General features: G+C 65.5%; 53 protein-coding genes (1 of these 53 only partly in view). 32 read left to right on the plus strand and 21 right to left on the minus strand.

The genetic code is table 11. From position 1 onward, the window contains the following. On the plus strand, positions 1–1,212 hold the 3' portion of the coding sequence (locus ACIBW7_RS18095) for an FAD-binding dehydrogenase (RefSeq protein WP_397047508.1). Its footprint begins 480 nt before the window's first position; only the last 1,212 of its 1,692 coding nucleotides appear in the window; its start codon lies beyond the left edge, outside the window; its stop codon occupies positions 1,210–1,212. A 27-nt stretch (positions 1,213–1,239) separates the two neighbouring features. Here ACIBW7_RS18095 and ACIBW7_RS18100 read toward each other — a convergent pair whose 3' ends face one another. The 3 genes from ACIBW7_RS18100 to ACIBW7_RS18110 form a co-directional block, all read right to left on the minus strand. Then, complete coding sequence (locus tag ACIBW7_RS18100; protein WP_397047510.1) at positions 1,240–2,181, minus strand: expansin EXLX1 family cellulose-binding protein; 942 nt, start codon at positions 2,179–2,181, stop codon at positions 1,240–1,242. 192 nt (positions 2,182–2,373) lie between these two features. Next, entirely contained in the window at positions 2,374–3,627 is a 1,254-nt protein-coding gene (locus ACIBW7_RS18105; RefSeq protein WP_397047512.1) for a bifunctional 3,4-dihydroxy-2-butanone-4-phosphate synthase/GTP cyclohydrolase II, read from the minus strand. Between the two features lie 60 nt (positions 3,628–3,687). Further along, the gene (locus ACIBW7_RS18110; protein WP_397047514.1) at positions 3,688–4,320 is read right to left on the minus strand and encodes a PadR family transcriptional regulator; all 633 of its coding nucleotides are present in this window, start codon (positions 4,318–4,320) and stop codon (positions 3,688–3,690) included. 100 nt (positions 4,321–4,420) lie between these two features. Here ACIBW7_RS18110 and hemC point away from each other — a divergent pair, with 100 nt between their 5' ends. Next, entirely contained in the window at positions 4,421–5,350 is a 930-nt protein-coding gene (hemC, locus tag ACIBW7_RS18115) for a hydroxymethylbilane synthase (RefSeq protein ID WP_397047516.1), read from the plus strand. A 104-nt stretch (positions 5,351–5,454) separates the two neighbouring features. On the opposite strand, the gene ACIBW7_RS18120 is transcribed toward hemC, so the two are convergent. Together ACIBW7_RS18120 and ACIBW7_RS18125 are read right to left on the minus strand one after the other, a co-directional pair. Further along, complete coding sequence (locus ACIBW7_RS18120) at positions 5,455–6,600, minus strand: acyl-CoA dehydrogenase family protein (protein WP_397048174.1); 1,146 nt, start codon at positions 6,598–6,600, stop codon at positions 5,455–5,457. Between the two features lie 177 nt (positions 6,601–6,777). Continuing rightward, the gene (locus tag ACIBW7_RS18125) at positions 6,778–7,620 is read right to left on the minus strand and encodes an IclR family transcriptional regulator (RefSeq protein ID WP_397047518.1); all 843 of its coding nucleotides are present in this window, start codon (positions 7,618–7,620) and stop codon (positions 6,778–6,780) included. Positions 7,621–7,861: 241 nt separating this feature from the next. On the opposite strand from ACIBW7_RS18125, the gene ACIBW7_RS18130 reads away from it, so the two are divergent. The 5 genes from ACIBW7_RS18130 (at position 7,862) to ACIBW7_RS18150 (ending at position 12,731) form a co-directional block, all read left to right on the plus strand. Continuing rightward, positions 7,862–8,338, plus strand: a complete 477-nt coding sequence (locus tag ACIBW7_RS18130; RefSeq protein WP_040701449.1) for a flavin reductase family protein — start codon at positions 7,862–7,864, stop codon at positions 8,336–8,338. A gap of 89 nt (positions 8,339–8,427) precedes the next feature. Next, positions 8,428–9,561: a Rieske 2Fe-2S domain-containing protein gene (locus tag ACIBW7_RS18135; protein ID WP_397047521.1), complete on the plus strand. Its 1,134-nt coding sequence runs from the start codon at positions 8,428–8,430 to the stop codon at positions 9,559–9,561. Between the two features lie 235 nt (positions 9,562–9,796). Next, positions 9,797–10,801 (plus strand): 2Fe-2S iron-sulfur cluster-binding protein, encoded by a 1,005-nt coding sequence (locus ACIBW7_RS18140; RefSeq protein WP_397047523.1) that lies wholly within the window; start codon positions 9,797–9,799, stop codon positions 10,799–10,801. Between the two features lie 7 nt (positions 10,802–10,808). Next, positions 10,809–11,696, plus strand: coding sequence for a VOC family protein (locus ACIBW7_RS18145; RefSeq protein WP_397047525.1), 888 nt, complete (start codon positions 10,809–10,811; stop codon positions 11,694–11,696). A gap of 72 nt (positions 11,697–11,768) precedes the next feature. Continuing rightward, positions 11,769–12,731: an NAD(P)H-dependent flavin oxidoreductase gene (locus tag ACIBW7_RS18150; RefSeq protein WP_397047527.1), complete on the plus strand. Its 963-nt coding sequence runs from the start codon at positions 11,769–11,771 to the stop codon at positions 12,729–12,731. On the opposite strand, the gene ACIBW7_RS18155 is transcribed toward ACIBW7_RS18150, so the two are convergent. After that, on the minus strand, positions 12,728–12,979 hold the full coding sequence (locus tag ACIBW7_RS18155; RefSeq protein WP_397047529.1) for a three-helix bundle dimerization domain-containing protein: 252 nt from the start codon (positions 12,977–12,979) through the stop codon (positions 12,728–12,730). The genes ACIBW7_RS18150 and ACIBW7_RS18155 overlap by 4 nt on opposite strands. 160 nt (positions 12,980–13,139) lie before the next feature. Between ACIBW7_RS18155 and ACIBW7_RS18160 the strand changes: the two genes are divergently transcribed. From ACIBW7_RS18160 to ACIBW7_RS18180, 5 genes are all read left to right on the plus strand, one after another. Next, positions 13,140–13,472 (plus strand): hypothetical protein, encoded by a 333-nt coding sequence (locus tag ACIBW7_RS18160; RefSeq protein ID WP_397047531.1) that lies wholly within the window; start codon positions 13,140–13,142, stop codon positions 13,470–13,472. A gap of 428 nt (positions 13,473–13,900) precedes the next feature. Further along, positions 13,901–16,459, plus strand: a complete 2,559-nt coding sequence (locus ACIBW7_RS18165) for an ATP-binding protein (RefSeq protein ID WP_397047533.1) — start codon at positions 13,901–13,903, stop codon at positions 16,457–16,459. 592 nt (positions 16,460–17,051) lie between these two features. After that, positions 17,052–17,378, plus strand: a complete 327-nt coding sequence (locus ACIBW7_RS18170; protein WP_397047535.1) for a hypothetical protein — start codon at positions 17,052–17,054, stop codon at positions 17,376–17,378. A gap of 161 nt (positions 17,379–17,539) precedes the next feature. Continuing rightward, positions 17,540–18,016: a nuclear transport factor 2 family protein gene (locus ACIBW7_RS18175; RefSeq protein WP_397047537.1), complete on the plus strand. Its 477-nt coding sequence runs from the start codon at positions 17,540–17,542 to the stop codon at positions 18,014–18,016. Positions 18,017–18,093: 77 nt separating this feature from the next. Further along, a complete protein-coding gene (locus tag ACIBW7_RS18180) occupies positions 18,094–19,140 on the plus strand; it encodes an aminotransferase class V-fold PLP-dependent enzyme (RefSeq protein WP_397047539.1) in 1,047 nt (348 codons plus the stop codon). A 79-nt stretch (positions 19,141–19,219) separates the two neighbouring features. Here ACIBW7_RS18180 and ACIBW7_RS18185 read toward each other — a convergent pair whose 3' ends face one another. Beyond that, complete coding sequence (locus tag ACIBW7_RS18185) at positions 19,220–20,293, minus strand: diacylglycerol kinase (protein ID WP_397047541.1); 1,074 nt, start codon at positions 20,291–20,293, stop codon at positions 19,220–19,222. Beyond that, positions 20,290–21,084, minus strand: coding sequence for an SDR family oxidoreductase (locus ACIBW7_RS18190; RefSeq protein ID WP_327098289.1), 795 nt, complete (start codon positions 21,082–21,084; stop codon positions 20,290–20,292). Before ACIBW7_RS18190 ends, ACIBW7_RS18185 begins: the two co-directional genes overlap by 4 nt. A gap of 90 nt (positions 21,085–21,174) precedes the next feature. On the opposite strand from ACIBW7_RS18190, the gene ACIBW7_RS18195 reads away from it, so the two are divergent. After that, positions 21,175–22,041 (plus strand): helix-turn-helix domain-containing protein, encoded by an 867-nt coding sequence (locus ACIBW7_RS18195; protein WP_397047543.1) that lies wholly within the window; start codon positions 21,175–21,177, stop codon positions 22,039–22,041. Between the two features lies 1 nt (position 22,042). On the opposite strand, the gene ACIBW7_RS18200 is transcribed toward ACIBW7_RS18195, so the two are convergent. The 3 genes from ACIBW7_RS18200 to ACIBW7_RS18210 form a co-directional block, all read right to left on the minus strand. Then, positions 22,043–23,038: a TAXI family TRAP transporter solute-binding subunit gene (locus ACIBW7_RS18200; protein WP_397047545.1), complete on the minus strand. Its 996-nt coding sequence runs from the start codon at positions 23,036–23,038 to the stop codon at positions 22,043–22,045. Continuing rightward, entirely contained in the window at positions 23,035–25,098 is a 2,064-nt protein-coding gene (locus tag ACIBW7_RS18205; RefSeq protein WP_397047547.1) for a TRAP transporter permease, read from the minus strand. The genes ACIBW7_RS18200 and ACIBW7_RS18205 overlap by 4 nt, the downstream gene beginning before the upstream one ends. Positions 25,099–25,184: 86 nt before the next feature. After that, positions 25,185–25,601 carry a nuclear transport factor 2 family protein gene (locus ACIBW7_RS18210; RefSeq protein ID WP_397047549.1) on the minus strand — a complete coding sequence of 139 codons (417 nt, stop codon included), beginning with the start codon at positions 25,599–25,601 and terminating at the stop codon, positions 25,185–25,187. A gap of 136 nt (positions 25,602–25,737) precedes the next feature. Between ACIBW7_RS18210 and ACIBW7_RS18215 the strand changes: the two genes are divergently transcribed. Further along, positions 25,738–26,358, plus strand: coding sequence for a TetR/AcrR family transcriptional regulator (locus ACIBW7_RS18215; RefSeq protein ID WP_397047551.1), 621 nt, complete (start codon positions 25,738–25,740; stop codon positions 26,356–26,358). Here ACIBW7_RS18215 and ACIBW7_RS18220 read toward each other — a convergent pair. The 5 genes from ACIBW7_RS18220 to ACIBW7_RS18240 all read right to left on the minus strand — a co-directional run bounded on the left by ACIBW7_RS18220 (position 26,285) and on the right by ACIBW7_RS18240 (position 30,177). Next, on the minus strand, positions 26,285–26,809 hold the full coding sequence (locus tag ACIBW7_RS18220) for an SRPBCC family protein (RefSeq protein WP_397047553.1): 525 nt from the start codon (positions 26,807–26,809) through the stop codon (positions 26,285–26,287). The two genes, ACIBW7_RS18215 and ACIBW7_RS18220, sit on opposite strands and share 74 nt — an antisense overlap. A gap of 93 nt (positions 26,810–26,902) precedes the next feature. Next, entirely contained in the window at positions 26,903–27,247 is a 345-nt protein-coding gene (locus ACIBW7_RS18225; protein WP_397047555.1) for a hypothetical protein, read from the minus strand. Next, entirely contained in the window at positions 27,244–28,191 is a 948-nt protein-coding gene (locus ACIBW7_RS18230; RefSeq protein WP_397047556.1) for an alpha/beta hydrolase, read from the minus strand. The genes ACIBW7_RS18225 and ACIBW7_RS18230 overlap by 4 nt, the downstream gene beginning before the upstream one ends. Before the next feature lie 2 nt (positions 28,192–28,193). Further along, positions 28,194–28,979 carry a glucose 1-dehydrogenase gene (locus ACIBW7_RS18235; RefSeq protein WP_397047558.1) on the minus strand — a complete coding sequence of 262 codons (786 nt, stop codon included), beginning with the start codon at positions 28,977–28,979 and terminating at the stop codon, positions 28,194–28,196. 1 nt (position 28,980) lies between these two features. Beyond that, entirely contained in the window at positions 28,981–30,177 is a 1,197-nt protein-coding gene (locus ACIBW7_RS18240; RefSeq protein WP_397047560.1) for an LLM class flavin-dependent oxidoreductase, read from the minus strand. A gap of 213 nt (positions 30,178–30,390) precedes the next feature. Here ACIBW7_RS18240 and ACIBW7_RS18245 point away from each other — a divergent pair, with 213 nt between their 5' ends. From ACIBW7_RS18245 to ACIBW7_RS18260, 4 genes are read left to right on the plus strand one after another with little or no spacing between them, the layout of a single operon-like run. After that, a complete protein-coding gene (locus tag ACIBW7_RS18245; RefSeq protein ID WP_397047562.1) occupies positions 30,391–31,128 on the plus strand; it encodes a glucose 1-dehydrogenase in 738 nt (245 codons plus the stop codon). A gap of 14 nt (positions 31,129–31,142) precedes the next feature. Further along, positions 31,143–32,810 carry a 3-oxosteroid 1-dehydrogenase gene (gene kstD / locus ACIBW7_RS18250; protein ID WP_397047564.1) on the plus strand — a complete coding sequence of 556 codons (1,668 nt, stop codon included), beginning with the start codon at positions 31,143–31,145 and terminating at the stop codon, positions 32,808–32,810. A gap of 1 nt (position 32,811) precedes the next feature. Continuing rightward, positions 32,812–33,543, plus strand: coding sequence for a glucose 1-dehydrogenase (locus ACIBW7_RS18255; RefSeq protein WP_397047566.1), 732 nt, complete (start codon positions 32,812–32,814; stop codon positions 33,541–33,543). A 15-nt stretch (positions 33,544–33,558) separates the two neighbouring features. Further along, positions 33,559–34,374 (plus strand): SDR family NAD(P)-dependent oxidoreductase, encoded by an 816-nt coding sequence (locus ACIBW7_RS18260; RefSeq protein WP_397047568.1) that lies wholly within the window; start codon positions 33,559–33,561, stop codon positions 34,372–34,374. 457 nt (positions 34,375–34,831) lie between these two features. Here the strand turns inward: ACIBW7_RS18260 and ACIBW7_RS18265 are convergent, their stop codons facing one another. Continuing rightward, positions 34,832–35,797 carry a helix-turn-helix transcriptional regulator gene (locus ACIBW7_RS18265; RefSeq protein WP_397047569.1) on the minus strand — a complete coding sequence of 322 codons (966 nt, stop codon included), beginning with the start codon at positions 35,795–35,797 and terminating at the stop codon, positions 34,832–34,834. A gap of 63 nt (positions 35,798–35,860) precedes the next feature. On the opposite strand from ACIBW7_RS18265, the gene ACIBW7_RS18270 reads away from it, so the two are divergent. Next, positions 35,861–38,137 carry an ATP-binding cassette domain-containing protein gene (locus ACIBW7_RS18270; protein ID WP_397047571.1) on the plus strand — a complete coding sequence of 759 codons (2,277 nt, stop codon included), beginning with the start codon at positions 35,861–35,863 and terminating at the stop codon, positions 38,135–38,137. Here the strand turns inward: ACIBW7_RS18270 and ACIBW7_RS18275 are convergent. Next, positions 38,103–38,822, minus strand: coding sequence for a maleylpyruvate isomerase family mycothiol-dependent enzyme (locus ACIBW7_RS18275; RefSeq protein WP_397047573.1), 720 nt, complete (start codon positions 38,820–38,822; stop codon positions 38,103–38,105). The genes ACIBW7_RS18270 and ACIBW7_RS18275 overlap by 35 nt on opposite strands. A gap of 112 nt (positions 38,823–38,934) precedes the next feature. Further along, positions 38,935–39,606, minus strand: a complete 672-nt coding sequence (locus tag ACIBW7_RS18280) for an AraC family transcriptional regulator (RefSeq protein ID WP_397047575.1) — start codon at positions 39,604–39,606, stop codon at positions 38,935–38,937. Between the two features lie 231 nt (positions 39,607–39,837). Here ACIBW7_RS18280 and ACIBW7_RS18285 point away from each other — a divergent pair, with 231 nt between their 5' ends. The 5 genes from ACIBW7_RS18285 (at position 39,838) to ACIBW7_RS18305 (ending at position 45,939) form a co-directional block, all read left to right on the plus strand. Beyond that, complete coding sequence (locus tag ACIBW7_RS18285; RefSeq protein WP_397047577.1) at positions 39,838–40,827, plus strand: zinc-binding dehydrogenase; 990 nt, start codon at positions 39,838–39,840, stop codon at positions 40,825–40,827. Positions 40,828–41,047: 220 nt separating this feature from the next. Then, entirely contained in the window at positions 41,048–43,252 is a 2,205-nt protein-coding gene (locus ACIBW7_RS18290; protein ID WP_397047579.1) for a pyruvate, phosphate dikinase, read from the plus strand. Positions 43,253–43,256: 4 nt separating this feature from the next. Next, the gene (locus ACIBW7_RS18295; protein WP_397047581.1) at positions 43,257–44,027 is read left to right on the plus strand and encodes a tyrosine-protein phosphatase; all 771 of its coding nucleotides are present in this window, start codon (positions 43,257–43,259) and stop codon (positions 44,025–44,027) included. Positions 44,028–44,087: 60 nt separating this feature from the next. Beyond that, complete coding sequence (locus ACIBW7_RS18300; RefSeq protein WP_397047583.1) at positions 44,088–44,993, plus strand: hypothetical protein; 906 nt, start codon at positions 44,088–44,090, stop codon at positions 44,991–44,993. 64 nt (positions 44,994–45,057) lie between these two features. Beyond that, the gene (locus tag ACIBW7_RS18305; RefSeq protein ID WP_397047585.1) at positions 45,058–45,939 is read left to right on the plus strand and encodes a glycosyl hydrolase family 32; all 882 of its coding nucleotides are present in this window, start codon (positions 45,058–45,060) and stop codon (positions 45,937–45,939) included. Here ACIBW7_RS18305 and ACIBW7_RS18310 read toward each other — a convergent pair. Next, positions 45,917–46,507, minus strand: a complete 591-nt coding sequence (locus ACIBW7_RS18310) for a TetR family transcriptional regulator (RefSeq protein WP_397047586.1) — start codon at positions 46,505–46,507, stop codon at positions 45,917–45,919. The genes ACIBW7_RS18305 and ACIBW7_RS18310 overlap by 23 nt on opposite strands. Positions 46,508–46,614: 107 nt before the next feature. On the opposite strand from ACIBW7_RS18310, the gene ACIBW7_RS18315 reads away from it, so the two are divergent. The 4 genes from ACIBW7_RS18315 (at position 46,615) to ACIBW7_RS18330 (ending at position 50,185) form a co-directional block, all read left to right on the plus strand. Beyond that, positions 46,615–47,457, plus strand: a complete 843-nt coding sequence (locus tag ACIBW7_RS18315; protein ID WP_397047588.1) for an SDR family NAD(P)-dependent oxidoreductase — start codon at positions 46,615–46,617, stop codon at positions 47,455–47,457. A 90-nt stretch (positions 47,458–47,547) separates the two neighbouring features. Then, positions 47,548–48,960, plus strand: coding sequence for an L-fucose/L-arabinose isomerase family protein (locus ACIBW7_RS18320; RefSeq protein WP_397047590.1), 1,413 nt, complete (start codon positions 47,548–47,550; stop codon positions 48,958–48,960). Further along, positions 48,957–49,169 carry a hypothetical protein gene (locus tag ACIBW7_RS18325; protein WP_397047592.1) on the plus strand — a complete coding sequence of 71 codons (213 nt, stop codon included), beginning with the start codon at positions 48,957–48,959 and terminating at the stop codon, positions 49,167–49,169. Before ACIBW7_RS18320 ends, ACIBW7_RS18325 begins: the two co-directional genes overlap by 4 nt. Next, complete coding sequence (locus ACIBW7_RS18330) at positions 49,166–50,185, plus strand: glycoside hydrolase family 172 protein (RefSeq protein ID WP_397047594.1); 1,020 nt, start codon at positions 49,166–49,168, stop codon at positions 50,183–50,185. The genes ACIBW7_RS18325 and ACIBW7_RS18330 overlap by 4 nt, the downstream gene beginning before the upstream one ends. On the opposite strand, the gene ACIBW7_RS18335 is transcribed toward ACIBW7_RS18330, so the two are convergent. Next, positions 50,171–50,686, minus strand: a complete 516-nt coding sequence (locus ACIBW7_RS18335) for a hypothetical protein (protein WP_397047596.1) — start codon at positions 50,684–50,686, stop codon at positions 50,171–50,173. The two genes, ACIBW7_RS18330 and ACIBW7_RS18335, sit on opposite strands and share 15 nt — an antisense overlap. A gap of 67 nt (positions 50,687–50,753) precedes the next feature. Between ACIBW7_RS18335 and ACIBW7_RS18340 the strand changes: the two genes are divergently transcribed. The 4 genes from ACIBW7_RS18340 to ACIBW7_RS18355 all read left to right on the plus strand — a co-directional run bounded on the left by ACIBW7_RS18340 (position 50,754) and on the right by ACIBW7_RS18355 (position 56,676). Then, entirely contained in the window at positions 50,754–51,752 is a 999-nt protein-coding gene (locus ACIBW7_RS18340) for a zinc-dependent alcohol dehydrogenase family protein (protein ID WP_397047598.1), read from the plus strand. Beyond that, positions 51,752–53,164, plus strand: coding sequence for a xylulokinase (gene xylB, locus ACIBW7_RS18345; protein ID WP_397047600.1), 1,413 nt, complete (start codon positions 51,752–51,754; stop codon positions 53,162–53,164). Before ACIBW7_RS18340 ends, xylB begins: the two co-directional genes overlap by 1 nt. A 72-nt stretch (positions 53,165–53,236) precedes the next feature. Continuing rightward, positions 53,237–54,871, plus strand: coding sequence for an esterase/lipase family protein (locus ACIBW7_RS18350; RefSeq protein WP_397047602.1), 1,635 nt, complete (start codon positions 53,237–53,239; stop codon positions 54,869–54,871). A 77-nt stretch (positions 54,872–54,948) separates the two neighbouring features. Continuing rightward, positions 54,949–56,676, plus strand: coding sequence for an amidohydrolase family protein (locus ACIBW7_RS18355; RefSeq protein ID WP_397047604.1), 1,728 nt, complete (start codon positions 54,949–54,951; stop codon positions 56,674–56,676). Positions 56,677–56,790 lie beyond the last annotated feature (114 nt).

Below are 56,790 nucleotides of genomic sequence, written 5' to 3' on the forward strand. Positions count from 1 at the left end.
GTTCGGGTATTCCAGGAGCCGGTACTCGAGGGTGAGCGCCGCGGACTGGTCGGCTTCAGCTTCCGGCATCGGGTCGACGAGTTGATCGTCGAGGACGGTGCGGTGGTCGGCGTGCGCGGCAGTGTGCTCGAGCAGACCGATCTGGAACGCGGTCGGGCTTCGTCACGAAATGTAGTCGGCGACTTCGAATTCCGCGCCAAGGCGGTGATCGTCACCTCCGGCGGTATCGGCCACGATCACGAGCTGATCCGCCGCAACTGGCCCACCGAACGGCTCGGTCCGGCGCCGGAGACCATGATCTCCGGTGTGCCCGCACATGTGGACGGGCGAATGCTCGGCATCTCCGAGACCGCGGGCGGCGCCATCGTCAATCGCGATCGCATGTGGCATTACACCGAGGGCATCAACAACTGGAATCCGATCTGGCCCGATCACGCCATCCGGATTATCCCCGGTCCGTCCTCGCTGTGGTTCGACGCCAACGGAAAGCGTTTGCCCGCACCGTGTTTCCCGGGGTTCGACACCAATTCGACCATGAAGGAGATCCTGGCCACCGGCTACGACTACTCCTGGTTCGTACTCACCCAGTCGATCATCGAGAAGGAGTTCGCGCTATCGGGCTCGGAGCAGAATCCGGATATCACCGGTAAGGATCTCAAGCTCACCCTCAAGAGCCGGGTGGCCAAGGGGGCGCCCGGTCCGGTCGAGGCATTCAAACAGCACGGGGTCGACTTCGTGGTCGCGAATACCTTGCGCGAGTTGGTCGATGGCATGAACAAGATCGCGCGCGGCCCGCAGTTGGACTTCGACGAGTTGGAACAGCAGATCGTCGCCCGCGATCGTGAAGTCGCCAATAAGTACTCCAAAGACGCGCAGCTGATGGCGATCAACAATGCGCGCCAGTATTTCGGCGATAAGGCGGGCCGCGTGGCCAAACCGCATCGCATCCTCGATCCGGCCCACGGGCCGCTGATCGCGGTGCGGCTCAATATCTTGACCCGCAAGACCCTCGGCGGATTGCAGACCAATCTGGACTCGCAGGTGATGCGGCCGGACGGCACACCGCTGCCCGGACTGTATGCCGCGGGCGAGGTCGCCGGATTCGGCGGCGGCGGTGTGCACGGCTACAACGCGCTGGAGGGCACCTTCCTCGGTGGCTGCATTTTCTCCGGCCGTGCCGCCGGACAGGCCTTGGCCACGAAACTGAGCTGACCTTACCCACCCGCCGACTGCCGTCCCCTAGGTGTCGCAGCCCGTCGCGGCGACGCTGGACGGTGGCTGCGGTGTCGTGGTCGGGATCTCCGGTGTCGGTGCGGGCGGCGGTTCCGGGGCGGGCTCGGTATAGAGGCTCATGCCGGTGTACCGCTGGCCCTGCTCCAGGGAGATCCCGGTAATTTCTGCCTGATGCCCGTGGACATCGGTCACCTGGGCCGAGAACGGTCCGGACCCGGCGCCGCTGATCGTCCAGTAGTTGTCCATGCCGCGATTGAGTTCATGCCACGGCCCTCCCGTTGCGGACCGTAATGCCACTCGCTGGATGGGATTTCCCGATCCGGTGACCAGCATTGCCAGCCAAGAGGCCGAGGAGTCCGGCTTCAGCTCATAGATCAGCTCGGGTGCGGGAAGCGGATCGCGGACCAGCGAATAGCGGATCTGCGCGACACCGTCGGATCGATTCGCGATCTGTTCGAAGGCCGCGGTGCTCAAATCCAGTTGTCCCGGAGCACATCCCGGGCAGCGGTCGGCGATGAGCACTCGGACGTCGCCGCGCGGGCCGTGCACATCGAGATACGCACCGCACAGATCGGCGTGCCCGTACTCCCGAGTGGAGACGCCCACATAGAAGCCGCTCGTCGGCAGTCCGGTGAACGAACACGCGATACCGGGGCCGAACGCGTAGTACCGTGCCTCGCCCGGGCGTGTGGACGGCGACGCGTCCACCGTATGCCAGTTGGCGACTCCGGTGCTACTGCCGACCACCATCATTGGCGAGGTGCCGGTCCCGGTGTCCGGCACCGAATGTGTCGCCTCGCACGACGACTGCGGCTCGGGTCCGGCGGCCCAGATCGTGATCGCCACCGCGGTCAGTAGTACGCCGGCGGACGACCACAGCCACCGCGAGCGGAAATGCTGCTGTTGGATCGGTATTCGGTGCACCGCTGTCCCCGACTTCCGGCTCACCCAACTCGCGGACTCTCCATCCTGACCCCATCAGGAAAGCAGGCCGACCCGCGACGCATGACTCGAACGAAAAATCTACGCAGTGAAACATGCACATGTCGGCAATCTCACGGCAAATAGCTAGCATTCGGCGACGAAGATCGGAAAAGATTCACCGCTGGCGACTGCTCGCAGGTCACTGGAAAGGGTCGGCTACGAGGTGGCCCTTGCCTGTTCGGCGTCCACACCCGAGAGTTGATGGTCCATCCGATCGCGCTTGGCGCGCAGGTAGCGGATGTTGTGTTCGGTCGGCGGCGCCTGCAGCGGCAGCCGCCGCACCACCGTGACCCCGTACCGTTCCAGGTCGGCCTGTTTGGCCGGGTTGTTGCTGAGCAGCCGAACCGATCGAATGCCGAGGTCGGCGAGCACCTGCGCACCCGCCGCATACCCGCGGGCATCGACCGGCAACCCGAGTGCGATATTCGCTTCGACGGTATCGGCGCCGCGATCCTGTAATTCATACGCCCGCAGTTTGTTCAACAATCCGATGCCCCGCCCCTCCTGTCCACGCAGGTAGACCACCACGCCACTGCCCTCCTCGGCAACCGCGCGCATCGCGGCGTCGAGCTGGTCGCCGCAGTCGCAGCGCAGCGAGCCGAGAGCGTCACCGGTGAGGCATTCCGAATGCAGCCGCGCCAATACGGATTCGCGAGTCGGTTCACCGAAAACCAGTGCGAGGGTTTCGGTTCCGGAGATCTCGTCGCAGTAGCCGATGAGACGGAATTCGCCGTATCGAGTCGGCAGGCGGGTCTCCACGACCCTGGTCAGGGTGGGTTCGGCCCGGCGGCGATAGGCGATCAGATCGGCGATCGAAATAATCGGCAGTACATGGGTTTCGGCGAAGTCGAGCAGTTGCGGCAGACGGGCCATCGAGCCGTCGTCGTTCACGACTTCGGCAATCACACCTGCCGGTCGCAGTCCGGCCAACCGGGTCAGGTCGACGGCGGCCTCGGTGTGGCCGGCGCGGCCGAGCACACCGCTGGGATGTGCGCGCAGCGGGAAGACGTGGCCTGGTCTGGTCAGCTCGTCCGGTGTGGTACGCGGATCCGCCAGCGTGCGCACGGTGTGGGCGCGGTCGGCGGCCGAAATCCCGGTCGTCACACCGGAACCCGCATCCACCGAGACCGTGTACGCGGTTCCCTTCGGGTCCTCGTTGATCGATGTCATCGGCGGCAGCTGGAGCCGATCCAGATCCGCGCCGGGCAACGGTGCGCACAGCACGCCGCTGGTGTGGCGGACCATGAAGGCGATGGCTTCGGGCGTCGCCAGTGCGGCGGCGAGGACCAGATCGCCCTCGTTCTCCCGATCTTCGTCGTCGACCACCACGACCATGGCGCCCGCGGCAAGGGCGGCGAGCGCCGTCTCGATCGTGTCCAGCGAACGCTGCTGTGCCAATTCGGTGCGCATATGTCTAGTAGAAGTATTTCTACTAGACATATCAAGCGTCATCCCGCTCAGTGAGCGGGATCAGGAAGCGCGGCGCCCCTTACTCTTCGCGGACTTCTTCGGAGCGGTCTTTCTCGCGAGTTTATCCACGTCGGCGAGCAGCGCCTCGGCGAAATCCCGCTCGGCCTCGTAATGCCGTATGCACCAACGCAATACCGCGCCAGGATAGGCCCAATCCGGATTCTCGTCGGCGCCCTCGGCATCGACCTCGGCGAGTTTGCGCATCCGCTCCGCGTATCCGATGTGCTCGGAGAGAATTTCGCGCAATCGGTCCGGTTCGGCGAGATGCCCCAGCCAGGCGCGCAACATGACGCTGTGCTTGAGCACCGGTGCCTCCACCGGTGCGTGGTTCACCCACTGCGCCGCCGCCGTGCGACCGCTCTCGGTGATGGCGTACATACGCTTACCACGCACGCCGTCGTCCTGGAGCACCGTGCGCGAGGTGGCGTAACCGTGTTTCTCGAGGCGTTTGAGCTCGGCGTAGATCTGACTGAACGATGGGCTCCAATAGAAGAACTGGAGGCTCCAGTCGGCCCATTTCTTCAGGTCGTAGCCGGAGAGTTCGTCGGCGTGCGAGAGCATGCCGAGCACGGCCCAACTCGTCGTCGGCAGATCGGGAACTTCGGCGCTCGCCGGAGACTTCGCTTCGGTCACGATAGGACTATACCGCTTAGGCATATTTCGGGCGCAAAGTCCCGCTGAGTGGGACACGCCCCGGTGATCGGGGCACGGACGCCGGGAGTAGTCTCGCCGCATGTCGCGTACGCGCACTATTCGGATCAGTACCCGATCCAGCCCGATGGCCCTCGCTCAGGCCGAGCAGGTCGCCGGATTGCTGGCCGGGCTCGGGATCGAGAGCGAGCTGGTCAAGGTAACCACGGCGGGCGATCGCTGGATGGGCGATCTGTCGAAGCTCGGGGGCAAGGGCGCCTTCGTCAAGGAGATCGATCAAGCGCTGCTCGATGACGAGGCCGATCTGGCGGTGCACTGCCTCAAGGACATTCCCGGTGATATTCCGGTGCCGGAAGGGCTCGCCTTCGCGGGTTATCTGCCGCGCGAGGACGTGCACGATGCGGTGATCACCCGAACCGGCGCGCCCCTCGCCGAACTCCCCGAGGGCACAGTTGTCGGCACCAGCTCGGTGCGCCGGACCGCACAGCTGCGGCTGCACTATCCGCATCTTGCGGTGAAACCATTGCGCGGCAACGTCAATACCCGATTGGCGCGCCTCGAAGAGGGCCACATCGATGTGCTGATCGCGGCCGTATCGGGGCTGCACCGCGTCGACCAGGCGCACCGGATCACCGAAACCCTCGACCTGGACACGATGTGCCCGCCGATCGGGGCCGGCGTGATCGCACTGCAATGCCGCGACGACGACACCCAACTACTCGATCTCGGTGCACGCCTGGACGATCCGGCCACCCACCGTCACGCCGATGCCGAGCGCGCAATGCTGCACGCACTGCAGGGCCACTGCAACTCCCCGATCGCCGGACACGCGACGACCGACCCCACCGGGCGACTCACATTGCACGGCAAGGTCTTCAACCTCGACGGCAGCCAGTGGCTGGACGCCAAACACTGGGGCGTCCCGGAGGACCCGAGCGCTCTCGGCTTCTTCGTCGGCGCGGACCTGCTGCGCCAGGGCGCACGAGCGATCATCGACTCGATCCCGCACTGAAACCCCGAGCCGGGACTCGGCGCAGTCGCATATCGACCGGCTCTCTCGCAACTGGCATAGCTTGTGTGAGATAGGCACTGGTTGTGCGACCGGCAGCGGGGCTGTCAGTCGGTGAAGCCGTCCATCATGGACAGCACGCGGAGCATTACTTCGTCGGCACCGCCACCGATGCTGAGCAGGCGGCTGTCGCGGTAGGCGCGTGAGGTCCAGGTTTCTTCCATGTAGCCCATGCCGCCGTGCACCTGTAGACACCAGTCGGCGACCTGTCGGCCGAGGCGGGCGGCCTCCAGTTTGGAGATCGTGGCCATCCGGGTGACATCGGTGCCTGCCATATAGGACTCGGCGGTCGACTCGGTGTAGACGCGGAGCATGTCGACGCGGGCCGCGAGTTCGGCGTAGGTGTATTGCAGGTATTGGTTCGCGGTGAGCGGGTGGCCGAACAGCTTTCGGTCGCGGGCGTAGTCGCGGGTGGCCTCGAGTTCGATGGCGCAGGTGATGGGGACGCTGTAGGAGGCGAACATGCGCTCCATCACGAACTGCGACATCTGCTGTTGGAAGCCGCGGCCGATTTCACCGATGGTGTTGTGCACCGGAACTCGGACATTGTCGAAGGTGAGCAGGCCGGTGTCGGAGGCGCGCATACCGAGCTTGTCGAGCTTGCGGTCGACCCGGAAGCCCGCAGTGCTGGTGGGGATGACGATCTGGCTCATGCCGCGGTAGCCGCCCTCGTCGGAGGTGCGCACCAGGGCGCAGAGCCAGTCGGCCTGAACGGCATTGGTGATGAACATCTTCGAGCCGTTGATCACCCAGTCGTCACCGTCGCGCCGGGCGTGCGTGCGAATCCCCGCCACATCCGAACCCGCCTCCGGTTCGGTAACCGCTACACCACAGACCATTTCGCCGCGCATGGCGGGCGCGAGAAACTCCTGTTTGAGTTCTTCGCTGCCGTGCGCGTGCAGCGACGGCGTCGCCATCGCGACCTGCACCCCGAGCGCCATCGGGAACGAGCCGTGGGCGACCCGCCCGAGTTCCTGGCACAGCACCACCGTGAACAGATGGTCCGCACCCTGGCCGCCGTAGGCCGGATCGTATTCCAGCCCCAGCATCCCGAGCTTCGCCATATCGGCGAAGACCTCGTGCAGCGGCATCCACTCCGCCCGTTCCCACTCGTCGACCCGCGGATTGATCTTCTGCTCGACATACCGTCGAACCAGCGCCCGGAACTCCTGATGCTCATCGCTGTAGATCACATCGCCCTCCTCACCGAGGCCCCACCCCACGCTAACCGAACGCCCCATCACAGGCAGCCGAACGTCGCTTCCGCCCGGACAATGCGCCGCGCACAAATTCGCACGCCGCGCACTGTTTTGCCCGGTCAATTCATGCGTGGCGCGCTCAACCCCGCAACGCCACCCGCCAGACCCGAATCACCGCCAGCGAGCATGACGCGGAAACAGCGCCCGCCCCGCCTCGTGCGCAACCTCGACCAGCACCCGCGCCAGACGCGCGGTATCCAACGCCGTTCGATCCCCACCGATTTGACCGGACAGCGAGAGTGCGCCGATGGCTGCTCCGCGCCCGCGAATCGGCACCGCGACGCAGGAGATCCCGGTCACCGACTCCTCGTTGTCCACGGCAATTCCCTGCCGATGCCGGATCCGCGTCAATTCGCGGTGCAGTTCCGCCCGGTCGCAGATGGTCCGCGGCGTCAATTGCGGCAACCGGTCCCGGAAGGAGGTCTCGATAATGCTCGGCTCCAGCGAGGCCAGCATCGCCTTGCCCAGGGCCGTGCTGTGCGCGGGCATCCGGCCGCCGAGGCGGGTCGGGATGCTCGCGGTGTAGCGGCCACCGGCCTTGTCCAGGTACAGCACCTCGCGTCCGTCGAGCACGCCGAGGTGGCCCACCATGCCGGTCCGCTGACACAGCTCGTGCAGCAGCGGGCTCACCACATCGCGAATCTCATTGTGGTCGGCGGCGAGTCCGCCGAGTTCCAGCGGACGCAAGCCGAGGCGGTAGCCGCCGGGCGCGTGCGCCAACCAGCGCAGCCGGATCATCTGATCCAGGATGCGGTGCACTGTGGACCGCGGCAGGCCGGTTCGCTCGGCCAATCCGAGCAGCGTCAGAGTCGGTGTCGAACCGTCGAAAGCGTCTAGGATCAGCGTCATTCGCTCGATCATGGAAACCGGCGGCTGCGCGGGCCGGGTGGTCGGACGACCCGGACCCGATAACAGCTCGTCGGATCCCGGACCGGTCAGCACCTCGACCGTCATGGCGCACCTCCATTGTGTAGCCCATACAGCTTAGAAGTATTTCGATTAGGCATGTCCGTTTTCGGCATACCCGCTTGTGTCCCCAATCACAGTGCCGTCACGCGTACGACGTCGAATCCCGGAAACTACGGAGATCGCTACGGATCTTCTCGGTAGCCGGAACCGACCATTGACAGCCCACCGCGCGCGCCGCTTACCTTCATGGCGAAACGGAATATTTCTAGTCGAAACTAGGAGCGCTATGGCCGTCGTGCTCGACTTCAAGGCCGTCCTCGGCCGATTCGCCACCGGAGTCACCGCGATCACCGCCCTGGACGGCGCGCAACCCATCGGGTTCGCCTGCCAGTCCTTCTCCGCACTATCGCTGGATCCGCCTGCCGTGGCACTGTTCCCGGCCCGGACCTCCACCACTTGGCCGCGGATCCGCGCGGCGAGCAAGTTCTGCGTGAACGTGCTCGCCGCCGATCAGGAGCAGGTGTGCAGACAGCTCGGCCGCAGCGGCCCCGACAAATTCGACGGACTCGACTGGACCCGCTCCCCCAACGGTTCGCCGCTGCTCGACGGATCCATCGCGTGGATCGATTGCGAGCTCGGCGGAGAGCTGGACGGCGGCGATCACACCATCGTCATCGGCCACGTCACCGCCCTGGGCGCGGGCCGCGAGGCCGATCCGCTGCTGTTCTACCGCTCCGGATTCGAGCGCCTTACCACTGCCTGAGCCGTCTCCCGGCCAGTGAGACCACACCTTTGCGCGTCCATCGGCGCGCCGAACCATCGAAACGACAGCCCGACGAACGTGGAGGAACCATGACCGACGATCAGGTGCGCGTGATCGACACCGGCACCCCGCCCACCCGATATGCCCGGGGTTGGCACTGCGTCGGCCTCGCCGACAACTTCCGCGACGGCAAACCGCACACCATCGAAATCTTCGGCACCGAACTCGTGGTTTTCGCCGGCGCGGACGGCACCCTCAATGTGCTCGATGCCTATTGCCGACATATGGGCGGCAACCTCGGCGACGGCATTATCAAGGGCGACACCATCGCCTGCCCGTTCCACGATTGGCGCTGGCGCGGCAATGGCCGTTGTGCCGCAATCCCTTACGCGCGCCGCGTACCACCGCTGGCCCGCACCAAATCGTGGATCACGTTGGAGCAGAACCGGCAGCTGTTCGTCTGGAACGATCCCGAAGGCAATCCGCCGCCGGCGGATATCACGATCCCCCGCATCGAGGGCGTGTTCAGTGACGAGTGGAGCGACTGGACCTGGAACCAGATCACCATCGAGGGCGCGAACTGCCGCGAGGTCATCGACAATGTGGTGGATATGGCGCATTTCTTCTATGTGCACTTCGCCTTTCCGACCTACTTCAAGAATGTCTTCGAGGGCCACATCGCCAGTCAGTACATGACCTCGATCGGACGCGCGGATGTGCAGGGTGAGTTGGCCAAGGAGGCGGGCGCGGAGAACACGCTGCATTCGGAGGCGCACTATTACGGCCCCTCCTACATGATCGATTACCTCGTCAACGAATCCAGCGGGCAGACGGTCGAATCCGTCCTCATCAATTGCCACTACCCGGTTTCACCCACCAAGTTCGTGCTGCAGTACGGCGCGATCGTCAAGAAGCTGCCCGGCCTGTCGCCGGAAGATGCCGATGCGATGGCGGTGCGTTTCGCCAATGGACTCGGGCGCGGTTTCGAACAGGATGTGGCGATCTGGGAACGCAAGACCCGCATCGACAATCCGCTGCTGTGCGAGGAGGACGGGCCGGTCTACCAGCTGCGGCGCTGGTACGAGCAGTTCTACACCGATATCGCCGAGGTGGAGTCGAAGATGACCGACCGCTTCGAATTCGAGGTCGACACCACCCGTGCCGTCACGGCGTGGGAGGCCGAGGTCGCCGAGAATCTGGCCGCGCAACGCGCGGACGCCTGAACGGATCTGTGATGGATTGCATCACCTGCCATACCTGCCGAAATCAGGTGTCGGTGGTCAAATTCAGTCCCGCGCACACCAGCGTGCAGTGGAGTTCCGCCGCTCGCGCACGGTGTGCCGAGCTCGCCCACACCGGCGGCGGTCCCGTGCGCGGGTGCCCGGCATTGCGCGACAGTATCGAAAAAGCGGTCAGCGCAGGCGAAGTCGGGTTGACGACCCGTGACGGGGATCTGTTGTGAGCGCGGCAGTGACGCTTCGAGTTATTCGAGCAACCGCCGAAACCCGGGATGCGGTCTCGCTGGAGCTGGTCGCCGAACCCGAGCGGCCACTCCCCTATCGGCCCGGCCAGTTTCTGACACTGCGGATACCCAGCGAACAAACGGGTTCGGTCGCGCGCTCGTACTCGCTGTCCAGTGCGCCGCACGAGGGCCGACTCGAGGTCACCGTCAAGCGAACGGCGGGCGGATACGCATCGAACTGGTTGTGCGACAACGCTGTTCCCGGCATGACAATCGACAGCCTGCCGCCCGCGGGCATTTTCACGCCCGATTCGCTCGACGCCGATCTGCTGCTGCTGGCCGCGGGCAGCGGGATAACGCCGATGCTGTCCATCCTGAAATCGGTGCTTGCGCAAGGCAGCGGACGGTGCACGCTGATCTACGCCAATCGCGACGAGGAATCGGTGATCTTCGCCGATGAACTGAGGTCATTGACCGCCGAGCACCCGAACCGGCTCGTCGTGCTGCATTGGTTGGAGGCTGTTCAGGGCTTACCATCGGTGCCCACATTGACCACCCTGATCACACCGTGGGCCAGCCGCGCGCTATTCGTCTGCGGCCCAGCACCTTTCATGGACGCCGTCGTCACAGCCGCCGACAACCTGGGCATGGACGGGGTGCACGTCGAGAAATTCGTCTCGATCTCCGGTGATCCCTTCGCCGAAACCGAGATCGAAGACACCGACGACGCTGCCGTCGTCGAGGTCGAACTCGACGGCGCCACAAACGAATTCGCCTGGCCGCGCAATACCGTACTGCTCGACCTGCTGCTCGCGCGCGGTGTGGCAGCTCCATACTCCTGCCGTGAAGGCGCCTGCAGCGCCTGTGTCTGTCGTGTCGTCGACGGCGAAGTGAAGTTGCTGCGTAACGAAGTTCTGGAACATGCAGACCTGGCCGATGGCTATGTACTTGCCTGCCAGGCGGTTCCGGTCACCGACGCGGTCCGGGTCACCTATGAATGAGGAGAATATGGCAATCATCAGCTCGCTCGGTTATGTGCGAGTCGCGGTCAGCGACCCGGATGCCTGGCGCACCTTCGCCTTCGATGTGATCGGTTTCGCCGAGGGCACCGGGCCGGATCCGGACGCCATCTATCTGCGCATGGATGAGCACGTCGCACGATTGGTCCTGGTGCCGGGCGAAACCGATAAGGTGCTCGCCATCGGCTGGGAGGTCCGCGATCACCGCGCACTCGCCGCGGCACGTGAAGCCGTTGCGAAGGCCGGAATCGAAGTCACCGCGCTCACCGTGGCCGAGGCGGATGCCCGCAGTGTGGAGGAGGCGATCACCTTCCGTGACCCCGCGGGCACCACCGTCGAAATCTTCCACGGACCCGTCCTGGATCACAGTCCGGTCGTCGGCAAGCATGGAAACCGTTTCGTCACTACGGGACTCGGCCTCGGCCACGCGGTACTGCCGGTGCCCGATCTCGACGGCGCCTTCCACTTCTATACCGACGTCCTCGGATTCCTGCCGCGCGGTGCGTTCCGGCTGCCCACACCGCCCGAATACGGTCCGATGCGCATCCGCTTCCTCGGTGTGAATCAACGCCACCACAGTTTGGCGCTGATCCCTTCCGGCGGTCAGGAGGGCTCGGGGCTGGTGCACGTCATGGTCGAGGTCGACAGTCTCGACGATGTCGGCCGTGCGCTCGACCGGGTGAACAAAGCCGGATATCACCTGTCCTCGACGTTGGGCCGCCATACCAACGACAAAATGATCTCCTTCTATGTCCGCACTCCCGGCGGCTGGGATCTCGAATTCGGCACCGAAGGCGTGCTGGTGGATGAGAACACCTATACCGCGGAGGAAATGACCGCCGATAGCTATTGGGGTCACGACTGGGATCGGGGCTGACAAGATCACGGGCGGCGACCAGCGGCCTGATACCCCTTGACTATCGTCGATAGCGACGGAAGGGGTTTTCCGATGGCACTGCGCACCGAGTTCACCGACCTGTTCGACATCGAGCATCCCATAGTGCTCGCACCGATGGGTGGCGTCGCGGGCGGTGAACTGGCCGCGGCGGTCTCCGAGGCCGGTGGACTCGGCCTGATCGGTGGCGGCGGCGGTGCTGAGCAGCTACTCGATCAGGAATGTGCGTTGCTCACCGCTCGCACCGAAAAGCCCTGGGGCATCGGCCTGTTGAGCTGGGCCATCGATCTCGATACCGTGCGAAGGACCGTGCAGCGTCGACCGCACGCGATCCTGCTGTCCTTCGGTGATCCCACCCCGTTTGCCGCCGTGGTCCGAGAATCCGGGATTCCGCTGCTGGTCCAGGTCACCACCACGGACGAGGCGGCCCGCGCCCTGGAGGCCGGAGCCGATGTGCTGATCGCGCAGGGCGCGGAGGCCGGCGGGCACGGCGGCGGGCGGGCGACGCTGCCCTTCGTACCCGCGGTCGTCGATCTGGCGGCGGGTACGCCGGTGCTCGCCGCGGGTGGCATAGCCGATGGGCGCGGACTCGCCGCCGCACTCGTGCTCGGTGCGGCGGGCGCGCTGATCGGCACCCGCTTCGAGGCGACACACGAATCGTTGCTCTCGGCCGAGGAGGCCAAGGCCATCATCGATGCACGCGGCGGCGATACCGAACGCAACCGCATTATCGATATCGCCCGCGAATCCCCGTGGCCCGCCGAGTACACCGCGCGCACCCTGCGCAACCGATTCCTCGACGAATGGTCCGGACGGGAGGCCGAACTCGCGGTCGATCCTCTTGCCCGGCAACGCTATCGGCAGGCGGCCGAGCAGGGTGATCTCGACTGTGCGCCGATCTGGGCGGGCGAGAATATCGACCTCATCGGCAGTCTCGAATCCGCCGCGGACCTGGTGCGGCGCATCAGCACCGATGCCGAACAGGTCTTGCGCCGGGCCGCAGCACAATGCGACTAGTCGGCGTGTTCCCCGGTCAGGGCGCGGAGCAGTTCACGGGTGTAGCGCTCGGCAAGTAGCGGCAAGAAGTTGTCGATGGTGGCGTGGCCGGCGAGGTAGTCGTAGGCGGAGTAAAGCCACCGTTCGATCGCTTCGTCGCGGACGGTGTCGAATTCGCGTTCCAGACGGCGCGCGGCGGATTTCAGCGCGAACTGTTGATCGAGGGATGGTTCGTGGAGGGGCGGGTGCGTAACAGGACCTTCGGTCATTGCGGACTCCTGGTCGGGAACTTTCAGTGCAGTGGACGCGGTCGAAAACCGTGTCCACTCGATCGAGTACCCGATCGGTCGGCGGCGAACACCCGACACCCATGGACACACCGAGGGCTACCCTTTCGATATATGCCAACAGATACGAGGGGTGACCGGAATGAGCGAGAACCTGCTCTGGGTGCCTGACACCTGCGCATTGCCCACGACAGAGCAACCCTTGCGCGTGGCCGAATTCACCGACCTCTTCGCGGCCGCGCTGCGTCGGGTCGAACGCGTCGCGCCGACCCGTCTGCGGCTGGAACTGGCCGCAACCCACGAAGACACGGCCCGCGACCTCGCCGCCCGCGAGAGCTCCTGCTGCGGATTCTTCGCTTTCAGCTTCGTCGCCGCGGGCCCGGATGCCATTGCGATGGATATCGAGGTGCCCGCCGGCCGGATCGCCGTACTCGACGGATTGGCGAACCACGCATCGGCGACCCGAGCAAAGTAGAACAGGTTGTTGTCTGGGGGCATAGAGCTATGTCCCGCATCGGCACACATCGGCCTCATTGTGCCAGTGGATCTTTCGCGCGTCAGCCGTCGATATGGGGGGGCGTCATTGCTGTCAACGTTCAGCAAGGAATGGCTCTGGCACAAAGTTGTTGGTGGCGTTGATGTTCGGGTCATGCGTTGAGTGACAGGCGGCAGAGAAGGTCGAAATCGGCTCGGCCGTACATGGCTCTTGGCTGCCTTCATTTCGTGACGGTTCTCTCGACGGCGCCGTCTCGGCCCCGCCGACCGCAACATCCGCAGACACCGCTGGTAGCGGCTGCGCACCCGAACCAACTGAGCTACTGGCTGGACAGATCCATTCGGCCATCAGGTGGCGCTGATGACGAGGGATTCAGCGTCGGGATGCGGGGCCTACAATCGTATGGTATGGATGTCAGGCGCCGGGAAGGTGTAGGCAGCCTACCCGCTGTTACCTACAGCTTTGTCGGTCGAGACCGCGAGCTGGAGAGGATCAGCACCCTACTGCTGGGCCCAGCCCGGTTGATCACCCTCACCGGCCCGGGTGGCATCGGGAAGACTCGTCTGGCCGTCGAAGCGTTGCGCCGTTGCGGTAAAACCGAAGCCAGGAAAACACGCGCGTGCTGGGTGCGATTGGCTCGACTGACTCCAGATGCGGATTCGACCGCGGTCGCGGAAGAAGTCGCCCATGCGGTGATCGAGGCGGATTTCTCCGGGCGATCGGCGTGGGACGCCTTGGTCGACACCCTCACCTCAACCGACACCACCGGACGTGCCCCGCACACCGTGCTGGTGCTCGACAACTGCGAGCACGTACTCTCCGGTGTCGGACCCCTGATCGCCGACCTCATCGAGGCGGTACCGGGGCTGAGCATCGTGGCCACCAGCCGCGAACCCATCGGCTGGATCGATGAACACCTGATCACCGTTCCGCCGCTATCGCAGCGCGAGGCCTTGGCCCTATTTCGGCAACGCGCCGAACTCACCGAACATCCCGTCACCGGCAAAGACCAGACCACCGCCGCCGCCGAGATCTGCCGCCACGTCCACAACCATCCCCTCTACATCCAGTTGGCGGCCGCACGCCTGCTTCGCCAACCGTTGGCCGCCATCCTGCACGGGCTCACCGGCCACGCTGATGACACTCGACTGAGTTGGTCGCATGGCCCCCGCGTGGGCGCCGACCCGCGCCATCGAGGAGTCGTCGACGTCATCTCCTGGTCCTACGAGCTGTGCAGCGACAAGGAACGTCTGCTCTTCGACCGCCTGTCGGTGTTCGCCGCCGGTTACGACACCAATCCCGACGACACCACAGAGGCTGCACCGGATGTGGGTGCCGAGTTGGACGCCATCGAGACAATCTGCTGTGACGACGAAACCAGCGATACCCAAGTGTCCTTGACCCGGCAGGAGATCGAGGGCCTGCTCGAGCGCCTTGTCGATCAATCGTTGGTCACGACGCACAGGACGGCGACCACGGTGCGGTATTCACTAGTGGAGAGCCTGCGGGTATTCGCCCAGCAGCGACTGCGCCAGCGCTCCACCGCCGCGGTGGACGAACCCACCCGCTTGGCCCAGCGGCACTGCCGCTACTACCACGACAGGATCGGCTACGCCGCAGCCAACTGGTTCAATCCCGAAGGGCAAGCCCTGGTGGACTGGGCCCGGACGGTCTGGGCCAACACTCTCACCGCGATCGAAACCAGCATCACCACCCCGGGCCGAGCCGGGGACGGTCTGGAGATCTGTCTCGGGCTGATCACCTTGCAGGTGTGCTTCACCAGCGGCTCGGTACGAGAAATACGCCAATGGACCCTACGCTGCCTCGACGCCACCCGGTCAGCGACCCCGCAACCCACCGAACTCCAGATCGGGGCCATGGCCACCATCGCATGGCTCGCCACGCTCCAAGGCACCCTCGAGGATGCCGAACAGTTGCTCGAGGACTGCGTCGCCGCCTGCATCCCTGACCCGGACACCAGGCGGAACTGGCGAGACACCGCCGAGACCGACATCGGGCTGCCCGCTCCTGTCGAATTCGCATGGGGGGCGGAGCTGATATTCGCGCGCCGTGACGCCCGCGCCATCACCGTCCTGAGCCGGGCCCAGAATAAATTCGAGGCCTATGGCGACCGCGGCGCTGCCTCGATGAACGAGCTGTTTGCTGCCCTGGCCGCGGGCCTGCTGGGAACCGCGCAGCAAGCCCGCGAGATCACGCAGTGTTACCTCGATCGCGCGACCGTCTCCGGAATTCCATGGGAAAAGGCTTGCGCCGAACTCACCAGGTCGACAGCCTTGACCCGACACGGCAACCCCACCGAAGCACTGGCCCTCGAACGATCCTCACTGGCATATCACCTCGCCACCAACGAGCAATGGGCCGCGGTATGGCTGGTGCAGTTTAGGACCTGGTCATTGGCCCGAATCATCACCGACTCGCTCGTCGCCGGAAAACCCGACCGCAAGAAGCTGGTCGCCCTGGCCACCGAAATCGCCTACCTGGCCGGGGGCACCACAACCCTACGAGCCAAGCTCGGCATCGACATCAAGGCGTCGGGCCCCCTCCTCGACGAATCCGAAAAAGCTATCGCTGTCGCCCGCCGGGTGCTGGGGCCCGCCGCCTCCGCTGCGGCAGAAACTCGAGGGACGCGTCTGCGTCCGGAACGAAACGAAGTGCAACGGCTGGCACTGGGCACACTGACCATCGATACTCCAGCGGACGCGGCCACCACATCGCACTGGTACGAATTGACCCGGACCGAACAGCAGGTCGCGATCCTGGCCGCGGCCGGGTGGACCAACATCGACATTGCCTTCCGCCGTGGAAAGTCGCCCCGAACTGTCGACGCCCAAATCGCGGCGATTTTCAACAAACTGACCATCACTTCACGTGCGGACATATCCCAGCACATCCCCAGTAGACTCGCCGACCAGGTCCGCGGCGAAATCGCCCGTCGGCCGCGCTGACAGCAGGGACCGCGTGAAAGACCCGGGGGATCCGATCTCGGTCCCGACTTACCCGGATCTATGTCGTCAGCGAGCTCGCCACCATCACCCGGTATCAACACATCGGCGAGGACGACGAAACTGTCGCGGACGTACGCGATCAGCCCGTCCAGCTAACGGCATGTGGTGTCCTTCCCGGAGGCCATGTCGGTGAAGGTGCATTCGACGTCGATGGTCGAGTTCGCGGACGGCGTTCTGATCGACCGCGCTCATCCTGAAATATCGGCATTCTTCGAGGTCAGCCTCCCGCCCGCCCTAGTGGTGCTTGTGTTCGCGAGGGCCTTGCTGATGCCTTGCCATAGGTATAGCCCACGTCCATTACCGATGCGGCGATCTATTCCTACGCCCCATGCTGGTTGTCCGTGCAGAAGACGAAGGTCTGGGTGACGCCGTCGTCAGATCTTCCACCACACAACCTTGCGACGGCCGAACTCGACTTCATTGCCGAGTCAGCGGCGAACAGGTGCGTATATGCCGCCCTGCGATGACAGATCCATCCGGCCGACAGAAATGTAATCTCTCGTGGCCGACCGACCGGAAGCCAAACCATCCCATGACAACTGCACTATTACCTCTTGCATACGGATACCTGCGCGACGATTTACTCCGTGACCGCGACCGGAATTCGAGCGAAGACAGACTGCGGGACAGTGCCAGATCACTCGGCTATGAGCTGGGCGCCGTGTTCTGCGAGCCCCCACCGCAGAACGGGACACTGCCCCCGGCGTTCGTCGATCTCGTCCAGGAATGCCGGCGAGCCGAGGCCCACGCAGTGATAACCCTGCGTGGACACATGTCGGATATGTCGGTGTGCCGGATGGTCCTGCTGGCGGTCCTCGAAGTGCGAGCCGGTGCCGCAGTGCACGAAGTCGAGTTGTGAACCATTCCATCAATGCATCCGCCGCGAGGTACGGCCGAGGCCGATGTCGGCTGCCAGGGGAAGGGTCCGCTTCGGATTTCTGCGGGCGGAGGTGCTGCGGCAGCCCGAACAAGGTAGAACACGTTCTTGTCTAGAGACCCGGCAAATGCCAAGCTGAACGGATGGATCTCGCCGCCATCGAAGCCGTCCGCCAGCTCAAGTACCGCTACTTCCGGACCCTCGATCTCAAACAATGGGACGACTTCGGGAATACCCTCGCCGTCGACGTCGCCGGTCGCTACGGCACTCACGCCCTCGGTGAACCGCTGACCCTGGACGGTCGCGACGCCGTCACCGCCTTCATGCGCGAGAACCTCGGCCCCTCCGTGGTCACGGCCCATATCGCGAACCATCCCGAGATCACCGTGGACGGCGATACCGCAACGGGCTCGTGGGCTTTCGAGGACACCGTGATCGCCACCGAATACGGCGTCCTCATCCGCGGCGCAGGCTACTATTCCGACACCTACCGACTCGATCCGGACGGGCACTGGCGCATCACCTCGACCAGTTACCAACGCATCTACGAATCGATGCAGGCTCTCGCCGACACCCCCAGCTACCAACTGCTGACGAATATGTGGGCGACACAGAAATAGGACACCTTGCCGGATTTGAGACCACTATTTTCCGGGTGGCACTCGACCGGAGCCGCAGTGGGGCGGAGGGTGGAAACATGTCCTCCCTTGCGCCCGCTGAATTCACGACCGAGACCGCCTATCTGAACACCGCTTCCCACGGGTTGCCCGCCGCGCGAACGCTGGCGGCATTGCAAGAGTTCAACGCGCTCTGGGCGGCGGGCCGTACCGCACCGACGACGCTGGATTATCTGGTACCCGAATTGCGGGCCCGATTCGCACGACTGGTCGCGGGCGCTTCGGCCGACGATATCGCGCTGGGCGGCACCGTCGCGGGGTTGATGGCGCCGGTGGTCGCCGCGTTGCCGCCGGGGTCGGAGGTATTGCTCGCGGAAGGCGAATTCTCCTCTGTCTCCATGCCTTTCGTACATCGCGGCGACCTGAACGTCCGGTTCGTGCCGTTGGAGCACATCGCCGACGAGGTTCGCCCCGAGACCGCGTTGGTAGCGGTGAGCGTGGTCCAGTCGAAGGACGGCCGGGCCGTCGATCTGCCGATGCTGCGCGCGGCAACTCTGGCGCATAATGCCCGGCTGCTCGCCGATGCCACCCAGGCCGCCGGGTGGGTTCCACTGCGCTTCGTCGATGCCGACTACTGGGTGTGCGCGACCTTCAAGTGGCTGATCGGCGCACGCAGCGTGGCCTTCTTCGCCGCACCGCCGGAAGCGGCCGCGCCGCTGCGCCCGATCAGCCCCGGCTGGTACGCGGCGGCCGATCGCTGGGCCGCGCTGTACGAACCGACCGCGCTGCCCACGACCGCCCGGCGTTTCGATTCCACACCGGACTGGCTCGGCGTCATCACCGCACTATCCGCACTGTCCTTGATCGAAGAGTTGACCGTCGACAAGATCGGCGCGCACAACCGCGAACTTGCCACCCGATTCCGAACCGGATTGGCGGAGTTGGGATTCCAGTCGGTGCCAGCGGACTCGGCGATTGTCGCCGTTTCGGGAGCCGGTGATGCGGCACCTCGTTTGGAGGAGGCCGGCGTGCTCACCTCCGCCCGGGCCGGCGACCTTCGATTCTCGTTCCACCTCTACAACAGCGACGCCGACGTGGACCGTGCGCTCGCAGCCCTCGCCCAGTAAACCTTGTCGGGATTCGCACCTCTCCTGGAGGTGCGAATCCGGCCGACGGCAGGCGAGATGGGTGCAGTCCCCGGGGAAACTACGCCGGGCGAGTAGCGGGCGCTGTGATGAGCGGAAGGTCGAGGGCCGTAAGGATGCCCGATGGTGCCTGGACGACCGCCGGGACGGCGTTGACGATGCGCATCGCAGTCGCCAGCAGGGTGGCGTGGTTGTGGTCGCCATTGCGGCTCGAGGTGACCAGGTCCATGGCGTAACTCGGCTCGCCGGTGATCTCGACGCGATAGGAGCCCTCGTGGTGAGCGGGCTGCGGCCAATCGGGGCACAGGTCGGGACGTAGACGTGTGACGTGCTCGAGAACGGTCACGGGCTCGTCGCCGACCATGCCGCGGACCTCGAAACGCAGTGCCGCGGCGGTACCTTCGGCGATATGGCCGGTGGCGATATCGAAGGATTCGGGAGCGGGGATGCGTTCGTAGGTCTGGGTGACTGCGTCGAGGGTGACACCGATGCCTGCCGCCAACTGGCGCACGGTGCCGCCCCACGCGAGCGATAACACCCCGGGCTGCAACAACATCGGGACCTCGTCCAGCGGTTTGCCGAACCCCATGATGTCGAACATGACCTCGCGGTTGTCGTAACTGGCGTAGTCGACGATCTCCAGACACCGCAGTTGGTCGATGCGCAGGCAGGTGCCCGCGAGCGCGAGCGGCAGCAGATCATTGGCGAAACCTGGATCGATACCGTTGACCCACAGCGACGAATTGCCCTGTGCCGCCGCGTCTTGAATCGGCTTCAGCAATTCGTCGGGCAGCACGCCGTAGGGGTACTGGAAGAACACCGGCGCGCACGCCACCACATTGATGCCCGCGCTGAGCAATCTGCGCAGATCCTCGACGGCCTCCAGCAGTCGATTGTCGGTCATCGAGCAGTAGACGACACAGTCGGGTTTCGCGGCCAGGATCGCCTCGGTATCCGTCGTCGCGGTCACACCGACCGGATCATCGAGTCCGGCAATGGTTCCCGCATCGAGCCCGTCCTTCTTCGGTCCCGACACCCATACCCCGACCAGCTCGAGATCCGGATTCGCGATCACACCCGCCAGCGCATGTGCACCGACATTCCCGGTGCCCCATTGGACTACGCGGTAGCTCATGACAGATCCGGAAGCGGGAGATCGAGATTCGGCGCGATCAGGCCGCCGTCGGGTTCGAGCACCTTGCCCGTGACGTACTTTCCCGCGGGCGACACCAAATACAGTGCGGCGGCGGCGATATCCTCGGGTTCGCCGATGCGGTGCAGCGGCGTCTTGGCCTCCAGCTCGGTACGCATCGCATCATTGCCCGCCACGATCTCCAGCGCGGAGGTCAGAATCGATCCGGGCGCAATGGCATTCACCCGGATGCGCGGATTCAAGTCCATCGCCGCCAACCGGGTGTAATGCGCCAGCGCCGCTTTCGCCGTTCCGTAGGAGACGAAGGCGCGGCCGGGCAGGCGGCCCATGGTCGAGGTGATATTGAGAATCGAACCGCCACCGGCGGTTTCGAGGATCTTCGGTACCGCCGAGCGGACCAGCGCATGCGCATTGGTGACGTTGAAGTTGAACGCCTCGACCAGCGCATCCGGTGTCGTATCGAGCAGCGGGCACGGCAGCGCACCGCCCACATTGTTGACCACGATATCGAGGCGCCCGAAGCGTTCGACGGCCGCGGCGGCCAGTCCGGCGGTTGCCTCGATATCGCTGAGATCCGCGGGCACGACATGAGCCTGGCGGCCCACCGCAGCCACCTGCTCGGCGACTTCGTCCAGCTGGCTCTTGGTGCGGGATGCGATGACGACATCCGCGCCCGCCTCCGCGAAGGCCACCGCGATCGCCGCGCCGAGGCCGCGCCCAGCACCGGTGACGACGGCGACCTGTCCGTCGATTCGGAATCTGTCCAGGATCATGAGAGCTCCACCTGTCGAATATTCGACGCTATACTGTCGTAATATTCGTCATCGTAGAGCTGTCCTGCCGAGCCGCACAAGGGGTTGCACATGACCGACCGGTCCCCGTCCCCGCCGACCCGCCGTGTCATCGATATCGTGTCGCTGCTCGCCGCGACGCCGGAGCCGATCAGCGTCGCGGGCATCGCGGACCGGCTCGATATCGCCCGCGCGACCGCGACGGCGATTCTGGCCGAACTGGAGTCGGCGGGCTGGGTGCGACGCGACGCGAGCCGCGGATACGGTCTCGGTCCGACGCTGGCGAATCTGCACGGTCCCGCACTGCCGCACGCACTCGGCGATATCCTCGCCGAACTCACCGTGCGGACCGGCTACGGCGCGACGTTGAGTCGTATCGAACCCGATCACCTCACCGTGCTCGATGTGCGCCACGGGCCCGAACGCGTCGTCCCCGGCATCCCCGTCGGCCATCGCATCCCGATGCAATTTCCGGCGGGGGCGAGCGTAATGCCGTGGCGTTCGGCTGCCGAGCAGAACACGTGGCTGGCCACCGCGCCGGACTCGGACCGTCGCGTCGCGAGCGGGCTGCTCACGCTCGTGCGTGATCGCGGCGTTGCCCTGTTCCGCCCACGCACCGATGATGCGGGCACGGTCGAACTCCTCGCCGACCTGCTCAGCGCGATGGGGACCGAACTCGTGCAGCCGCACCTGCGTACCCGGGCGCTGCGCCGCCTCGCATTTCTCACCTCGCGGCCGTTCACCAAGGCAGAACTCGACTCCGATGCCGAACTCCCGCTGAGTTACCTCGCCGCACCGGTTTTCGATGCGAAAGGTACGGCCGCGTATGAAGTCCAATCGGGGCCGCTGCGGGCATCGACCACCAAGTCCGAACGCGACGAATTCATCACCGCCACAGTCGATATCGCCCGGGCATTGACCGAAGCGTTGGCCTCCTGAGCTACTTCGTCAAGGCGTGCGCCGCACCGCGATGCAGGGGCACCGGTGCGGTAATCGTCGCGGAATCGCGGCTGATCCCCTTCGCGGCCGAATTGGCCTGTTCCAGTTGGGTTTTGCGGTCGAACAGCGTCTTGGTGAGGACGCACGCCAGGTTCGCATCCAGATCGTCGCGTACCAGCAACAGGTTCGGCACGACGATGGTCTTCACATCGGCGGACAGTCCGTAGACGGTGCCCGGAATGGTGCCTTCCTCGTACACCGGGTTGACCGCGTGCATACTGCCGGTGAGTTCGGAGATATCGAGGAAGCGCACCTTGCCCTTGTCCGAGGTCAACAGATCGGTGATACCGGGTGTCGGCAGGCCGCCGGAGAAGAACATGGCGTCGATGGAACCGTCCTTCATACCGTCCACCGTTTTGGTGAGATCCAGGCGTTGGGCCTCGATATCGTTGTCCGGGTTCAACCCCGCCGCCTGCAGTATTCGCTGGGCGATCACCTCGGTGCCGGACTTCGGCGAGCCGGTGGAGACCCGCTTGCCGCGCAGATCGGCGACCGATTCGATATCGGCGCCGGCCCGCACGATCACCTGGGTGTAGTTCGGGTAGAGCCGCGAAAGCGCTTGCACCGGTTGCTTTTTGCCGTCGAAGCCGGCATTGCCGAGCACCGCGTCGGCGGCGGTGTCGGCGAGGGAGAATGCGACCTGATAGGTGCCGGCCACCAATTGCTGGATATTCTGCACCGACGCACCGGTTTCGGCCGCGGTCGCTTTCACCTTGCCGCCGGTGGCTTGCGAAATCTGGTCGGCGTAGGCATTGCCGAGCGCGAAGTACACGCCGGTCGAATTGCCCGTCGCGATGCCGACGCGGGTCTCGCTCTGCACCTCGCAGGTGACCTCGCCGCCGGTGTCGGACTGCGGTGTGTCGCGGCGGCCCCCACATCCGGTCAGCAATCCGGCCGACACCACGGCGACGGCGAATCCTATGGCAACTCTTCTCAAGTCGTCCTCCTTCGTGAGAGCAGCGTTAGCCCGACGGCCGCGGTCAGCGCGGCCAGACCGACGACGAGCGCGCCGGGTTCCAGGTACAGCAGCGCCAGTCCGGCCACCGCGGCGAGCAGCCGGGCCGGGAGTCCGGCCGGGCCGATGCCGAGGATCCAGCCGCCGGTCGCGGCGGCCAGTGCCGCAACGCCGACTCCGGCCGCGATCGTCGTCCACAGCACACCGAGCACCGGCCCGTGTCCGAGCAGATATTCGCCGGGGCCGCTGAGCACGAACACAATCGGCACCAGGAAGGCGGGCAGCGCGTACTTCAATGCCTGCCACATCGTCGGCACCGCACGCGCACCGGTAATGGCAGCCGCGCCCACGGCGGCCAGCGCGGTCGGCGGTGTCACCTCGGACAGCACCGAGTAGTAGAAGACGAACATCGCCGCGGCGGGCGGGGAAACGTCGAGCGCGAGCAGGGCGGGACCGATGATCGCCCAGCCGATAATGAACGATGCGGTCACCGGAACCGCGAGTCCGAGCAGCGCGAGTGCGATCGCGGCGAGCACCACGGTGCACGCCAACACGACGGTGTGATTGTCCGACAACGCCTTTCCCGCACTCACCAGCAGCGATGCCAGTTGCGCGCCGAGTCCCGTCTTGGTGGCGATCGCGGTGATCACCCCCGCCGACGTGCACACCGCGACCACCGGCAGCGCCGAACGCACGCCGCTGCCGAGCATCTGGAAGAGCCGCCGCGGTGAACGTGCCTCGGCGCGGATGCGCGCATCCAGGAAGGCGAGCACGAAAGCCAGTGCGGTGGCGTACACCACGGCGCGCGCGGCGCTCACGCCGATCAGCAGCAGCACTACAATCGCGATCAAAGACAGGAAGTGGTAACCGAATCGGGCCAGCAGTCGCCATACCGAGGTGGTGCTGATCTCGACCGACTCCGCGCCGAGCCTGCGCGCATCGATCTCGACCGCAAGCAGAATTCCCAAGTAGTACAGCAGCGTCGGGATCATCGCCCATCCGAGCACCGTCACATAGGAGACGTCGAGATATTCGGCGACGATGAATGCCGCGACACCCAGTGTCGGCGGTGACAGGATCGCACCGACACCCGCCGCCGCGAGCACACCCGCCGCCTGTTCCGGCGGATATCCGGCGCGCCGCAGGATCGGCCAGGTGACCGCGCCGACCGTGACCGCGGTCGCGGTGCCCGATCCGGAGACGGTGCCGAGCAGGAATCCGGATGCGACGGTAGTACGTCCGGCCGCACCGCGCGAGCGGCGGAAGGCCGCGACCGACAGATCGACGAAGAACTGTGCCGCACCGGAGAATTCGAGTACGGCGCCGTAGAGGGTGAACAGCACTATGTAGCTGGCCGCGACATCCAGTGGCGTGCCGTAGAACCCGCTGCCGGAGTTGTAGAGCGCATCGACGATCTGTCCGAAGTCGAGTCCGGCGTGCGCGATGGTCCAGTGCTGTGGCAAGTATCCGCCGTAGTAGCCGTAGGCGATGAATACCAGGCACACCGCGGGCAATACCCAGCCCGTGGTGCGCCGGCAGGCCTCCAGCACCAGCACCAGCAGCACCGTGCCCATGGTGATATCGACCGGATCGAACAAACCCTGCCGATCCAGGAATGCGTTGTACCCGCCCCCACCGGACCCGATCGCCATCGGTAGCACCGGATACAGGCACACCACCAGCGTGACCACGGCCAATAACCAGTCGAGCGGACCAGGACCGTTCCGCCGATCGAACCATCGCAGCCCGGACCGATAGGCCAGGAACACCACCGGCAATGTCCCGGCCAGGAAGATCACCAGGTAGTACTGACTCCCCTGCGCCAGCGGCCGAAAAACCTGCCACAGCACCAGCAACGCGACCGCGAACGCGGCCGTCGCAACCACCCACTCGGTCCATCCGCGCAATATCCGCGCGGGCTTCTCCTCGTCGTCGACCTCGACCTTGGCCGGTACTGCCCGCTCTGGATCAACCCCGGGCCGCACGACTTGGCGGTCGGTGGGAGGCTCGGCTTCGAGATGAGCGTCCCGCATATCCGACATTGCGCGACACTATCAACGCACGACCGTCCGTATACGGCTAACAAATATGTAGCCGAGAAAAGTAGAAAAGCGGTCGGTTTGTCGCCCTAAGCCGACCTGGTCGCTCGTCCACCCAGCGGCAGCTTGTGCGCGATCACCCGCCGATACGAGATGCGCCAACCGGTTGCCACACGCACGACCGTATCGTCGTATTCGACGCTGCCGCTGGTCCCATCGGCATAGATCCCGATCCCCTTCGACCGCACCCGAACCGCACCGTCCACCTCCGCGACGACCACATTCGTAATGTGATGCCCGACCGGATTCCCGGCACCGAGCGCGACCGCGGCCTCCCGCAGCGCTGGAATTCCGCGTAGCTCGCCGGCCCCGAAATCACTGAGGTCATAAGTGATTTCCGCGGTGAACAGCTCATCCATCCGATCGAGCTCACCCGCGTCCATGAGATGTCCGTGCATCGCGATCAGATCACCGATCTCGATCCGGTCCTGCACCGACAAAGCCATGACGACCTCCTGCCGCCCCACTCTTGCCATAAGATGAGACATAGTCCGGTTATCCGAGACAGTAACGGACTATGTCCCCGGTTAGCAAGAGGAGAGCCCGCTGACGCGCGAAAAATCCACCGGCGCAACGAGGCCGATGCGTGCCGATGCCCGACGCAACTACGAGCGCCTGCTCGAACAGGCCCGCCTCGCCTTCGCCGAGCACGGCGTCGACGCCTCACTCGACGACATCGCCCGGCGCGCGGGGGTCGCCAGCGGTACCCTCTACCGACACTTTCCGACTCGTCTCGAACTCATCGAGGCAGTGCTGGGCGAGCGCGTCGCCGAGCTGGCCCAACTGGGCCGCGACCTGACGAAAGAGCCGGATAGCTACCAGGCACTCACCACCTGGCTGCGTGCGGCGATCGCACACGCACTCACCTTCCGTGGGCTCTCCGCCGCGATCCTGAATTCCGCCGTCGACGGCGGCGCGGATCTGGTATCCGCTTGGCACGCGGAGACTTTCGCGATGGGCACCGCTCTGCTACACCGCGCACAGGAATCCGGCACAGTCATCGCGACCGCCGACGCGGCCGATGTACTGCGCATGATCGGGGCCATTGCCTGGGCCGCCCAGGACTCACCAGACCCCTCCGCGCAGGCCGAGCGACTGCTTACGCTGCTGTCGAACGGACTGCGTCCGGCTACGCGGGCAAATCGGCGTGTGCGGCGGTCCGCGCCGCTGGACGACGAGAGAGGATCCAGCGCAGAAAGTTGACCCATGGGGACGGGCGGGCCGGGGTGACGGGTGGGTGACCGAGGGAGACCGCGGTTCGGTCGAGCAGCGCCTCGATCATCGCGTCGTGGATCCAGCGGATGGCCAGGGGCCACAGCAGGTGGCCGATTCCGCGCAGGCGGCAGTCGATCTCGTGGCGCAGGATGCTGCTGTCCGGCCACGGGCCGTCCAGCACGTCGAGGCTGTGTGTGCCGACCAAGAAGGATCCGGGCGCGACGGTGAACTCCACTCGGCGACCCGGCACCCACTCGGTACACCGGTACCGGATGACGCCGTGTCCGCCGTCGGCCCCGACACCGAGTGGCCGGTCGAGGACCAGCGCGGGCCAACCGGGCGGCCACACCGGACTGTCCGGCTCGGCGGCCCTGCCGAGCAACGCACCGAGCTGATCCGCGGGCACCGGGTACTCCCGCTGATGGATATTTCGAACCATGACCCAACCCTCCATTCGGTCCCGTATGGAACACTGCCCATACGGTAGCGTATGGAGGGTGGCGCGCGAAGTTATCCGAACCACACCGGCCGGTTATCCGGCGGCGGGCTCGTACAGGACGATCGCCCACGGGGATTCGCGGGACGGCCGGACCGAGGTGCGTCGTTCGTGCGGGCCGGTGACCGGATCGTCGGCCGGAAATCCGGCGGCTCGCAGGCGCGCGAGGGTCGCGTCCAGGTCGCCGACTTTGACGGCGAGGGATGGGATGTCGCGTTCATCGGCACCGGCGAGCATGACCCGAGTCGGTCCGATATCGAATTGCGCCCACCGATCACCGTCGACGAATGTTGCGGTCGTACCCAGTACCGCGGTGAGCAGATCTATAGCGCCGGTGAGGTTGTCGGCCGGGAAGATAGTGCCGAGACGTTCGACGGTCATGGCTTCTCCAATGCTCGGCGAACGGCCGAAAAGGCTCGGTCGGCAGCATCTTTGGCATCCGGCAGGTTGTCGGCCATGCTGAAGAAGCCGTGGAATTGGCCGTCGTAGCGAATCGTGACGGTCTCGACACCCGCATCCCGCAGCCGCCGACCATAGGCCTCGCCCTCATCGCGGAGTGGGTCGAATTCGGCGGTGAGGATGTAGGCGGGCGGGAGGCCGGACAGGTCGGCCGCGCGTGGGGGTGCGGCGTACGGGTTGTCGGCATCGGCGGCCGAGGCGAGGTATTGCTCCCAATACCAGCGCAAATGGTCGTCGGTGACGAAGTAACCGTAGGCATTCTCCCGATAGGAGACGGTGTCACGGACCGGGTCGAGCATCGGGTAGACCAGCAGTTGATGGGCGATGGCCGGGCCATGGCGATCCCGGGCCATCAACGCGGTGACGGCGGCCAGGTTGCCGCCGGAGCTGTCACCGGCCACCCCGATGCGGGCTGGATCACCGCCGAAGGAACTCGCCTGGGCCGCGATCCATTTCAGGACCGCGTACGCATCCTCGGCGGCCGCCGGGAACCGATGCTCGGGTGCCTGCCGGTAGTCGACCGAAACCACGATCGCACCGACACCATTGCTCATCGCACGACACAACTGATCGTGACTGTCGAGGTCACAGATGACGAAACCGCCACCGTGGCAGAACATCACGACCGGCAGGTCGGCGTCGTACTCGGCGGGCCAGTACATGCGAACCCGAACCTCGGGTGCCCCAGCAGGTCCCGGCACCGAACGCTCCTCGACCTGCCCCACCGGAATCGAATCGACCGGGGCTGCCGGGCGCGCGGCGAGTATCCGGCGCGCCTCGGCGGCATCGATCACTTCGGTGCCCAGCGCGGGAAATCCGGCCGAGGCGACATCGACGATCACCTGAGCTTCGGGCTTCAGCGGCATGCTCACGCCTCGCCCGCGGCTCCGACCGGCGGCAGCGCATCCGGCGGAATGAACTGTCCCGCCGACAATCCGCCGTCGACGGCCAATTCCGCACCGGTGATGAACGCCGCGGCATCGGAGGCCAGGAATGCCACCAAATCCGCCACCTCCGAAGGTAATCCGACGCGACCCAGCGGTAGTGAGGGAAAGCTGCCGGGACCGGTGCTCAGCCCGAGATGCCCGATCATCGGCGTCGCGATCGGACCAGGATGCACCGAGTTGACCCGGATTCCGAGCGGACCCAACTCGAGCGCGGCCGTCTTCGTCAACCCGCGCAGCGCCCATTTGGACGCACCGTACGCGGCATGTCCCATCAGCCCCTGCAATCCGGCCTGCGAGGAGATATTCACGATCGAACCGCCCGCCGCCCGCATCGGATCCACGACGGCCTGGATGCCGAGGAACGACCCGATCAGGTTGATGCGCAGAATGCGTTCGAGTTCCGCGGCGGAGGTTTCCAGGAGCGGTTTGGCGGTGTAGATCGCCGCATTGTTCACCAGCACATCGATGCTGCCGAATTCGGTGATCGCGGTGTCGACCGCGGCGGCCCAGTCGGTGGGGCTACTGACGTCGTGGCGGACGAAACGTGCTGAGTCACCGATGGATTCGGCGACCGCTCGGCCCTCGGATTCGAGTACGTCGGTGAGGACGACGTGTGCGCCGGCGGCGACGAACAGCCGGGCTTCCTGTTCACCCTGGCCACGAGCAGCACCGGTGATGAGGGCGACTTTGCCAGTGAGATCGGTCATCTCAAGCTCCCAGGAATTCAGTTGTCTCGGCACGCTCAGCTGCCCGGCTCTGCCCGATGTTTCCGGCTCGCTCCGCTCCCCGGAAGTGCGGAATGACCTTCTCGCCCCAATGCCGAATGGTCTCCAGGCACGCCTCCTGCGGCACCGTCCCCATCTGGATCAGGCACAGGATCTCGTCGGCGCCGGCCGCCTGCAGCCGCTCGACATACGCGATGGCGTCTTCCGGGCTGCCATAGGCGTGCTCGGCATTGAAAACCGAAGTGGCCCCGGTCTTCACCGGAATCTTCGCCTCGTGCAGATACGCCACATGCTCATCGGCGGCCTCACGAATCTTGGCGACCTCGTCCACAGTCGGATCGACGGCCTCGTCCGGCACCGGCCCCGCGCCGTACCAGTGCTTGATGGACTGCGCGAAGAACCGCTGTCCACGCGCGCCGATCTGCTGCGCCTTCTCCCGGTCGTCGAGCACGATCGTCGGGCACAGTGCCGCGAAGTGGTCATTGACCACCGTGGAGACGAACTTCTCCCCCGTCCGCTCGGCAATGGCCGCGTCATAGGTGCGGCGCAGTTCGGCGATCTCCGCCACACCCGCGAAACCCAGTACCAGCGCGCCGATTCCGTAGTCGGCGGCCAGCTTCAGCGTGTCCTTCTTGGTGCACGCCATGAACAGTGGCGGATGCGGCAGCTGCACCGGACGCGGCAGCATCGGATGCGGATCGATATCGAGCAGCTCACCGTGCCATTCGAATTCGCCCTCCGGATCCTGCCAGGCCTTGCCGATAATGCGCAGCGACTCCTCGACCTCCTGATAGGTGCGATCGGGATCGACACCGCACATGGAGGTCTCCTGCGGGGTCGCGCCGCGACCCGCGCCGAGATTCACCCGCCCGTTGGAGAGCACGTCCAGCATGGCCGCGCGTTCGGCGGCGCGCACCGGGTGATTGAAGTTGAACGGCATGCACACCACGCCGTGGCCGATGCGGATCCGTTCGGTGCGCGCGGCCACCCAGGTCAGGAAGATCTCCGGGGCGCTCATATGCGCATACCACTTCAAGCCGTGATGTTCGACCGCCCAGACGGTGTCGAACCCCATCTCCTCGGCCAGCACCGCCTGCTCGACGCAGTCGCGCAATACCTGCCGTTCGTGGTCGGCCGACGGGTCGGTCATCTGTGCCTCGAAGATCATCGAGAACTTCATGCATTGCCTCCACTCTGTTCTTCCCACCCCACCGGCACTGCCGGCTGTCCATCCGCAATTCAATATGCCTAGTAGAAATATTTCCGATGCTCTTGTTGAGGTCAGGTGCATGTCTCGGTGGATGGGACTATTCCGGTTCGCGCCGCCCGCGCGCCCATAGCGTCGATATCGCATACGGCGTCGAACCGACGCCGGAGAAAGGACGGACCTGACGTGGGTCGACTCGATGACAAGGTCGCGCTGGTCACCGGCGCAGCGCGCGGGATGGGCGCCGAACATGTCCGCCGCTTCGTTGCCGAGGGTGCGCGGGTGGTGTTCGGCGATGTGCTCGATGCGCAGGGCGAACAGTTGGCCGCCGAAACCGGCGCACGCTATCTGCACCACGATGTGACCAGCGAGGCCGACTGGGCGGCCGCGGTGCGGACCGCGGTGGACGAGTTCGGCAAGCTCGATGTGCTCGTCAACAATGCCGGCCTGCTGCGGTTCCAGCGCATCGCCGAGATGAGCCTGGCCGACTTCACCACGATCATGACGGTGAATGTCACCGGCACCTGGCTGGGCATCAAATCCGCCGCGCCCGCGATGACCGGCGGCGGCGCGATCGTCAATATCTCCTCGGTCGAGGGATTCGTCGGCGCGGCGGGCCTATCGGCTTACAGCGCAAGCAAATTCGCCATTCGCGGACTGACCAAATCGGCCGCGCGCGAACTCGGCGCCAGCGGAATCCGGGTCAACTCCATCCATCCCGGCGGTATTGCGACGCCGATGACGGCGGCGGCGGGCTCCGGCGTCGACGGCAATACCTTCTTCGCCGGATTGCCTATTCCGCGCTGGGGACAGCCCGGCGAGGTCTCCGAGGCGGCCGTCTTCCTGGCCTCGGATGCCGCGAGCTATTGCACCGGAACCGAGGTCGTCATCGACGGCGGCATGCTCACCGGCGCCGGTTACTAGGGAAAGAGAGCCAGATGTCCGAGGAGAACACCTACGACGTCGTGGTCGTCGGCTCGGGTGCGGCGGGTATGACCGCCGCGCTCACCGCCGCCTATCGCGGGCTTTCGGTGGTGCTGATCGAGAAGAGCGGCAGCTTCGGCGGTTCCACCGCCCGCTCCGGTGGCGGCGTATGGATTCCGAACAATCCGGTGCTGGTACGAGAGGGCGTGCCCGACAGCCCGGATCTGGCCCGGGTCTACTTGAAATCCGTTGTCGGCGACCGGGTTCCGCAGGCCAAACAGGACGCCTTCCTGGACAACGGCCCGCGCATGATGACCTATCTCAGCGCACGCACCGACCACCTCCAATTCGTCTATGACCGTGGCTATTCCGACTACCACCCGGAACTGCCCGGTGGCCTCGCGCAGGGCCGCAGCATCGAACCGGCGATTATCGACGGCCGACTGCTCGGCGAGGATCTGGAGCTGATCAACCGGCCGACTATGTCCGGCCCGAAGGGAATCGCGTTCACCGTCAGCGACTTCCACGATCTGAATATGATCGCGCGGACCTGGAAGGGTAAGCGCACCGCGATGAAGGTCGCCGCCTTGGCGGTGTTGAACCGGATCCGGGGACGGCAGCCGCTGAGCCTGGGCAAGGCGCTGGTGGCCCGGCTGTGGCTGGCGCTGCGCGACGCGGATGTGCCGGTTTGGCTGAATACCCCACTCACCGAACTGATTACCGCCGACGATGCGGTGGTCGGGGTCCGCGCGCAGCGCGATGGTGCACCGATCGTCATCCGTGCGCGGCGCGGTGTGGTGCTCGCCGCCGGTGGTTTCGAGCACAACCTGGAAATGCGCAAACAGTTCTTCACCGAGCCGGTCAGCACCGACTGGACCGTCGGCGCGACCGAGAATGTCGGTGACGGCATTCGGGCCGGTGAAAAGCTCAGCGCCGCACTGGATCTGATGGACGACGCCTGGTGGGGACCGTCGGTGCGCAATCCGGACGGGCCGCCGTTCTTCTGCCTGGCCGAGCGATCCCAGCCCGGCGCGATCATGGTCAATGACGCGGGCGAGCGGTTCACCAATGAATCGGCCAGCTATGTCGATGTGGTGCACACGATGTACGAGCAGCATTCGACCGGTGTGGGCCATGTGCCTGCGCACTTCATCATGGATCAGCGCTTCCGCGATCGATACCTGTTCCTCGGCACCTTCCCGAAACAGGCCATCCCGCAGAAGTATTTCGATGCCGGGATCATCAAGAAGGCCGACACGCTCGCCGAACTCGCCACCAAGATCGGTGTTCCGGCCGATTCCTTGATCGCGACGGTGCAGCGGTTCAACGGTTTCGCGCGCGCCGGACGCGACGAGGACTTCCATCGCGGTGAATCCGCCTACGACCGCTACTACGGCGACCCCACCGTGCAACCGAATCCCTGTCTGGCACCTATCGATCAGGGTCCGTTCTACGCGGTCGAGATGGTGCCCGGCGATCTGGGCACCAAGGGCGGCCTGGTCACCGACGAGCACTCCCGGGTGCTGCGCGAAGACGGCGCGCCGATCGCCGGACTGTATGCGGCGGGCAATAATTCGGCCGCCGTCATGGGCAACAGCTACGCGGGCGCGGGGGCGACCATCGGGCCCGCCATGGTGTTCGGCTATATCGCGGCCGATCACATCGCCGATTCAGGAGCGTGACGTGGACAGAGTGAGTGGCAAGACGGTCATCGTGACCGGAGGCGCGCGCGGTATGGGTGCGGCATTCGCCCGTCGACTGGTCAGCGAGGGCGCCTCGGTGGTCGTGGCGGATGTGCTCGTCGACGAGGGTAAGGCGGTGGCCGCCGAACTCGGCGACCATGCGGTGTTCTGTCGCCTCGACGTCACCGACGAATCCGCGTGGGCCGCAGTGGTTGCCGAGGCGGAGCGCACCTTCGGACCGGTCTCCGGGCTGGTCAATAACGCGGGCATCGTGCACGTCGATCCGATCGAGCGGCTCGCCGAGGCAGATTACCGGCGGGTGATCGATGTGAACCAGGTCGGGGTGTTCCTCGGCATGAAAGCCGTTGTGCCGTCGATGCGCCGGGCGGGCGGCGGCTCGATCGTCAATATTTCCTCGATCGGCGGCATCATCGCATTCAGCAATATCCTCGGCTACGTCGCCTCCAAATGGGCGGTGCGCGGGATGACCAAGGCCGCCGCCCAGGAGTTCGGCGCCGACGGCATCCGGGTCAACTCGGTACATCCCGGCGTCGTGGCCACCGAGATGACCGCCGATTCCGATCGCTCGCACTCGATGGTGCACGACCAGCCGCTCCCCCGGGCCGCTGCACCTGGTGAGCTGGCCGATCTCGTGCTGTTCCTCATCTCCGACGAGGCAAGTTTCTGCACGGGTTCCGAATTCGTCGCCGACGGCGGCTACACCACCAAATGACCAAGGACAGCTGCTGTGAAAAACTTTGAGGACAAGGTCGTCGTCATCACCGGCGCGGGTGCGGGCATCGGCCGCGCGCTCGCGCTGGAACTCGCGGACCACGGCGCGAAGCTGGCGTTGTCCGGGCGAAATCTGGCCAATGTCACCGAAACCGCCGCGTTGTGCGAGCAAGCCGGGGCCAAGGCGCGGGCATACAAGCTGGACGTCACCGACCGTGCCGCCGTCTACGCACATGCCGATGAGGTCCGATCCGACTTCGGCCCGGCCAATGTCGTGGTCAACAATGCGGGCGTCTCTCTCACCGCCAATATCGAGGAGCTGACCTGGGAAGACTTCGAGTGGATCGTCGATATCAACTTCTGGGGCGTCATGTACGGCACGAAAGCCTTTCTGCCGCAGGTGATCGCTTCCGGTGACGGTCATATCGCGAATGTCTCCAGCATGTTCGGCCTCGCCGCCTGCCCGAGCCAAGCCGCCTACAACGCAACCAAATTCGGCATCCGCGGCTTCACCGACGCACTGCGCCAGGAGATGCGGATCGCGGGCCATCCGGTCGGGGTCAGCAGCGTCCACCCCGGCATGATCAAGACCGAAATCGCTTGGAAGGCTCGCGCGGGCGGCGACCGCGACCGTGATGCACTGGCCGCCAACTTCGACAAACTGGCCAAGACGACACCCGAATCCGCGGCGAAGACCATCCTGCGCGGAATCCGAAAGGATAAGGCCAAGATTCTCATCGGGACCGATGCCCGCGTAATCGATTTGCTGCCGAGAATCTTCGGCTCCGGCTACCAGCGCATCATTACCGCCCAGATGCGAAACGAGGTATAGACCGGTCGGCACTTTGTCGAAGGTGAACCGGGCTTGACGGACCGGTTCACCGAATTTTTCGGAAATGGTTGCTCTAAAACTGCTGTGCTGTCAGGATGTTCCCCACGCGACGACTCCGGACTCGGGGGAAGTCGCCGTTCCACCGCGAATCAAGTTGTGTTTCAACGACTTCAAGGGAACACCTTGTGAAATACCGGCAGCAACCACACCCGGCGCCATTCGGGCATGCATCGCAGTTCAGGACAAGATCCAGACAGCAAACCTGCCCTTCGTGGGTGCAGATCGCCCTCGCCCTCGGCAGCCTTTTCGTATTGGCCGTAATCGTCGCCATGCTATACGGCACCCCGAGTCCACTGGCCGAAACGCCGCGCGCCGTCACGGTTGCTACGCCGAATCCCACTGCCACGCCCAGCTTTACCGTGCTATCTCACTGACCGCACTCGCATCATTTCCGAGTTCAGCTCGCTCCGGCGGCGCGCAGTAATTTCCTCCCGAGGTCGGCCAGCATTTCCGCCATCTCCGGTGGTTCTCTGACCTCGAATTCCAGGCCCAGGTGGGCGATTCGCACGGCGGTCCATTCCAGTGAGTCGGCTGAGGTGCGGAGGAGGCAGGTTTTGTCGTCGATGGGCTCGATTTCCTCGGGGCGGACGCGGAAGGTTTCGATCAGCTGCGGGGCCGAGGCGTGAACGAGGAAGACGACTCGGCGCAGCGGGCGGGAATGGGCCAGGGACCGGGTGACGAAGGCGGCCGCGTCCTCGGTGGGTAATTGCCTTGGGGTGCTGCGTATTCCGATCGGTCGCGGAGAATCGATGCGGTCTACACGGAACGTGCGCCAGTCGGTGCGGTCGATATCCCAAGCGACCAGGTACCAGCGGCGACCCGCGGAGACGAGGCTGTGGGGTTCGGTCAGGCGGCGGGTTTCGGTATCGCCTTTATCGCGGTAGCGGAAGCGGACGCGTTCGTTGTCGCGGCAAGCGGCAGCCAGGACGACCAGGGTTTCCGGGTCGACCATAGGTCCAGCGGCCGGACCACCCAGCGATACCGTTGCCGACCGCACCGCCTCGACTCGGCGCCGGAGTCGAGCGGGCAGCACCTGTTGCAGCTTGACCAGCGCCCGTGCGGACGACTCGTCGATGCCCTCGACCGCGCCCAGTGCGGCATTGCGCAGTCCGAGCGTGATCGCGACGGCCTCTTCGTCGTCGAGCAGCAGCGGCGGCAGTGCAGTGCCGGCCTCCAGCCGATAACCGCCGACCGAACCGAGGCCGGAATGCACCGGATATTCCAATTCCCGCAGCCTCTCGATGTCGCGGCGCACCGTCCGGACCGTGACGCCGAGGCGTTCGGCCAGCTCGGGCCCGGTCCATTCGCGGCGGGTCTGCAGCAGGGAGAGCACCTTCAGTAGTCGGGCGGCGGTGTCGGTCACAGCTTCCAGTATCCGCCGAAATGAGGACCGATCCTGACCTCATTGGCCCCTACCGTGGCGATTGTGAACGCAGACCGAGACACCATCCAGATCATCGGGGCACGCGCCAACAACCTGCGCAATATCTCCCTGGCCATCCCAAAAGGCAAGATCGTCGTTTTCACCGGCGTATCCGGATCGGGCAAATCGTCGGTGGTCTTCGGCACAGTGGCCGTCGAATCGCAGCGTCAGCTCAATGAGACCTACACCTGGTTCATCCGCAACCGACTGCCCAAGTACGAGCGGCCCGAGGCCGATGTTATCGACAATCTGGCACCCGCGGTGGTGGTCGATCAGAAGCCGATCGGCGGCAATTCCCGCTCCACCGTCGGCACCATGACCGATATCCAGTCCATCGTTCGAGTGCTGTTCTCGCGGTACAGCGAGCCGAGTGCCAGTGAGGCGACCCGTTATTCGTTCAACGACCCGTTGGGCATGTGTCCCGAGTGCGGCGGCCTCGGCCAGGTCGTGCGGCCGGATCTGGACAAGTTGCTCGACGCCGCCAAATCGCTCAACGAGGGTGCCATAAACTTTCCACCGTTCGCGGTGGGGACATTTCAGTGGCAGATCTACGCCGAGTCCGGTCTCTTCGATCCGGACAAGCCATTACGCGATTTCACTCCGGATGAGTGGCAGTTGTTCCTGCGCGGCAACGGATTCCGGGTACCGCGCCGCAACAAGACCGGCTCGATGGGCAGCAATGCCTATGAGGGACTGCTGGAACGTTTCGACCGGCTCTACATCAAACGAGACCTCGGTGCGCTCAGCGATAAGAATCGCGCGGCGGCGATGGCGGTCGTCCAGGCGCAGACATGTCCGGAATGCGGTGGCGCACGGTTGAATTCCGACGCGCTGGCGAGCCGGATCAACGGGCTCGGCATTGCCGACTTCGGCCGCATGGAGGTAACCGACCTGATCGCGGTGCTCGGCGAGCTCGACGGGACACCCGCTGCACCGATCGCCGAGGCCGCCATCGTCCGGTTGCGCCGGATCGAGGAGGTGGGCCTCGGCTATCTCTCGCTGGATCGCGAGACATCCACGCTTTCCGGCGGAGAAGCACAGCGGCTCAAGGTCGTTCGGCATCTCGGATCCAGTCTCACCGGGATGACCTATATTTTCGACGAACCCAGCATCGGCATGCATCCGCGCGATATCGGCCGATTGAACAAGCTGATGATCCGGTTGCGCGACAAAGGCAATACGGTGCTGGTGGTCGAACACTCCCCCGATGTCATCGCCGTCGCCGACCACATCGTGGATATGGGACCTGGCGCGGGCGGGCACGGCGGTCAGGTCGTCTTCCAGGGCACCGTAGAAAAATTGCGCACCTCGGGCACGTCGACCGGTGAGCAGTTGCGGCGGGTGCAACCGGTCAAAAGCGCGAGCCGCACCCCGACCGGCTGGTTCACCGTCACCGGCGCGGATTCGTACAACCTGAAGAATCTGACGGCACGGTTCCCCACGGGCGTGCTCACCGCGGTGACCGGTGTGGCGGGTTCGGGCAAGAGCACGTTGGTTTCCGGCGCCTTCGTGCGCGCCTACCCGCAGGCGATCGCCGTGGACCAGTCCGCCATAGCCGCCTCCCGACGTTCCAGCCCCGCCACCTACACCGGCATCATGGACCCGATGCGGCAGGTGTTCGCCACGGAGCACGGCGTCGAGCCGGGACTGTTCAGCTTCAACTCGGCGGGCGCATGCGCCGAATGTGGTGGAGCAGGCGTCATATTCACCGATCTCGCCTATATGGATCCGATCACCACCGTGTGTCAGAGCTGCCACGGACGCCGCTATCGTCCCGAGGTGCTGGGCTATACCGTGCGCGGTGCATCCATCGCCGATGTGTTGGATATGACCGTGGAGCAGGCTCTCGATTTCTGGAATGGCAATGCGGGCAGCAGGATTCGGACTCCGCTGCGTGCGTTGAACGAGGTCGGTCTCGGCTATCTGACGCTCGGTCGCTCGCTGAGTTCACTCTCCGGCGGTGAACGTCAACGCATCAAACTCGCCGATCACCTGCACCGCAGCGGCGGCATCTACGTACTCGACGAGCCGACCACCGGACTGCACATGGCCGATGTCGACGCTCTGATCGCCCTGCTGGATCGGCTGGTCGACGCGGGCAATACCGTCATCGTCATCGAACACGATCTCGAGGTGGTGAAACGCGCCGACTGGGTGATCGATCTCGGACCGGACGGCGGCAAGCACGGCGGCGAAATCGTCTTCACCGGAACGCCTTCGGCCCTACTCGACGATCAGCGTTCGATCACAGCCGGCTATCTGCGGCGTAGCCTCGCATGACGTCCGGCCGCGCCCCCTCGACGCGACCGGGGCACCCGCGGACCAGATTTCGATACGACAACCGCATCCAGAGCTTGCCGACACCGTTACCGGACAAGCGCGGCAGCACAACCGAGCGGCCGGTCGTCAGCAACAGCAGGTCGGCGATACGGCCATGCACCTCTTCTCCGGTACCCACCACCCAATCGGCGTCCGTGGCGATGAGCCGAAACCCCATGAGCCGGTACTTCGCCCAGAACGGCCAACCCGCGGTCCAAACCCGGGTGGCCGCCGTCGCCGCAGCCTCGATCGGCAGGTCGATCTGCCTGCCGGTCGGCATGGCGATGTCCTGGCCGTGCACCATGATGTCGTAGAGGATATTGCGATAGTTGGTGACCACCGGCAATTTTCGCGATGCCGCACGCGCCCGGATCTCGGCGACGAGGTCCTGCCCCGCGTCGGCATAGCGAACGGACACATCGTGATTCAGCCGATGGAACCGCCCGCGCGCCCGCAGCCCCTCACGAACCATATCCACCGGACCGGGCGGCTGCGGCGCCAAGGCGATATGCGCGGCCACATCCCGAATCCGCCAGCCCGCACACAGCGACGGCAGCTCCCACTCATTCGGTGCGAGATCGTCGAGTACGTCGGCGACGGCGCGTCGCTGTTGCTCGATGACCCGCCACTGCGTATCCCGGTCCATATCGGCCTCCGATACAATTTAGTCAGCTTCCCTGACTATTATAGCCAGAGAGGCTGACCAACTCGAGGTTGTGCTGTGAACCGGACAGGGCCGCACCGAAAGGCCTTGCTGCTCAGGTCATTCGGGTGGCGCGGCGGTGGCGACCGGTTCGATGGCGGCCCGGAGTGGTGCCGATGATGTCGGTGAATGCGGTGATGAAGCTGCTGGGGTTCGCCCACCCGCAGGCGTGGGCGACGTGGGTCGTGTCGTGGCCGTCGGCGAGCAGGACGAGTGCGTGATAGATGCGTAGTTGTGTGCGCCACTGATAGAAGGTCATGCCGAGTTCGTTGTGGAACAGTCGGCTGAGGGTGCGGGCGCTGGCGCCGATCCTCTGCCCTAGTTCGGCCAGTGAGCTGTTGTCCGCGGGCTGCTGGTACAGCACCTGCGCAATGGCTTGCAACCGATCGTCATGTGGTTCCGGCAGTTGCAAGGGCTGCTCATGTGCTTCGTGGAGTTCGTCGACGAGGACTCGACGAAGACGAGTGAGCGCGGCGCGGTCGCGCTCGCGTGGGCCCGTGAGGGTGAGCAGAATTTCGCGGGCGAGGTCGGAGACCAGGAACACGGCGGGATGGTCCGGTGCGAGCCGGGCCAGGGATGCCGGTAGGAACAGGATCCGCATATCGGTGTGGCTGTGCGCGCGGTGGTAGTGCGCGAATCCGGCTGGAGTCCATGCGACTCGATTGGCCGGAACGATCGAAGTGCCGCGCTCGGTGTGGACCGATAGGACACCATGAGCCGCGTACACCAGGTGTCCACGTGGATGGGAATGCACCGTGCTTGTTCCCCCCGATGGCCATAGATGTACGCCTCCGGATGGCCAGAGACGTGACGTCCGACCGGTCCGGGCAAGTTGGCGGGCAACGGGCATAAGTTGGCATTCTATCGGTGGTCGGCCACGCCGCCGCTCCGCGACAGTGAACCCATGCGCGATGATTTTCACTCGGCCGGCACTACGACCGCACGCCGTCGAGATGGTGTGAGTACGACAATGCGAGCGGCGGTCTGTGTCAGGGCCGGTGGTCCGGGGGTACTGGAGATCCGTGAGCTGCCGGTACCAGCGGTTCGAGACGGCTGGAGCCTGGTGCGGGTGCAGGGCGCGGGTTTGAACCGGTCGGAGCTGAGGACCCGTCAGGGGCATTCCCCGAACGTGACGTTCCCGCGTGTGCTCGGGATCGAATGTGTGGGAACCGTGGCCGCCTCGACCGATCCGATGTTGCCGGATGGGACGAGGGTTGCGGCGGTGATGGGTGAGATGGGCCGGGAGTTCGACGGCGGCTACGCGGAGTATGCGCTGTTGCCGAACTCGCTGCTGATGCCGGTCACCACCACATTGCCTTGGGACGTCCTGGCCTCGCTACCTGAGACGTATCTGACTGCGCAGGGCTCGCTGGATGCGTTGGGGATTGCGCCGGGTGACCAGGGGCGGTTGCTGATCCGTGGCGGGACCTCCTCGGTGGGGATGGCCGCCGCGTCGATCGCGTCCGGCTACGGCATCGAGACCGCCGCCACCACTCGGCGGCGAGGCAAGATCGGCGCATTGACCGCGGCTGGTATCGACCACGTACTCCTCGATACCGGTGAATCGCTGACGGCGAGCGTGCACTCGGTATGGCCCGAGGGGCCGGACTATGTGCTGGATCTCGTCGGAGCGAGCACGGCGGTGGACTCGCTACACCTCGTCCGTCGAGGCGGGACGGTGTGTGTGGCGGGCTCGCTCAGCGGGTGGCTGATCCCGGACTTCGAACCGATAGCGATGATCCCGTCCGGAACCAAGCTCACGGCTTTCCACAGCGAGGAACTCGAGGGCAGCGCCGGCACGACCGTGTTGCAGCGCGTCATCCACCAGGTCGAAGCCGGCGTATATCGACCCAACATCGACCGCGTCTTCGGCCTCGACGACATCGTCGCGGCGCACCGCTACATGGAGAACAACCAAGCCGCCGGAAAGCTTGTCGTGGTGCCCTAGCCGGCGCGGCCATTGCCGGGAACCGTCGAGGTCCGCGCGTCCTGCTGACCGGGACGTCCGGTACGCCGGGGCCGATCGGGGCGGCAGGCTGAAATCGGGCTGCCCGCAGGTGCGCACCGCGGGGGTTGCGCCATTTGCCAGGGCGTTCGGGCCAACGCCCGGTGAGCTGCCCTTGTCATGCGCTGCGTGCGCGGTGGCTGTCGATGATCAAAGGAGTGTTATGACGATCGGAGTGGAGCCGGTGGAGCGACCGAGGGCCGCCTTCGGGAGGGCCGGTGCCGATGGTTCGGTCGTTGTGGAACTCGATGGAGCGTGCGGACTTTCGCGGGAGCGGATCGGGGGAAAGGCGTGGAGCGTTGATCATATGCGGGGGTTGGGTTTGCCCGTACCGCCAGCATTCGTGCTGACGACCGAGGCATGGGCCGAATTCGGGGCCAACGGTGGGGTGCTCGGTGCCGAGATCTGGGCGGGGGTGCGAGACGGTATCGCCGCGTTGGAGCATGGGACGGGGCGGCGCTTCGGAGCCGCGGAGCATCCGTTGCTGGTATCGGTGCGGTCCGGGGCCGCGGTGAGTATGCCGGGGATGATGGATACCGTTCTGAATCTGGGCATGAACGACTCGGTCGAGCAGGCGCTGACCGCCGAGACGCGAAATCCCGGATACGCCAGCGATACTCGGCGACGGTTCGTCACCCAGTATCGGCAGATCGTGCTCGGTGATCCGAATGGCGCGGTGCCGGGTGATCCGTGGGAGCAGCTGCGTGGCGCGATCACCGCGGTGTTCCGTTCGTGGGATTCCGCGCGGGCCAAGACCTATCGGCACACCCGGGGGGTTTCCGACTCGCTCGGTACAGCGGTCACGGTGCAGGCCATGGTGTTCGGAAATCTCGACGCGCGCTCGGGGACCGGGGTGCTGTTCAGCCGGAATCCGAATACCGGTGCGCGGGCGGTCTTCGGCGAATGGCTGGTCGGCGGGCAGGGTGAGGATGTCGTCTCGGGACGCACCACCCCGCGCCCGCTCGACGAACTCGCGGTGACGCTGCCGGAGGTGCACCGCCAATTGCTCGCCGCCGCCGAGCTGCTCGAGCGTGACGGTCGCGATATCCAGGACATCGAGTTCACGGTCGAATCCGGTCGCCTGTGGCTGTTGCAGTCTCGACCGGCGAAACGCTCTGCGCGCGCGGCGGTTCGCGCCGCCGTCGCCATGGTCGATGAGGGACTCATCGATGCGGATGAGGGATTGCGCCGTGTCGGGCCCGACCAGGTCCGGACAGTCCTGCTGCCCGCATCGGGCGACGACACCGGGCTGCGGCCCATGGCCAAGGGCGAATCCGCATGTCCGGGACTCGCCTCCGGCATTGTGGTCACCGATCCCGACGAGGCCGAAACCCGGTCGGCCGCAGGTGAGCACGTGATCTTGGCGCGCCCGACCACCAGCCCGGACGATCTGCACGGGATGATCGCGGCGCGGGCCATCGTCACCGAACTCGGCGGCGCCACCTCGCATGCCGCGCTGGTCAGCCGGGAACTCGGCCGTCCATGCGTAGTCGGCTGCGGCGCAGGGGTTGTCGAGGCATTGGCCGGTCGCGTCGTCACCGTCGATGGCGGGGCGGGCACCGTGTGGCCGGGACAAGTGAGTGGAAAGGCGGTGGACGCCTCGGTAATCGACGACGTCGAGCGACTCGCACAGTGGGCACGGGTCGATTCGGCCGAGCTGCCCGAGTTCCTGTCTAAACCGAACGAAGATCGGTCAGCGGCAACTGATTCCGATTCGGCGAATTCGCCGAATCCACGAGAAACCAACGGCACCAAAGTCTCCGAACTCGCCGTACTGCGCCTGATCGGCATCAAGGGTCGAGTTCAATCGGACGCCATCGCCACCAGCCTCACGATCGCCGCGGCCGAAGCCGCTTCGTACACTGCTGATTTCGTGACACGTGGGCTGTGCGCCAGCACACCCGTGGGCGTCCGCCTGACCCCGCAGGGTCGCGAACAACTAGGCCGACTTCTCGAACACGAGCGCGTCGATCTCGACCGGAGCGACCTCGCCGCGGCCTACGATGAATTCTGCGAGTTCAATGCCGAGCTGAAAACAGTCATCACGGCCTGGCAGATGAAGGACGCGAGCACGGTGAACGATCATTCCGACAACACCTACGACGCAGCTGTTTTGGCGCGCTTGACCACACTGCACCACGACGTCGCTCCCCTCGTCGAACGCATCGGCACCATCGCGCCCCGCCTCGTGCCGTACACCGACCGCTTGGCCCGCGCCGTCGAGCGGATGAACGGCGGCGACCACAGCTGGGTGGCTCGGCCGGTCATGGACAGCTATCACACGGTGTGGTTCGAATTGCACGAAGACCTCATCGGTCTGTGCGGTCTGAGCCGCGCCGACGAGGCCGCCGCGGGCCGAGCCCACTAGCGCGATGTTCACCGATAGCGCCCAGCGGCGATGGGTGGAGTTCGCCGAAATCGACAATGTCCGTGATCTCGGCGGGCTCCCGGTGATCGGCGGCGGCACAACCAGATTCGGCGTCGTCTACCGATCCAGCACACCCCAGCATCTCACCGAGGACGATCTGGCCATCCTGACCGGACCGGTCGGCCTGCGCACGCTGATCGACCTACGCAACCCGGACGAGGTACTCCGCGAGGGCTACGGCCGACTGACCGGCAGCGCGGCGGTGCGCATGGTCAATCTCCCGGTGCGCAAGGCGACGAACGTCGTCGCGACGCCCGCCGATCTGGTTCCCGACGGCAGAGAGTACGACCTGGTCGCGCTCTACCGCGAACTACTCACCGGCAGTGGCGAATCCATCGTGGCGGCGGCCCGGCTGATCGCCGATGCCGAACGTCACTCGGTCGTCTTCCATTGCGCCGCGGGCAAAGACCGCACCGGCATCCTCGCGGCCATGGTGCTGGATGCGGTGGGTGTCCCGGCCGAGGCCATCGCCGCCGATTACGCACTCACCGGCGAACGCCTGGAACGCATCCGCGAACGCCTGGACGCGCTGCCGTCGTATCACGGGCTGCCACCGGTCCGGACCGGCATCCTGGCGGTCGATCCGGATGTGATCATCCGGTTCCTCGACGAATTGCGCACCTCCCAAGGCGGGGCGGCAGAATGGCTGCGCGCCAACGGACTATCCGGTGCAGAACTCGCCCGACTCCGCGCGGTACTGGTGGACGCCGCCTAGTCCCCGCCGTGGCGACTGTTCATCCGGAATTACCGCCGAAGGTCCAGTATGGTCACCAGCGTGCACGACGATGTCGACTACACGAAGCTGGCCACCCCCGCCGAGAAGAAGAAGTACGCCAAGCAGAACAGCTTGATGTACGGCGGGCTGATCGCCATCGGCGTCGTCATCCTGCAGGGCTTTCTCACGGCCTCGCCGCTGGGCGTCTCCGGTCGGATCTCCATGATCGCCTTCGCGATCTCGCTGCCACTGCTCGCGGTGCTGCTGATGCTCGACGAATGGCAGTCGGGCGAACAGGCGCCGAGCCCGAGCATGACCGATGATGCGGCCAAGGCCATCGCCCTGCTCAGCTCGCTCGTCGGCGTCGTCGCGGCGTTCTGGCATATCGACTGGAGCGCGGGCGTCGCGGTGATCGCGGCCGGAGTGGTCGCGCTCGGGGTCTACGGAACGCATTTCAGCAGTACGAGCTTCACTCAGGCGGTGCTGCGGCGAAACCAGCAGCGGTCCGCCGCGCCCCAGGCGGCACCCGTGACCACTGCGCAGCAGCCCCCGGCGTCTCAGCCGACAACGCCCCAACCGCCGGCTTCTCAACCAGCGGCTCCGCAGCCACCTACAGCTCAGTCCACTGCTCCTCGGTCGACAGCGAACCAGCCTGAGGCGACCCGCACCGCAACGCCCGAGCCGACGACACCTGCACCGGCAGCGCCCGGACCAGCAACGCCCGAGTCGACCGCTCCCCAGCCGACAAAGCCCACAGCGCCGGAGTCGACGACACCTGCGTCCGCCGCATCCAAGCAGGCAACGCGCGAGTCGACCGCTCCCCAGCCGACAACAGCCGAGTCCGCAGTGCCCGAGCCGAGGTCGGAGCCGACCACGATCATCGAGCAGCCGAAGCCCCCGCAATCGGCGCCGCCATCGTCCGACTCCCCCGAAGAAGCGCCCCCGCAGCACCCACCGACGTCGTGACCCGCGACATCCCAATGCTGCAGACCTGACCTCAGCGAGGTCCGCGCACGTCATCATGAGCTGTATGGCAACGCGCGAGGTGGTGAGGGCAGGCGCGTTCACGACGATCTACAACCCCAGCGACGGCGAATCACACCCCTGGTACATCAACGACCACACCATCGTCCGCGACGAATCCGGCCGCTGGCACCTGTTCGGCATCACCCATCCCGAACCCGCCGACCCGTTCCACGAAACAGAATTCGCCCACGCCACCGCACACCAACTCCACGGGCCGTGGACCAAGCGACCATCCGCCCTGACCGTCGATCCGGGCTACGGCGAAACACATATCTGGGCACCGCATGTCATCGGCGTCGACGGTCGCTACCACATGTTCTACGCCGGCGGCGGCACCGACCGCAGCACCGCCGCCATCAACCTCGCCACCTCCACCGACCTGTTCCGCTGGACCCGCAGCCGTGCCGGACCGCTGTTCCTCGACGGCTACGACGCGAGAGATCCGATGGTCGTGCGCATCGGCGAGAAATGGGTCATGTACTACTGCGCCACCAGTACACCGCGCGGCGGCCACCACGTCGTCGCCTACCGCACCAGCGGCGATCTCGTGCACTGGGGCGACCGCCATATCGCATATACCGACCCCACGATCGGCACCGAAGCGGGCAACACCGAATCCCCGTTCGTCGTACACGACGGCGGATGGTGGTACCTGTTCATCGGTCCGCGCCCGCACTACGTCGGCACCGACGTATTCCGCAGCGACACCCCCTTCCGGTTCCGCATCGGCGACAAGGTCGGCCATATCGCCGCCCACGCCGCCGAACTCGTGCGCGACGACAACCGTTGGTGGATCACCAGCGCGGGCTGGGCCCAGGGCGGCGTCCACCTCGCACCACTCACCTTCCCCACCCCGCGCCCCGTCACCGCGGCCGTTCCCCGCTGAGTGATCGCACCATGCCCGCCACGAGCACCCTGGTCTGCTCGAATGACGCTTCGGAGACCGCCGGTGCGCCGACCACCGTGCGCATGACCCCCAAACCGAGCAGCAGCGCGCCGATCAGTTCCGCACGCAACGCGCCGTCCGCGCCGCCCAGGCGTGCGGCCATCTCGCCCAGATAGCCATCGCAGAGTTGCACGCGCAACTGGTCACGCACGACTTCATGACCGGCAGATCGTAGTCCGGCCACCAGTGGATGCTCACCGCCGAATTCGGGCCGGTCCTCGAAGACGACGTCGCGCAGCAGCGCATCGGCGATCGATACGACCGGTCGATGTCGGTCGGCCGCAACGCCTTTCGGTATCTCGATATGCATCGCCTCGGTATAGAGCTGTTCCTTGGAACCGAAGTACCGGAATACCAGCGCCGGGTCGACGCCGACATCACCCGCGATATCGCGGACGCCGGTCCGGTCGAATCCGGTCGTGGCGAACCGGATCCGGGCGGCGTCCAAGAGTGCGGATCGGGTGGCGGCACGGTCGCGCCGACGGCCCGGCGCTGCGGTTTCGGTCATCTGGTCACCATAAGTCACCAATTGTTGACTTGTGTATCGCAGCCTTCCTAGCCTCGCTGTCATCGGCCGATGACTCATCCGAAAACGATTCGAGGAGAAGCGATTCGATGCGCACCTACGTGATAACCGGCGGCACAGACGGCATGGGCAAGGGTCTCGGCCGGCACTTCCTCGGCCGGGGCGACCGGGTGCTCGCGGTGGCCAGCGGCGTGGTCAAGGGCCACCGATTCCTGCGCGAGGCCGCCGAACTCGGCGCCGCCGACCGCGCGAACTTCATCCAGGCCGACCTCAGCACGCTCACCGGAATGCACAAGGTCATCGCCGAGGTCGCGGCGGTCACCGATACCGTCGACGGCGTCGTCTTCGGCGCACAGAACTTCCGGTCCGAACGTCAGGAGACCGTCGACGGCTTCGAATACACCTTCGCCCTCGCCTACCTGAGCCGCTATGTCATCGGGCACGGACTCTTCGACGCATTGGAACGCGCCGAAGCCCCGGTCATCATGAATATCGCGGGTCCGGGCGGACTGCCCGGCACCATCGAATGGGACGATCTACAGCTGCGGACCGGATTTCGCGGCATGCGTGCGGCCATGCAGTCCTCACGCTGTATCGACCTGCTCGGCGTGGCATTTCCGCAACGTCATCGGGGAGCCCGCACACGGTATGTGCTCTATAACCCGCTGACGGTGCGCACCGCCATGGCCGACCCGCTGCCCAGGGCACACCGCTTCCTTACCAAGACGTGGCTGTTGCTCGCCGGTCAACCGGTGCGCAAGGCCATCGTCCCCATCGCCGAACTGATCGACCATCCGCCTACCGAACCGCTCGCCGCATTCCGACGCCGAACGCGACTCACCTTGGCGGGCAAGGATTTCGATCCGGAGCGCGCCCGGCGGCTCGATGCGATCACGGCCGAATTGGTCGACAGCCGGGTCACCGACGGATAACGACCTCGAACCCGCTCGGCCGAAGCCGACCACCGGCGGCCCTCTTCGGATAGATAATCCTGGAGGGGGCCTGCGCGTTGGGAGGTCGGGATGGCGCGGATCGGGGTCATGAGCGTGTCCGACGGGCGCGATTATGTGCACGCCGGCATCGCGGGGTTCATCGAGTCGGCCGAGGATCGGCTGGTCACCGGGTTGCGGGCGGCCGGGCACGAGGTGATCCGGGGCACGGCGCAGATCAGTACGAACGCACTGGCCGGCTCGGTGGCACGCGAGGTTGCCGCGGCCGGTGTGGATCTCACGGTGCTGCACTATGCGGTCTGGGCGTTCCCGCACTTCACCATGCTGGCCGCGGGTGCGACGCCGGGTCCGCTGCTGTTGTTGTCCAACATCGATCCGGTGCAGCCGGGCATGGTCGGCATGCTGGCCGCGGGCGGTGCGCTGGATCAGATCGGCCGCGCGCATACCCGGTTGTGGGGCGATCCTGCCGATACCGAGCTGATCGAGGCCATCGGTAGTCGGGCGAGCGCCGCAGCCGCCGTATCGAGCTTGCGCGGCAGCACTTTCGGGCGCTTCGGCGGACGGCCGATGGGAATGAATACTGCCGTCGCCAATACCGATCAGTGGCAGCGCCTGTTCGGCATCGATGTCGAGGAGATCGACCAGTGGGAGATCGTCCGCCGCGCCGAGCAGGCCGACGCCGGAGAGGCGAAGGGGGCGCGAGAGTGGTTGGAGCGCAATACCGCCGGTGTGCACTACGACGGCGTGAAACTCACTCCGGAATTGCTGGAACGCCAGATTCGCTCGTATCTGGCCGTGCGTGAGCTGATCGAGGAATGGCGGCTGGATTTCTCCGGTATCAAAGGCCAGCCGGAGCTCACCCAGTACTTCGCCACCATGGATATCACCGAGGCGTTCCTCAACGACCCCTACGATTGGAACGGCCCCAAACAACCCCATGTGTGCGCGACCGAAGCGGATATGGATGGCGCACTCACCATGCGGCTGCTGCAGCAGATCGCCCACACCCCGGTGCTTTTCGCCGATGTCCGGCATTATCACGCCGACCGCGATATCTGGGATCTCTGCAATTCGGGTCAGCACGCCACCTGGTTCGCGGCCCGCAGCGACGAGCCGAAGGAAAATCTCGCCAACGTACATCTCTATCCGGAGGTGTTCTTCTTCCCGGCCGGTGGTGCGTCGGTGCACCATCTGGCCGCGCCCGGCCGCATGACCCTCGCCCGCCTCACCCGTAAGGACGGCGACTATCGAATGCAGTTGATGCTGGGCGATTTCGAGACCTATGACCAGGCGACCAATGAATCGCTGATGAAACTGTCCACCTGGGAATGGCCGCATGCCTTCGCCCGGTTGGACGCACACGCCGATGATTTTCTGTCCCGCTTCGGCGCCAACCATATTCACGCCGTACCCGGCGACCATCGGGCTACCGTCCGGGCCGCCTGTGATCTGCTCGATATCACCCTCGACGAGTTCACCCGATGACGGGCGCATTCCTCGGCGTCGATATCGGGACCTCCAGTTGCAAGGGCGTCCCGGTCCGGCCGGACGGTACCGTTATCGCCAGCGAGCCGGCGCAGCTTTCGGCGACTGTGCCGGTCGGCGAACCCGAACAGCCGCTGACCACCATCTCCTATCAGAAACGGGCGGGCCACGCCGCGGTCACCGATCGATACGGCTGGCCGGGGCTGTGACGGCATCGGAACTCTGGCGGCTCGACGCCGCACGGACCCGCTCGATCAGTGCGGAGAATCCGACCGGCTCCCCCGGTGCCGGGGCTCGCGCGGTCGAGGGCACCGGGGCGCATGCTGCGCGGCTACTCGGACCCGGCTGGAAAATCTCCCCATCGATTCACCTCGACGTCGGCGAAACCGTAACGCTCGCAGATATTTCCGGCTCCGGTGTGCTGCGCCACTGCTGGCTCACCACCGACCGCACGGTGCTGCGGCAGATCACCCTGCGCATGTACTGGGACGACGAACCCGAGCCATCGATCGACCTGACACTCGGTGATTTCTTCTGCAACGGCTGGGACGAACTGGCACTTGTGCAGTCCGAGATGGTGGTGGTCGCTCCCGCCGGTGGTCTGAACAGCTTCTGGCCCATGCCTTTTCGTGAGCATGCCAGAATCACACTGCACAACGGCAGTGACCGTGCGGTGCCGGTCTACTACCAGTTCACCTATACCGAGGAGGATGTCCCCGACTCCGCCGGATATCTGCACGCGCTACGCCGCCACAGCACGCCACTCGGCGCGCCCGCCGTGCACACAATTCTCGACGTGGTGCCGGGTCCCGGCCGATACGTCGGGACCTACCTGGCGATTCGGCCGGGCGCACCGGGCTGGTGGGGTGAGGGTGAGCTGAAGTTCTATCTCGACGGCGACACCACCCATCCGACCCTGTGCGGCACCGGCACCGAGGACTACTTCGGCGGCGCATGGAATTTCGATCTCGACGGCGCTTACCGCACATACTCCACGCCCTATCTCGGCCTGCACCAGGTCCTGCCGCCCGATGAGATCTACCGGCCGCATCAGCGATTCGGCATGTACCGCTGGCATATTCGCGATCCGATCTGCTTCCGGCAGGAGTTGCGCGTGACGATTCAGGCACTCGGCTGGCACGACGACGGCACTTATCGACCGCTGACCGACGCCGATATCGTGACGACGGCGCTGTGGTACCAGAGCCGCCTAACCTCGGTCTAACTCGTCGTCATCCGGGAGTTCCATGGCGAGTAGCTCGTCCGCGCGGTTCAACGCATCGTCCATCACCGACTCGATGCCGTCCATGACCGAAAGTCCGTCCAGCAGACCGGACAACTCGCGTCGGGCGGCTTCCAATTCCGCGACCGCCGGATCGACGCGATACCACCCGACACCCTCACGCCACCAAGCGTTTTCGTCGATCCACCCCCACATGACATCGCGCACGAACTTGGCGTCGGGAGTGTACATCTGGAAACACTCGTCCGCCCCGGCGGCGCGGTGCTCGAGTTCGTACACGCCGTCGGGCAGCAGGCGCGCCTGGATGTAGGCGTGCTCGCCCCGTTCCACCACGATCGCCGGATATTCCGGGTCGGGTGGTTCGCGCAGCAGATCGTCCAGCAGCGGATCCGTCAGGGCGGGCAATGTGGTTCCGTCGCCCGTGCGGACGTGCACGTCGGCGTGCCGGTCCGGGTCGTCGTTCACCGCGACAGTCTGCCTCATCCGGAAATCCGCGATACGGCGGGGCGAAATGCGACGGGGCAGCGGGGTTCGGGTGCAAGGTAGTGATATGCGCGCGGTCGTGATCGAGACGCCTGGGAAATTCGCTGTACAGAACGTGCCGGATCCGACGCCCGGGCCCGGCGAGGTCGTGGTGCGGGTGGATGCGGTCGTGATATGCGGGACCGATGTGCATATTGCCGATGGCGAATTCCCGCCGACGCCGTATCCGATCGTGCCCGGTCACGAGTTCGCCGGTTCGGTGGTGGCACTGGGCACCGGCGTCGATGGTGTGCGGATCGGCGATACCGTCGCGGTGGACCCGTCGTTGTTCTGCGGAGCATGTCATTACTGCGCGATCGGGCGCGGGAATCTGTGCCGACGATGGGGCGCGATCGGCGATACCGTCGATGGCGCGATGGCCGAATACGCCTCGGTACCTGCCGCGAATTGCTATCGGCTGCCCGCGACGCTGTCGACCACGCACGGCGCACTCGTCGAGCCGTTGTCGTGTGCCGTACATGCGTTCGATGTGCTGCGGCGTGCGCTCGGCGCGCATTATCTGCACTACGGCGCGGGCACGATGGGTCTGCTGATGTTGCAGCTGGCGCGGGTCGCCGGGGCCGCGTCGGTGTCGGTGGTCGACATCAATACCGCGCGACTCGGGGTGGCACGCGAACTCGGCGCGGATGCCACCGCCACCACCGCCGATGAATTCGACCGCCCGCAGGGTTGGGAGGTGGTCATCGACTGTACGGGTGCGATCGCCGCCATCGAGGACGGACTCGGCCGGGTGTGCCGGGGCGGGGTGTTCCAGCAGTTCGGGGTGGCGCCGGGCGCGGCAACCGCGTCGATCTCACCGTTCCGGATCTACAACGACGAGATCACCATTGTGGGTTCGATGGCGGTGCTGCACAGCTTCGGCCGCGCGGTGGAACTCATGGACAAGGGTGTGATCGATGCGAACACCATGATCACCCACAGCTTCGGATTGGCCGAATTCGCCGATGCGCTACAGACTTTCCGCGCTGGCACCGGCCGTAAAATCCAGCTCAGGCCAGGTGCGTGATGGCCACCGTCGCGGGAGTCGACAGCTCCACCCAGTCCTGCAAAATCGTCCTGTGCGATGCGGATACCGGCGAGATTCTGGACGAGGCCCGCGCCCCGCATCCGGACGGCACCGCGGTGTCCGCCGAATCCTGGTGGCAGGCAATGCGTTCGGCGGGCGACGGCCTGTTGGATCGGGCCGACGCGGTGGCGATCGCGGGCCAGCAGCACGGGTTGGTCGCACTGGACGCCGATGGTCACCCGGTCCGGGATGCGTTGCTGTGGAACGACATACGATCCGCCGACGCGGCCGAGGAGTTGATCGCGGAACTGGGCGGCCCGCAGGTCTGGGCCGATGCTGTGGGCAGTGTGCCGCTGGCCGCATTCACCGTCGCCAAACTGCGCTGGCTGGCCGATCACGAACCCGAAAATGCCGACCGCACACACCGGGTACTGCTTCCGCACGACTATCTGACCTGGCGGCTACGAGGTGGGCCGTCCGATCCCACCGTCGAACCGACCACCGACCGCGGCGACGCCTCTGGCACCGGATACTGGTCGCCCGCGACCGGTCGGTATCGCAAAGACCTGCTCGCCCATGCCTTCCGGGGGCGCAACCCGGAACTCCCCCGCGTCGCCGGGCCGGCCGAAGCGGTCGGACGCACACCGGCGGGCGCACTGGTCGCTGCGGGCACCGGCGATAACGCCGGTGCTGCACTGGGTTTGGGCATCGCAGACGGTGACGTCGTCATCTCACTCGGCACCAGCGGCACCGTCTACACCCGTGCCGCCGCACCAAGCGCCGATGCCACCGGAGCCATTGCCGGATTCGCCGACGCGACCGGCGCATTCCTGCCACTGGCCTGCACACTCAACGCAGCCCGCGTACTGGACTCGACCGCCGGATTACTCGGCGTCGACCTCACCAGCCTGGAAAACCTTGCGCGCCAAGCACCGCCGGGTTCCGAAGGCGTCGTCATGCTCCCCTACCTATCCGGCGAACGCACCCCGAACCTGCCACACGCCACGGGAAGTCTGCACGGTCTACGACCGGAAACCTTGCGCCCCAGCCATATTGCGCGCGCCGCCGTCGAGGGCATGCTGTGCAATCTGGCCGACGCGCTCGACCACCTGCGCACCTCCGGAATCCCGGTCCACCGGGTGCTGCTCATCGGCGGAGCGGCCCGCTCCGCCTTGGTCGCCGAACTCGCGGCCCAGATCTTCGGGCTCACGGTCACGGTCCCGCAGCCGAGCGAATACGTCGCGCTCGGGGCCGCGCGACAGGCGGCCTGGGCCCTGGGCGGCACCGCACAGCCCCCGAGTTGGCCCGCACGCACCATCGCCGAGGTCCGCGCTCCGAGCGACGGCGGGGCGATCGGGCGGCAGATCCGGACGACGTACGAGAGCGCACGGCACGCCCTCTACGCTCGATGACTACGGTGCAGCGGGAAACACCGGTGGACCTATTCGCGATCTTGTAGTACAAGTACCACCGGATGCCGTCGAATGAGGATCGATGGCACCGCACCTCGGGGGATCATCATGGAATCCGCGCACGCACAGCGCCGTCGACTGATCGTCTATGTCGCCGGTCTTTCCGAAGCGCCGCATGCGGCGAAGGATCTATTCGACAAATTGCGCCACGAGCCCGGATACGGGCCGGACGAGGCCGTCTACTGGCAATTCCCGGAGCCGGTCACACGGCTGAGCCGAGGGAGCCTGACCGCGCGCTGCCGCGATCTCGCCGATCGCATCGACGCCTACTGGACCGGACCGCGCCGGACCGAAGAGATCGTCCTCATCGGACACAGCATCGGCGGCGTCATGCTCCGCTACGCCTTCCTGCAGGCACTGCGCGGTCTCGACGGCCCGCAATTGGCCTGGGCCGACGCCGTCTCCCGCATCGTGCTGCTCGCCGCGCCGAATCGCGGCGTCGATCTGGACCGCGCGCCCTGGCCGTTCCGGATGCCGGCCAAGGTGCTGGTGCCGCTGCTGCAGATGTTCACGGTGCTGGAGATGCTCTGCGGCTCACCGTTCATCACCAATTTGCGCATCCAATGGCTGCGCGAAATCGCCGATCTCGGCGATAAAGCACCGACTGTCGTACAGGTGCGCGCACGCAACGACTGGGCGGTGGACAGCGAGGACAGCCGCGATCTGGAAACGCTGCCGACCGGCGTTCAGAAGCTCATGCCCAATGCGACACACGCCGATATCGCCTGCACCAGACGCAAGGTCCGCGAGGATTACACCGGACAGCGCTACGACATTCTGCGCTGGGCCATTACCGAGGACGTCGAATCCACCAACCCGAGCCCGCTGCCCGAGCACGAGGCGACCATCAAATCGGTGGTGTTCGCACTGCACGGAATTCGATCGGGCAATGGCGAATGGCCGAACGAACTCGAGCGGAAACTGCACGAGCTGGAACCCGACGTGCTGGTGGTGACGCCGTCCTATGGGCGGCTGTCGGCCTACGACTTCGCGCTGCCGTTCACTCGGCGTCGCAATCTGCGCTGGTTCGCCGATCAGTACAGCTACTTCCTGGCCCGGCATCCCGGCATTCCTTTCCACTTCGTCGGGCACAGCAATGGCACCTACCTGTTCGGGCAGTCACTCGAGCAGATACCGGCGCTGGCCTTCCAGAATGTCTTCCTGGCGGGCAGTGTGCTGCCCCGCGAATTCGACTGGGTGGAATGCGCCGACAGGGGCCAGATCGGATCGCTGGTGAATGTGTGTGCCAGCGCCGATAAGCCGGTCGCCTGGTTGTGCAGCGCGTTGCGTGGTCTCGGCATGCGCGATGTCGGGGTGGGCGGTTTCACCGGATTCGATTCGGTTCCGCCCGGCACGCTGCAGGTGCGCTACATCAAGGGCGGGCACGGCGCGGCCCTCGTGGCCAAGCGGTTACCCGGTGTCGTCGGATTTGTCCACGACAACGAGGCCCCCTGCGAGGCCGACCATGCCGCGCCGGGCAAGTTCTTCGAGCTGATGTCGCGTTTCGCGCCGGTCGCGACCTGGTTGACGGGCGGGGCACTGATCGGCCTCGGCTGGCTCTCGGTCGCCATGCTCGGCCCGCTGGTCGGCCTCGGCGTCATTGCCGGAATGCTCGTGACGACCTATACAGCACTCGAGGTCGCCTGACCTTTTCGAGAGCCCGACGCCATGCGACCATGTAACCGATACTCCTGGTATCTCCTATATGGCTGTGAGGGGCTGAGATGGCTCAGTGCGACTTGGTGATTCGCGGCGGATCGGTATTCGACGGGCTCGGCACACCGCCGCGCATCGCCGATATCGGAATCACCAACGGCCGGGTCACCGTGATCAGCGCCTCGGCATTGCCCGACGGTGCGCGGACGGTGGATGCGGCGGGCAAATGGGTGATGCCCGGAATGCTCGACGTGCATACGCATTATGACGCGGAGGTGCTCGGCAACCCTGGTCTCGGTGATTCCGTACGGCACGGCGTCACCACCGTGGTGTTCGGGAATTGTTCGCTGTCGACGGTGTATTCCGATGCCGAGGACTGTGCCGATATGTTCGCGCGGGTGGAAGCATTGCCATGGGATGCGGTGCATGCCGCGGTCAAGGAGCACAAGGACTGGGACGGTCCGCATGCCTACGCTCGGGCCCTTGCCGCGCGCCCGCTCGGTGCGAATGTGGCTGCGCTACTGGGACATTCGGATATGCGGGTCGCAGTAATGGGGCTGGCTCGGGCCGTGGACGTGGCGGTGCGCCCGACCGAGGTGGAACTGGGCCGCATGCGCGAGATGCTGTCCAGCGCACTTGATGCTGGTTTCCTCGGGCTGTCCACCATCCGCAGTTCGTTCTCCAAATTGGCGGGCGAGCGCTTCCCGACCAGGCAATTGCCATCGACCTTTGCCACTTGGCGAGAATATCGAGCGCTGAACGATATTCTGCGGCAGCGTGATCGGATCCATCAGAGCACGCCCAACCTGACGGCCCGCGTCGAGATAGCGCGCTACTTCGCCGAGAGCGCGGGCGGACCGTTCCGTAAGCCGCTGAAGACCACGCTGATCGCGGGGATGGACGTCAAGGCCGATCGCACCGTCGCGCGGGCCGCCACCACCGCCGCCTGGATCGCGAATACCATTGGCGGAGCGCAATTCCGGTGGCAGCATCTGCCGGTGCCGTTCGAGGTGTACGCCGATGGTGTCGATCTGGTGGTGTTCGAGGAATTCGGCTCCGGCGTCGCGGCACTCAATATCCGCGATGTGATGAAGCGCGGTGAACTGCTCGCCGACGAGTCCTACCGGCGGCAGTTCCGCAAGGACCTCAGCAAGAAATTCGGCCCGCGCGTATGGCATCGCGACCTCTACGACGCCCAGATCGTCGCGTGTCCGGATCCCGAAGTCATCGGTAAGTCCTTCGGCGAGGTGGCCGACGAGCGCGGCATCCACCCGGCCGATGCCCTGCTCGACCTCACCGTCGAGCACGGTGCGCAATTGCGTTGGCGCACAGTCATCGCCAATGATCGCGACGAGGTGATGGACCGGCTCCAGTGCTCCCCCGTCGTTCAGGTCGGCTTCGCCGATTCCGGTGCCCACCTACGCAATATGGCCTTCTACAACTTCGGCCTGCGCATGCTGGAACGAGTTCACCAGCGCGCCTTCATGCCGCTGGAAACCGCGATCCACCGGCTGACCGGTGAACTCGCCGACTGGTACGGCCTGGATGCGGGCCATCTGACCGAAGGCTCCCGCGCCGATATCGCGGTCATCGACCCCGCCGGATTCGACGGCTCCAGCGCTGCCTACGCCGAAGCCCCCGTCCCCGGTATCGACGGCCTGGACCGCATGGTCAACCGCAACGACCGCGCCGTCGCCGCGACCATCGTCGGTGGACACCTGCTGTACGAATACGGGAACTTCGCACCGGGTTTCGGCACCACGATCCACGCGGGCACCTTCCTCGAAGCGCGGTGACCCAGCGCGAGTCTGCACGATCGGCAGCGATTCATACCGCCGGTGACTACGGCCTAGGAGGCGCGCCGTGCACGACGCCAAGGTCAATGTGCTGTCAGCGATGATCGGGACGGC

Source organism: Nocardia sp. NPDC049526, assembly GCF_044465765.1.
Lineage (GTDB): Bacteria > Actinomycetota > Actinomycetes > Mycobacteriales > Mycobacteriaceae > Nocardia.

What these genes read in the sequence shown, in the direction of transcription:
- ACIBW7_RS18215 (WP_397047551.1), top strand. Translation starts at nt 25,738, where the DNA reads ATGCGTGCCGATGCCCGACGCAACTACGAGCGCCTGCTCGAACAGGCC.
- ACIBW7_RS18170 (WP_397047535.1), top strand. Translation starts at nt 17,052, where the DNA reads ATGACAACTGCACTATTACCTCTTGCATACGGATACCTGCGCGACGAT.
- ACIBW7_RS18320 (WP_397047590.1), top strand. Translation starts at nt 47,548, where the DNA reads ATGGCGCGGATCGGGGTCATGAGCGTGTCCGACGGGCGCGATTATGTG.
- ACIBW7_RS18180 (WP_397047539.1), top strand. Translation starts at nt 18,094, where the DNA reads ATGTCCTCCCTTGCGCCCGCTGAATTCACGACCGAGACCGCCTATCTG.
- ACIBW7_RS18290 (WP_397047579.1), top strand. Translation starts at nt 41,048, where the DNA reads ATGACGATCGGAGTGGAGCCGGTGGAGCGACCGAGGGCCGCCTTCGGG.
- ACIBW7_RS18240 (WP_397047560.1), bottom strand. Translation starts at nt 30,177, where the DNA reads ATGAAGTTCTCGATGATCTTCGAGGCACAGATGACCGACCCGTCGGCC.
- ACIBW7_RS18160 (WP_397047531.1), top strand. Translation starts at nt 13,140, where the DNA reads ATGAGCGAGAACCTGCTCTGGGTGCCTGACACCTGCGCATTGCCCACG.
- ACIBW7_RS18235 (WP_397047558.1), bottom strand. Translation starts at nt 28,979, where the DNA reads ATGACCGATCTCACTGGCAAAGTCGCCCTCATCACCGGTGCTGCTCGT.
- ACIBW7_RS18340 (WP_397047598.1), top strand. Translation starts at nt 50,754, where the DNA reads ATGCGCGCGGTCGTGATCGAGACGCCTGGGAAATTCGCTGTACAGAAC.
- ACIBW7_RS18205 (WP_397047547.1), bottom strand. Translation starts at nt 25,098, where the DNA reads ATGTCGGATATGCGGGACGCTCATCTCGAAGCCGAGCCTCCCACCGAC.
- ACIBW7_RS18275 (WP_397047573.1), bottom strand. Translation starts at nt 38,822, where the DNA reads ATGGACCGGGATACGCAGTGGCGGGTCATCGAGCAACAGCGACGCGCC.
- ACIBW7_RS18325 (WP_397047592.1), top strand. Translation starts at nt 48,957, where the DNA reads ATGACGGGCGCATTCCTCGGCGTCGATATCGGGACCTCCAGTTGCAAG.
- ACIBW7_RS18305 (WP_397047585.1), top strand. Translation starts at nt 45,058, where the DNA reads ATGGCAACGCGCGAGGTGGTGAGGGCAGGCGCGTTCACGACGATCTAC.
- ACIBW7_RS18145 (WP_397047525.1), top strand. Translation starts at nt 10,809, where the DNA reads ATGGCAATCATCAGCTCGCTCGGTTATGTGCGAGTCGCGGTCAGCGAC.
- ACIBW7_RS18230 (WP_397047556.1), bottom strand. Translation starts at nt 28,191, where the DNA reads ATGCCGCTGAAGCCCGAAGCTCAGGTGATCGTCGATGTCGCCTCGGCC.
- ACIBW7_RS18130 (WP_040701449.1), top strand. Translation starts at nt 7,862, where the DNA reads ATGGCCGTCGTGCTCGACTTCAAGGCCGTCCTCGGCCGATTCGCCACC.
- ACIBW7_RS18105 (WP_397047512.1), bottom strand. Translation starts at nt 3,627, where the DNA reads ATGCGCACCGAATTGGCACAGCAGCGTTCGCTGGACACGATCGAGACG.
- ACIBW7_RS18220 (WP_397047553.1), bottom strand. Translation starts at nt 26,809, where the DNA reads ATGGTTCGAAATATCCATCAGCGGGAGTACCCGGTGCCCGCGGATCAG.
- ACIBW7_RS18350 (WP_397047602.1), top strand. Translation starts at nt 53,237, where the DNA reads ATGAGGATCGATGGCACCGCACCTCGGGGGATCATCATGGAATCCGCG.
- ACIBW7_RS18185 (WP_397047541.1), bottom strand. Translation starts at nt 20,293, where the DNA reads ATGAGCTACCGCGTAGTCCAATGGGGCACCGGGAATGTCGGTGCACAT.
- ACIBW7_RS18335 (WP_397047596.1), bottom strand. Translation starts at nt 50,686, where the DNA reads ATGAGGCAGACTGTCGCGGTGAACGACGACCCGGACCGGCACGCCGAC.
- ACIBW7_RS18150 (WP_397047527.1), top strand. Translation starts at nt 11,769, where the DNA reads ATGGCACTGCGCACCGAGTTCACCGACCTGTTCGACATCGAGCATCCC.
- ACIBW7_RS18190 (WP_327098289.1), bottom strand. Translation starts at nt 21,084, where the DNA reads ATGATCCTGGACAGATTCCGAATCGACGGACAGGTCGCCGTCGTCACC.
- ACIBW7_RS18125 (WP_397047518.1), bottom strand. Translation starts at nt 7,620, where the DNA reads ATGACGGTCGAGGTGCTGACCGGTCCGGGATCCGACGAGCTGTTATCG.
- hemC (WP_397047516.1), top strand. Translation starts at nt 4,421, where the DNA reads ATGTCGCGTACGCGCACTATTCGGATCAGTACCCGATCCAGCCCGATG.
- ACIBW7_RS18295 (WP_397047581.1), top strand. Translation starts at nt 43,257, where the DNA reads ATGTTCACCGATAGCGCCCAGCGGCGATGGGTGGAGTTCGCCGAAATC.
- ACIBW7_RS18135 (WP_397047521.1), top strand. Translation starts at nt 8,428, where the DNA reads ATGACCGACGATCAGGTGCGCGTGATCGACACCGGCACCCCGCCCACC.
- xylB (WP_397047600.1), top strand. Translation starts at nt 51,752, where the DNA reads ATGGCCACCGTCGCGGGAGTCGACAGCTCCACCCAGTCCTGCAAAATC.
- ACIBW7_RS18310 (WP_397047586.1), bottom strand. Translation starts at nt 46,507, where the DNA reads ATGACCGAAACCGCAGCGCCGGGCCGTCGGCGCGACCGTGCCGCCACC.
- ACIBW7_RS18210 (WP_397047549.1), bottom strand. Translation starts at nt 25,601, where the DNA reads ATGGCTTTGTCGGTGCAGGACCGGATCGAGATCGGTGATCTGATCGCG.
- ACIBW7_RS18225 (WP_397047555.1), bottom strand. Translation starts at nt 27,247, where the DNA reads ATGACCGTCGAACGTCTCGGCACTATCTTCCCGGCCGACAACCTCACC.
- ACIBW7_RS18195 (WP_397047543.1), top strand. Translation starts at nt 21,175, where the DNA reads ATGACCGACCGGTCCCCGTCCCCGCCGACCCGCCGTGTCATCGATATC.
- ACIBW7_RS18155 (WP_397047529.1), bottom strand. Translation starts at nt 12,979, where the DNA reads ATGACCGAAGGTCCTGTTACGCACCCGCCCCTCCACGAACCATCCCTC.
- ACIBW7_RS18355 (WP_397047604.1), top strand. Translation starts at nt 54,949, where the DNA reads ATGGCTCAGTGCGACTTGGTGATTCGCGGCGGATCGGTATTCGACGGG.
- ACIBW7_RS18175 (WP_397047537.1), top strand. Translation starts at nt 17,540, where the DNA reads ATGGATCTCGCCGCCATCGAAGCCGTCCGCCAGCTCAAGTACCGCTAC.
- ACIBW7_RS18165 (WP_397047533.1), top strand. Translation starts at nt 13,901, where the DNA reads ATGGATGTCAGGCGCCGGGAAGGTGTAGGCAGCCTACCCGCTGTTACC.
- ACIBW7_RS18315 (WP_397047588.1), top strand. Translation starts at nt 46,615, where the DNA reads ATGCGCACCTACGTGATAACCGGCGGCACAGACGGCATGGGCAAGGGT.
- kstD (WP_397047564.1), top strand. Translation starts at nt 31,143, where the DNA reads ATGTCCGAGGAGAACACCTACGACGTCGTGGTCGTCGGCTCGGGTGCG.